This window comes from Shewanella sp. P1-14-1, from assembly GCF_001401775.1.
GTDB classification, from domain to species: Bacteria; Pseudomonadota; Gammaproteobacteria; order Enterobacterales; family Shewanellaceae; genus Shewanella; species Shewanella japonica.
The window spans coordinates 57672-105121 of record NZ_LKTL01000020.1; the positions used below are offsets into that span (position 1 = coordinate 57672).

The 47450-nt window shown below is 41.7% G+C and carries 44 protein-coding genes (1 of these 44 only partly in view); 22 read left to right on the forward strand and 22 right to left on the reverse strand.

Going from position 1 to position 47450, the window contains the following annotated elements:
- A protein-coding gene (locus AN944_RS15080) for a LysR family transcriptional regulator (RefSeq protein WP_055025470.1) crosses the window boundary here: on the reverse strand, positions 1-763 show its 5' portion. Its footprint begins 113 nt before the window's first position; 763 of the gene's 876 nt are visible here — the first part of the coding sequence; it begins with the start codon at positions 761-763; the stop codon falls past the left edge of the window.
- 134 nt (positions 764-897) lie between these two features.
- Here AN944_RS15080 and AN944_RS15085 point away from each other — a divergent pair, with 134 nt between their 5' ends.
- Positions 898-1545 (forward strand): TetR/AcrR family transcriptional regulator, encoded by a 648-nt coding sequence (locus AN944_RS15085; protein WP_055025471.1) that lies wholly within the window; start codon positions 898-900, stop codon positions 1543-1545.
- A gap of 5 nt (positions 1546-1550) precedes the next feature.
- Here AN944_RS15085 and AN944_RS15090 read toward each other — a convergent pair whose 3' ends face one another.
- The 6 genes from AN944_RS15090 to rpmH form a co-directional block, all read right to left on the reverse strand.
- Positions 1551-2156 carry a PolC-type DNA polymerase III gene (locus tag AN944_RS15090; RefSeq protein ID WP_055025472.1) on the reverse strand — a complete coding sequence of 202 codons (606 nt, stop codon included), beginning with the start codon at positions 2154-2156 and terminating at the stop codon, positions 1551-1553.
- 6 nt (positions 2157-2162) lie between these two features.
- Entirely contained in the window at positions 2163-3521 is a 1359-nt protein-coding gene (gene mnmE / locus AN944_RS15095) for a tRNA uridine-5-carboxymethylaminomethyl(34) synthesis GTPase MnmE (RefSeq protein WP_055025473.1), read from the reverse strand.
- A gap of 84 nt (positions 3522-3605) precedes the next feature.
- Positions 3606-5237, reverse strand: a complete 1632-nt coding sequence (gene yidC, locus AN944_RS15100) for a membrane protein insertase YidC (protein ID WP_055025474.1) — start codon at positions 5235-5237, stop codon at positions 3606-3608.
- Positions 5238-5240: 3 nt separating this feature from the next.
- Positions 5241-5495 (reverse strand): membrane protein insertion efficiency factor YidD, encoded by a 255-nt coding sequence (gene yidD, locus AN944_RS21415; RefSeq protein WP_082420028.1) that lies wholly within the window; start codon positions 5493-5495, stop codon positions 5241-5243.
- Entirely contained in the window at positions 5462-5818 is a 357-nt protein-coding gene (gene rnpA, locus AN944_RS15105) for a ribonuclease P protein component (RefSeq protein WP_055025475.1), read from the reverse strand. Before rnpA ends, yidD begins: the two co-directional genes overlap by 34 nt.
- Positions 5819-5834: 16 nt before the next feature.
- Entirely contained in the window at positions 5835-5972 is a 138-nt protein-coding gene (gene rpmH / locus AN944_RS15110) for a 50S ribosomal protein L34 (protein ID WP_011867659.1), read from the reverse strand.
- Positions 5973-6420: 448 nt separating this feature from the next.
- On the opposite strand from rpmH, the gene dnaA reads away from it, so the two are divergent.
- The 5 genes from dnaA to AN944_RS15135 all read left to right on the forward strand — a co-directional run bounded on the left by dnaA (position 6421) and on the right by AN944_RS15135 (position 13739).
- Positions 6421-7809, forward strand: coding sequence for a chromosomal replication initiator protein DnaA (gene dnaA, locus AN944_RS15115; RefSeq protein ID WP_055025476.1), 1389 nt, complete (start codon positions 6421-6423; stop codon positions 7807-7809).
- 19 nt (positions 7810-7828) lie between these two features.
- Positions 7829-8929, forward strand: a complete 1101-nt coding sequence (gene dnaN, locus AN944_RS15120) for a DNA polymerase III subunit beta (protein ID WP_055025477.1) — start codon at positions 7829-7831, stop codon at positions 8927-8929.
- 103 nt (positions 8930-9032) lie between these two features.
- Positions 9033-10115 (forward strand): DNA replication/repair protein RecF, encoded by a 1083-nt coding sequence (gene recF, locus AN944_RS15125; RefSeq protein WP_055025478.1) that lies wholly within the window; start codon positions 9033-9035, stop codon positions 10113-10115.
- Positions 10116-10130: 15 nt separating this feature from the next.
- Positions 10131-12548, forward strand: a complete 2418-nt coding sequence (gyrB, locus tag AN944_RS15130) for a DNA topoisomerase (ATP-hydrolyzing) subunit B (protein WP_055025479.1) — start codon at positions 10131-10133, stop codon at positions 12546-12548.
- A 108-nt stretch (positions 12549-12656) separates the two neighbouring features.
- Entirely contained in the window at positions 12657-13739 is a 1083-nt protein-coding gene (locus AN944_RS15135; RefSeq protein WP_055025480.1) for an HDOD domain-containing protein, read from the forward strand.
- A 94-nt stretch (positions 13740-13833) separates the two neighbouring features.
- On the opposite strand, the gene glyS is transcribed toward AN944_RS15135, so the two are convergent.
- Positions 13834-15903, reverse strand: a complete 2070-nt coding sequence (gene glyS / locus AN944_RS15140) for a glycine--tRNA ligase subunit beta (RefSeq protein ID WP_055025481.1) — start codon at positions 15901-15903, stop codon at positions 13834-13836.
- Between the two features lie 10 nt (positions 15904-15913).
- The gene (gene glyQ / locus AN944_RS15145; protein ID WP_055025482.1) at positions 15914-16819 is read right to left on the reverse strand and encodes a glycine--tRNA ligase subunit alpha; all 906 of its coding nucleotides are present in this window, start codon (positions 16817-16819) and stop codon (positions 15914-15916) included.
- Between the two features lie 120 nt (positions 16820-16939).
- Here glyQ and AN944_RS15150 point away from each other — a divergent pair, with 120 nt between their 5' ends.
- Positions 16940-17500, forward strand: coding sequence for a DNA-3-methyladenine glycosylase I (locus AN944_RS15150; protein WP_055025483.1), 561 nt, complete (start codon positions 16940-16942; stop codon positions 17498-17500).
- Between the two features lie 73 nt (positions 17501-17573).
- Here the strand turns inward: AN944_RS15150 and AN944_RS15155 are convergent, their stop codons facing one another.
- The 5 genes from AN944_RS15155 to fadB all read right to left on the reverse strand — a co-directional run bounded on the left by AN944_RS15155 (position 17574) and on the right by fadB (position 25422).
- Positions 17574-20762 carry an amidohydrolase family protein gene (locus AN944_RS15155; protein WP_055025484.1) on the reverse strand — a complete coding sequence of 1063 codons (3189 nt, stop codon included), beginning with the start codon at positions 20760-20762 and terminating at the stop codon, positions 17574-17576.
- A gap of 421 nt (positions 20763-21183) precedes the next feature.
- A complete protein-coding gene (locus AN944_RS15160) occupies positions 21184-21624 on the reverse strand; it encodes an MOSC domain-containing protein (RefSeq protein WP_055025485.1) in 441 nt (146 codons plus the stop codon).
- A 2-nt stretch (positions 21625-21626) separates the two neighbouring features.
- Positions 21627-21872 (reverse strand): sulfurtransferase TusA, encoded by a 246-nt coding sequence (tusA, locus tag AN944_RS15165; protein ID WP_055025486.1) that lies wholly within the window; start codon positions 21870-21872, stop codon positions 21627-21629.
- A 207-nt stretch (positions 21873-22079) separates the two neighbouring features.
- On the reverse strand, positions 22080-23249 hold the full coding sequence (gene fadA / locus AN944_RS15170) for an acetyl-CoA C-acyltransferase FadA (protein WP_055025487.1): 1170 nt from the start codon (positions 23247-23249) through the stop codon (positions 22080-22082).
- A gap of 22 nt (positions 23250-23271) precedes the next feature.
- Positions 23272-25422 (reverse strand): fatty acid oxidation complex subunit alpha FadB, encoded by a 2151-nt coding sequence (gene fadB / locus AN944_RS15175; RefSeq protein WP_055025488.1) that lies wholly within the window; start codon positions 25420-25422, stop codon positions 23272-23274.
- Positions 25423-25669: 247 nt separating this feature from the next.
- Here fadB and pepQ point away from each other — a divergent pair, with 247 nt between their 5' ends.
- The 4 genes from pepQ to hemG (AN944_RS15195) all read left to right on the forward strand — a co-directional run bounded on the left by pepQ (position 25670) and on the right by hemG (AN944_RS15195) (position 29722).
- Entirely contained in the window at positions 25670-26992 is a 1323-nt protein-coding gene (pepQ, locus tag AN944_RS15180; protein WP_055025489.1) for a Xaa-Pro dipeptidase, read from the forward strand.
- A complete protein-coding gene (locus tag AN944_RS15185) occupies positions 26985-27599 on the forward strand; it encodes a YigZ family protein (protein ID WP_055025490.1) in 615 nt (204 codons plus the stop codon). Before pepQ ends, AN944_RS15185 begins: the two co-directional genes overlap by 8 nt.
- Positions 27600-27693: 94 nt before the next feature.
- Positions 27694-29151 (forward strand): TrkH family potassium uptake protein, encoded by a 1458-nt coding sequence (locus AN944_RS15190; RefSeq protein ID WP_055025491.1) that lies wholly within the window; start codon positions 27694-27696, stop codon positions 29149-29151.
- A 28-nt stretch (positions 29152-29179) separates the two neighbouring features.
- The gene (gene hemG, locus AN944_RS15195) at positions 29180-29722 is read left to right on the forward strand and encodes a menaquinone-dependent protoporphyrinogen IX dehydrogenase (protein WP_055025492.1); all 543 of its coding nucleotides are present in this window, start codon (positions 29180-29182) and stop codon (positions 29720-29722) included.
- Between the two features lie 32 nt (positions 29723-29754).
- Here the strand turns inward: hemG (AN944_RS15195) and AN944_RS15200 are convergent, their stop codons facing one another.
- On the reverse strand, positions 29755-30063 hold the full coding sequence (locus tag AN944_RS15200; protein ID WP_055025493.1) for a metalloregulator ArsR/SmtB family transcription factor: 309 nt from the start codon (positions 30061-30063) through the stop codon (positions 29755-29757).
- 189 nt (positions 30064-30252) lie between these two features.
- Between AN944_RS15200 and hemG (AN944_RS15205) the strand changes: the two genes are divergently transcribed.
- Positions 30253-30807: a menaquinone-dependent protoporphyrinogen IX dehydrogenase gene (hemG, locus tag AN944_RS15205; protein ID WP_055025494.1), complete on the forward strand. Its 555-nt coding sequence runs from the start codon at positions 30253-30255 to the stop codon at positions 30805-30807.
- Positions 30808-31329: 522 nt separating this feature from the next.
- On the opposite strand, the gene AN944_RS15210 is transcribed toward hemG (AN944_RS15205), so the two are convergent.
- The 5 genes from AN944_RS15210 to def are packed head-to-tail and all read right to left on the reverse strand — an operon-like array spanning position 31330 to position 36997.
- Positions 31330-32772: a TrkH family potassium uptake protein gene (locus AN944_RS15210; protein WP_055025495.1), complete on the reverse strand. Its 1443-nt coding sequence runs from the start codon at positions 32770-32772 to the stop codon at positions 31330-31332.
- Between the two features lie 6 nt (positions 32773-32778).
- Positions 32779-34188 (reverse strand): Trk system potassium transporter TrkA, encoded by a 1410-nt coding sequence (gene trkA / locus AN944_RS15215; protein WP_055025496.1) that lies wholly within the window; start codon positions 34186-34188, stop codon positions 32779-32781.
- A 30-nt stretch (positions 34189-34218) separates the two neighbouring features.
- Entirely contained in the window at positions 34219-35502 is a 1284-nt protein-coding gene (gene rsmB, locus AN944_RS15220) for a 16S rRNA (cytosine(967)-C(5))-methyltransferase RsmB (RefSeq protein ID WP_055025497.1), read from the reverse strand.
- The gene (gene fmt, locus AN944_RS15225) at positions 35502-36476 is read right to left on the reverse strand and encodes a methionyl-tRNA formyltransferase (RefSeq protein WP_055025498.1); all 975 of its coding nucleotides are present in this window, start codon (positions 36474-36476) and stop codon (positions 35502-35504) included. The genes rsmB and fmt overlap by 1 nt, the downstream gene beginning before the upstream one ends.
- A gap of 8 nt (positions 36477-36484) precedes the next feature.
- Positions 36485-36997, reverse strand: a complete 513-nt coding sequence (gene def / locus AN944_RS15230) for a peptide deformylase (protein WP_055025499.1) — start codon at positions 36995-36997, stop codon at positions 36485-36487.
- A gap of 135 nt (positions 36998-37132) precedes the next feature.
- On the opposite strand from def, the gene AN944_RS15235 reads away from it, so the two are divergent.
- The 6 genes from AN944_RS15235 (at position 37133) to hemF (ending at position 42142) form a co-directional block, all read left to right on the forward strand.
- The gene (locus tag AN944_RS15235) at positions 37133-38227 is read left to right on the forward strand and encodes a LysM peptidoglycan-binding domain-containing protein (RefSeq protein WP_055025500.1); all 1095 of its coding nucleotides are present in this window, start codon (positions 37133-37135) and stop codon (positions 38225-38227) included.
- An 84-nt stretch (positions 38228-38311) separates the two neighbouring features.
- Positions 38312-39325, forward strand: coding sequence for a DNA-processing protein DprA (gene dprA, locus AN944_RS15240; protein WP_055025501.1), 1014 nt, complete (start codon positions 38312-38314; stop codon positions 39323-39325).
- Between the two features lie 2 nt (positions 39326-39327).
- The gene (locus tag AN944_RS15245; RefSeq protein ID WP_055025502.1) at positions 39328-39801 is read left to right on the forward strand and encodes a DUF494 family protein; all 474 of its coding nucleotides are present in this window, start codon (positions 39328-39330) and stop codon (positions 39799-39801) included.
- Positions 39802-39951: 150 nt separating this feature from the next.
- Positions 39952-40515: a type I DNA topoisomerase gene (locus AN944_RS15250; protein WP_055025503.1), complete on the forward strand. Its 564-nt coding sequence runs from the start codon at positions 39952-39954 to the stop codon at positions 40513-40515.
- Between the two features lie 129 nt (positions 40516-40644).
- Complete coding sequence (locus tag AN944_RS15255) at positions 40645-41211, forward strand: L-threonylcarbamoyladenylate synthase (RefSeq protein ID WP_055025504.1); 567 nt, start codon at positions 40645-40647, stop codon at positions 41209-41211.
- A 10-nt stretch (positions 41212-41221) separates the two neighbouring features.
- Complete coding sequence (gene hemF, locus AN944_RS15260; RefSeq protein WP_055025505.1) at positions 41222-42142, forward strand: oxygen-dependent coproporphyrinogen oxidase; 921 nt, start codon at positions 41222-41224, stop codon at positions 42140-42142.
- Here hemF and AN944_RS15265 read toward each other — a convergent pair.
- On the reverse strand, positions 42139-42576 hold the full coding sequence (locus tag AN944_RS15265) for a group II truncated hemoglobin (RefSeq protein ID WP_055025506.1): 438 nt from the start codon (positions 42574-42576) through the stop codon (positions 42139-42141). The genes hemF and AN944_RS15265 overlap by 4 nt on opposite strands.
- Positions 42577-42771: 195 nt before the next feature.
- Here AN944_RS15265 and AN944_RS15270 point away from each other — a divergent pair, with 195 nt between their 5' ends.
- From AN944_RS15270 to AN944_RS15285, 4 genes are read left to right on the forward strand one after another with little or no spacing between them, the layout of a single operon-like run.
- Positions 42772-44166, forward strand: coding sequence for an amidohydrolase (locus tag AN944_RS15270; protein ID WP_055025507.1), 1395 nt, complete (start codon positions 42772-42774; stop codon positions 44164-44166).
- 11 nt (positions 44167-44177) lie between these two features.
- Complete coding sequence (locus AN944_RS15275) at positions 44178-45413, forward strand: amidohydrolase family protein (protein ID WP_372037780.1); 1236 nt, start codon at positions 44178-44180, stop codon at positions 45411-45413.
- Between the two features lie 46 nt (positions 45414-45459).
- Positions 45460-46275, forward strand: a complete 816-nt coding sequence (aroE, locus tag AN944_RS15280; RefSeq protein WP_055025508.1) for a shikimate dehydrogenase — start codon at positions 45460-45462, stop codon at positions 46273-46275.
- An 11-nt stretch (positions 46276-46286) separates the two neighbouring features.
- Positions 46287-46547 (forward strand): DUF1488 domain-containing protein, encoded by a 261-nt coding sequence (locus AN944_RS15285; protein ID WP_055025509.1) that lies wholly within the window; start codon positions 46287-46289, stop codon positions 46545-46547.
- 21 nt (positions 46548-46568) lie between these two features.
- Here the strand turns inward: AN944_RS15285 and AN944_RS15290 are convergent, their stop codons facing one another.
- Positions 46569-47120 carry a gamma carbonic anhydrase family protein gene (locus tag AN944_RS15290; protein ID WP_055025510.1) on the reverse strand — a complete coding sequence of 184 codons (552 nt, stop codon included), beginning with the start codon at positions 47118-47120 and terminating at the stop codon, positions 46569-46571.
- Positions 47121-47450 lie beyond the last annotated feature (330 nt).

Here is a 47450-nt window from a genome sequence, read left to right on the forward strand (position 1 = left end):
TGAATACCGGTAATATTGGCAGTCCATGCTCAACGGGATCGAGTATTTGCATTTTGTCGCTGATCCGAAATTCAGCAATGGGGGCAATGGTAAGATCGTTTTCAACGGCCATACACAATGCTTGTGGTGACGGGGTAGATAGTAATACATTGATCGAGCGCATTGTTAATTGATGATTGGCAAAGACTTGTGCGCGAATAGGGCAATTTTCTGGGTACAGTGCCATAGGAATAGCGCTGCGTTTATGGGCATTACCATTCTTGGCTGCTACCCAATGAAAGCGTCGTTCAAAAAGTAACTCTCCATTAGCCGGTGTTTGCCAATGAGTTGCAACGATGACGTCAAATTCACCTTGTTGTAAGCGTTTGTATAAATTTCCGCTTACGTCAGTATCAATCACTAATTCAATTCGCGTAAATTCACGAATAAATTCTAATAAACAGCTGCTTAAATATCGTTTTATATAATCTGTTGGAACACCTAATCGAATGATTTCTCGATTTTGGCCATCTTTTAAATCATCTAAAGCTTGTGAACTTAACTGCATCATTTTATAAGCATAGTTAAGCAAAGTGACACCTGATTCAGTCAAGGTGACCCCTTTGTTATCACGGATAAGCAGTGGTTGACCAACGCTTTCTTCAAGCTTTTTAATCTGCAAACTTAATGCAGATTGAGTGCGGCAAATTTGTTCAGCAGCCTTTGATAAGTTGCCATTTTCTGCCACAGCAATAAAGCTTTCAAGCAATTCTATTTTTAGCATTATTTTTAGGAATATTGGCTATTGGAATTGTTCATAGTGGTATCAGTATTACTTAATATCGAATAAGTAAGAAGCTTGTTATTGTACGAATGTGAAGTGATAACAAATTATTGATGAAAAGTAAGGGATGCATTATGAGTAGCTGGCAACAACGAGGTGATTACTTAGTTGAAGTGTCACAGCGCTATTTAAAAGGACATAAAACCTTCGATCTTTGTCGTTCGCATTTAGTAAAGGCTAGCCAAATTTCAAAAGGAACTGTGTATAACCATTTTCCCAATGAAGCTGATTTAATTGTGGCAATGGCCATTGATGATTTAAACCATTGCTTAGCTCAAGCAAAACTTGATGAACAAGCTTATGCAGATCCACTCAATATGTTTCTGTTCCATCAATGCAGGCGTTTACATGATGCGTTAGTAAATCAACGTTTTGTGATTGAACGAGTGATGCCAAATGAAGATATTTTATCCCATGCAAGTGAGGTATATCAGCAAGCGTATCAGCAGCGCTATGATGAGTATTTTGCTTGGTTTCACCATGTGATTGATAAGATAGGTAAGATTGTTGGTTTTAATCGAGCTGAACTGGTGACTCATTATTTACGTGGCGCCATCATCAATACTGACGATGCGGGTAAAGATGGTCTTGATCCTAATTTATATTATCAATATTGCTACGCTATTACCCAATTGCTCGGCCATTCAGACAAGCGATTACCTAAGCTTACTGTATTTAAAGATTGGCTAAACAAAATGCCGCAACAACAATCTGCGGCATAACTATTCTATTGGCTAAGAAAAGCGATAACTTTAGCTTTTGGCATGCCTGTTATCATTTGGATATGCTCAAAAGAGATCGCTTGTTGAGGTTTATATTGCTTAATAGTTTCAAGTTGATGGAGCCATAAATGACCTGTCATGGTTGCATCTGCTAATGCTCGGTGAAAAACACCATCATTTGGCAATTGATGATAATCAACCAATGTCCCCAGTTTATGATTAGGTGCATCTTGATTGATCCTACGAGATAAGAGTAAAGAACAAGCAAATTGACCTGAGTATTGATGATTTATCCTATTGAACTCGGCGTCTAAAAATTTCTTATCAAAGCTGGCGTTATGGGCAACGAGATTAAAGTCGCCCATAAAGTCTGCAAAGCGTGCCATGACCGTTTCGCAATCATCAGCAGTTTGTAGCATTTGATTGCTAATTCCTGTGTAGTTTTCAATGAAACTATTTACCCGTCGGCCTGGGTTCATCAGTTCTTGAAATGAGTCAACCACGACACCATCTACTAATTTTACTGCACCAATTTCAATGGCTCTATCACCATTATCGGGTGATAAACCTGTGGTTTCGAAATCAAGAACGACGACATTATTTGCTGACATATTGTGTTACTTACCAATACAGAATGAACTGAAGATTTTACCGAGTAGATCATCGGAGGTAAATTTACCTGTGATTTCTGATAAGGCCATTTGCGCCATACGGAGTTCTTCTGCAAGTAACTCGCCTGCCAAGTAAACTTCAAGTTGTTCTTTACCTAATTGCAAATGGCTTGAAGCGAGATCTAATGCCTCTAAATGACGACGACGGGCAATAAAACCACCTTCAAGGTTACTTTGATAACCCATTAAGGATTTTAGGTGTTGTTTAAGTTCGTCAACGCCTAAACCTGTCTTAGCTGAAATACGGTAAACATTGTAGCCGTGCTCATCAGTTGTCATGACAGGCTCACCAGTTAAGTCGGCTTTATTTCGCACCACAGTAACGCCAAGTTTAGCGGGGAGGCGGTCGATAAAATCTGGCCATATTTCATGTGGATTTACGTCTGTGGTTGTAGTGCCATCAACCATAAATAGCACTCGGTCTGCTGTGGCTATTTCATCCCAAGCACGTTCGATACCTATTTTTTCAACTGTATCGGCTGTATCACGTAAGCCTGCAGTATCGATAATATGCAATGGCATGCCATCTAAGTGGATATGCTCACGCAGTACATCACGTGTGGTACCCGCAATTTCGGTTACAATGGCTGATTCTTTACCAGCAAGGGCATTTAACAGACTAGATTTACCCGCATTAGGACGTCCTGCAATGACAACTTTCATTCCTTCACGGATAATCGAGCCTTGTTTAGCACTGGCTTGAACTGAATCCAGTTTGTCGATGATGTTATAAAGTGAATTAGCAATTTTACCATCAGATAAGAAGTCGACTTCTTCATCAGGGAAGTCAATCGCTGCTTCGACGTATAAACGCAAGTTAGTGACTTGTTCGACAAGTTGGTGCACTTCATCTGAGAACTCACCTTGGAGCGAGTTTAAGGCGCTTTTAGCAGCTTGTTCGCTAGTGGCATCAATTAAGTCAGCGATAGCTTCAGCTTGGGTTAAATCAAGCTTGTCATTCATAAAGGCCTGCTCACTAAACTCACCTGGTTTAGCAATGCGAAGACCATCCACTTCCATTACACGCTTTATGAGCATGTCTAAAACGATTTGACCACCATGGCCTTGAAGCTCTAATACATCTTCACCAGTAAAGGAGTTAGGCCCTTTAAAGAACAAAGCAATTCCTTGGTCAATAACATCACCAGCAGCATTTTTAAAATCGCAATAATCGGCATAACGGGTTTTAGGTAAATGGCCTAACACCTGTTGTGCTACATCAGCGGCTTTATCACCCGAAATACGAATGATACCTACACCGCCACGACCTGGTGCGGTTGCTTGTGCCACGATAGTGTCTGTCATTGAGGAAAACCTTTGTTTAAATTTAATAAATGAAAAGGCGGCTCAATAGCCGCCTTTAAAGATTATATCAGTTTGAGCTATGACTTATTTTAAGCCTTTTTTCTCAAGACCTGCATAAATAATCTTTTGTTGTGTGATTGCGACTAAGTTACCGACTAACCAGTAAAGTACTAGACCTGATGGGAACCATAGGAAGAATACTGTAAAGATAACTGGCATCCATTGCATCATTTTAACTTGCATAGGATCCATAGTTGGTGCCATTGGTTGCATTTTTTGCATTAACCACATAGACACACCCATTAGTAGTGGCAATACGTAGTAAGGATCTTGAACCGATAAATCGTCAATCCAAAGCATGAATGGCGCATGGCGTAACTCATAACTTTCTAGTAATACCCAGTATAGTGCAATGAAAATTGGCATTTGTAGCAAGATTGGAAGACAGCCGCCCATAGGGTTAACTTTTTCTTTCTTGTACAACTCCATCATTGCTTGACCCATCTTCTGACGGTCATCACCAAAGCGTTCTTTTAACTCTGCAAGCTTAGGCTGCAAGTTACGCATCTTAGCCATTGAAGTGTATTGCGCTTTTGTAAGTGGGTATAAAATACCACGTACAGAAAGCGTAATTAGGATAATTGCAACACCCCAGTTAGTGACAATCGACTGGAAGAACATCAATAGTTTGTAGATAGGAATTGCTAACCACCAAAGGAAGCCGTAATCAACAACTAAGTTTAATGTTTCAGAAATGTCTGAAAGTGCTTTTTGGTCTTTAGGACCAACGAAGAACTGAGCACTAATCGTTTGTTGTGCACCAGGAGCAATATCATGTACTGCGCCGCGGAAACCAATATTAGCTTGGCCACCCGCACTCATGCTAGAGAAGATAGTATTTGAATCGTTTGCTGGTGGTACCCAAGCTGACACGAAGTAATGTTGAAGCATCGCTGCCCAACCACCTAATGTTTGTTGGTTTAGGTTACTCTTAGCAATATCTTCAAAGTCATATTTTTCATAGCGTACACTTTGAGTCGAGAATGCTGCACCACGGTATGTTGGCATCATCATGCTACTTTCAGATGCTTGTACCGTTTGTTTAATTTGACCGTACATTTGCATTTGAAGCGGCGCTGAAGTGGTGTTGTTTACGTTGTAATCAACAGTCACATCAAATTGGCCACGGGTGAAAGTAAATACTTTGGTATAGCTTGCGCCATTTGCATCCACATAACTTAATGGTACAGATAACGTATCTTGACCATCAGCTAGTTGATAAAGTTCTGACTCTGCAGAGAAGTGTGCACGTCCGTGAGTACTGCTATCAATACCATCACGACCGATTAAACCACTTTGAGAAATATAGTTGAATGCGCCATTTTGCTCTAAAAGAACAAATGGGTCATTACTATCAATTTCAACTTTATGGTCAACCAAAGCAGCATAAACAATATCACCGCCGACTGGGTCAATTTTAATGTCTAACTGATCGGTTTTAACTTCAATCAGATTTTGAGTTGCCGGTAATTGAACAGGCATACTTGAATCTGCATCGGGTACATCGCTATTGCTGTGCGATGGTACATCATTCGTTTGAGCAACCGTAGTTTGTGTCGCGACTGGTTGCGGTGCTTTATCGTCTTGCCATGCTTGCCAAAGTAAAAAACTGACAAACAGTAGTGCGATAAGCATTAAATTGCGTTGAGATTCCATAGCCTATTTGTTACACCTGTCATTTTTAGGGGGGACGGGATCACTTCCGCCGGGATGTAAAGGGTGACATTTTAGTATGCGTTTCGCTGCAAGCCAACAACCTTTCACTGTTCCATGCGTTTTTATTGCGTCAATCGCATAATAAGAGCACGTTGGGTTGAATCTACAGCGAGGACCCAGCATGGGGCTGATAAGAAGTTGGTAACCACGAATAGCCTTAATGGCTAGCCATTGTAACGGCGACTGAGCTTGCGCCATAACTTCTCTGTTAACTTGTGTAATTCTGCATTTTCCATATCGACCACACCATTTCTAACCAAGACAACAATATCAAGATTTGGAATGTCGTGCTGATTTAAACGGAAATTTGTTCTGATTATTCGCTTAATTCGGTTGCGATCACTGGCATTTTTAACAAAACGTTTTGCAACTGTTAATCCAATACGAGGATGTTGTTCAGAATTAGGTACAGCGAGCAGAGTTATTTCAGCAGAAGATGCTTTGATAGGATTTGAGAATACAGATTTAAATTGCGCGGGAGTTAACAGACGTAACTCCCGCGTAAAAGCATAGCTAGTCACTATGGTTATCTACTGATTAAGCAGATAAACGAGCGCGACCTTTTGCACGACGACGTGCAATCACTTTACGGCCGCCTACAGTGGCCATACGTGCGCGGAAGCCGTGAGAACGCTTACGCTTCAGGTTGCTTGGTTGAAAAGTACGTTTACTCATTTTGGCAATCCGTATATTTAGTAGTTAATAAACCTTACATTCTTAAAATAAGAGGTAAGGGCAAAAAAGAGGCCGAATTGTAATCACTTTAATCACTACCGTCAACAAGGAAAGTGGCTATATGAACAATTTTTACCTAATTAACTTTGAGGCAAACATCAAAAATGCACTATACAGTGTGGATAACTCTGTGTACCAACACTATATGTAGTGGATCAAAGGCTGTTTAACCAGATCAAAGCGCGGCTATTATAGATCAAGAGTGATCGGTTAATAAAGCAGGATCTGTGAACAAATCACATTAATTGGATCGTTTTTGATCTTTAAAGATCACAGATATCCACATACAATGATCTGCTTGGGGATAAAATTTTTTTTATCGATAGCGATCATTGAGATCTAACGATAGAATAGCCCTCCTTCAACAAACGATATTAAGGAATATTAAGTGGCGGTTTCACTTTGGCAACAATGTATCGGCAGGCTGCAAGACGAACTTTCTGCGCAGCAATTCAGTATGTGGATCCGTCCGTTACAGGCTGAAATGGATGGCGATACCTTGGTACTTTATGCACCTAATCGTTTTGTACTTGATTGGGTTCGAGATAAGTACATCAATATCATTAATCAATTTTTTACCGAACAGTTAGGTGGTAACGCCCCTAAACTGCGCTTTGATATTGGTAGCCGCCCGTCTGCAGTGAGAGCGCCTGAGCCTGTAAAAGCAGAAGTTAGGCCAACACAAAGCACACAAACTAAGCAACGTGTTAGCACTGCGTTTAACACTCAAGCGGAACCCGTTGAGCATGCTAACCACCGCAGTAATATCAATCCTACTTATCAGTTTGATAATTTCGTTGAAGGTAAATCAAACCAATTAGGTAAAGCTGCTGCACTGCAAGTGGCAGAAAATCCTGGCGGTGCTTATAACCCGTTATTTTTATATGGCGGCACCGGTTTAGGTAAAACCCATTTATTACATGCTGTAGGCAACGGGATTATCAAAAACAATCCCAATGCAAAAGTGGTCTACATGCATTCAGAACGCTTTGTGCAAGACATGGTTAAAGCGCTACAAAATAATGCTATTGAAGACTTTAAACGTTATTACCGTAGTGTTGATGCGCTTTTTATTGATGATATTCAATTCTTTGCCAATAAAGATCGTTCACAAGAAGAATTCTTTCATACCTTCAATGCACTATTAGAGGGTAACCATCAGATCATTTTGACTTCGGATAAATACCCGAAAGAAATTGATGGGGTTGAAGATCGCTTAAAATCACGCTTTGGTTGGGGTTTAACAGTTGCTATCGAACCACCTGAGCTTGAAACTCGTGTCGCGATTTTAATGCGTAAAGCGCAGGAAAGCGGCATTAATTTGCCTGATGAAGTGGCATTCTTCATTGCCAAACGTTTACGTTCAAATGTGCGTGAATTAGAAGGGGCGTTAAATCGTGTTATTGCGAATGCTAACTTCACCGGCCGACCAATTACGATTGATTTTGTCCGTGAAGCATTACGTGATTTACTCGCGCTACAAGAAAAGTTAGTGACCATAGATAATATTCAAAAAACGGTTGCTGAATATTACAAAATTAAAATGGCTGATATGCTATCTAAACGTCGCTCTCGCAGTGTAGCGAGACCTCGTCAAGTCGCTATGGCATTATCAAAAGAGTTAACAAACCAAAGTTTACCTGAAATTGGTGACGCCTTTGGGGGTCGTGATCATACTACCGTATTACACGCATGCAGAAAAATTGCCCAATTGCGTGAAGAAAGTCATGACATTAAAGAAGATTATGCTAACTTGATACGTACATTATCTTCTTAATATCAGGAAATTGAGACGAATGAAATTTTCAATTGATAGGGATGCCCTATTAAAACCACTTCAATTAGTGTGTGGTGCAGTAGAAAGACGCCACAACTTACCTATTTTATCAAATTTACTTGTCGAAGTTAGTGAGTCCTCACTTAAGCTTACAGGTACTGATTTAGAAGTAGAACTTGTTGGCCAAGCGGCTATTCAAGGTGAAGTTGAAACTGGCCGAACAACCGTGCCAGCTAAAAAGCTACTCGATATCGTCAAGTCACTTCCTGAACAAGTCGAAATCAAAATTGAGCAGCAAGATAACAAGTGGCTATTACGTTCTGGTCGTAGTCGTTTTTCACTGGCGACTTTACCTGCAAGTGATTACCCCAATGTTGAAGCCTTTGAAGCCGATATCGAGTTTAGTCTTAAACAAGGTACATTGAAGTCGATTATTGATTCGACCCAGTTCTCAATGGCGAACCAAGATGTTCGATACTATTTAAATGGCTTACTTTTTGAAACTGCGGGTAACTCGTTAAAAGCGATTGCGACAGATGGACACCGTCTAGCATTAAGTCATCGTAATATCGACATTAGCCTTCCTGAAAAGCAAGTCATCGTGCCACGTAAAGGTGTGGTTGAAATGTCTCGCTTACTTGAAAGTGAAGACAGTGAAATTACCATTGCTATTGGTGACAGCGCCATTCGTGCAACAACGCAAAATGCTGTATTTACCAGTAAGCTTGTTGATGGACGTTTCCCTGATTACCGCCGAGTATTACCAAAAGGCGGCGATAAAATTGTGGTGGCGAGCCGTAATCATTTAAAACAAGCGCTCACACGTGCATCGATTTTATCCAATGAAAAGTTTCGTGGCGTGCGTATTCAGCTTGAACCAGGATTATTACGTATAACTGCGAATAACCCAGAGCAAGAAGAAGCGGAAGAGATCATTGATGTTGAATACAATGCTGACAACCTAGAAATAGGATTTAACGTGAGTTATTTACTCGATGTATTGAACAATTTAGCCAGTGATGATGTCAGAATCACGCTGATTGATGGAAACTCAAGCGCATTAATAGAAAACCACGTCGAAGAAGATTCAATGTATGTGGTTATGCCTATGCGTTTATAATGTAAGATAACGTTTCACGACGTTTTAGAACCCAAAAAGGTGCTAGATTAAGGCACCTTTTTTAGTTTTACTGCATCACCATAGGTTTGAGAAATTAGCACCCATGAGTTTAGCCCGTCTTAATATTGCCAACTTTCGCAATATCCTTTCTGCGTCATTGCAACCTGAATCAGGATTAAACTTGATTTATGGAGAAAACGGCAGTGGAAAAACCAGTATATTGGAGGCGATTTATTTTTTAGGCATGGGGCGTTCGTTTCGTAGTCACTTATCTCAAAGAGTGATCAATATTGAACAGGATAACCTTACTTTATTTGCACAACTTGAGATGCAAACCGGTGAAGCGAAATTAGGCTTAAGACGATTTCGCAATGGCGAAATTGATGTCAAATTAGATGGCGATAAAGTGAAGCGTTTATCTGTTTTGGCAGAAACTTTACCGATTCAAGTTATCACGCCAGAAAGTTTTTCATTACTTTTTGAAGGGCCAAAAGCTCGTCGACAATTTATCGATTGGGGCGCGTTTCACTCTGATGCGAGTTTCTATCAAGCATGGGTGAATACAAGACGGATTTTAAAGCAAAGAAATCAACTTCTTAGAGATGGTTCTTCTTATGCAACAATTCAATTTTGGGATAAGGAATTGGTGCGGTATGCTGAACAAGTTACTTCGATACGAAATCAATATGTAGACTCGTTAAATGAGCTACTTAAGGGTATAATCGGAGAGTTTTTACCACGAGTTGATATTAAGGTTTCTTTTACTCGTGGCTGGGATAGCAAAACGGATTTTGCTGAGTTACTCGAAACTCAATATCACAGAGATTTATCTTCGGGAAATACGGGTAGTGGACCGCATAAAGCGGACTTGAGATTGCGTGTAGGCAACTTACCTGTGCAGGATGCATTATCCCGAGGACAGTTAAAATTATTAGTCTGTGCACTGCGCATTGCACAAGGCAAGTTGCTTCAAGAACAACAGAACAAGCATAGTATTTACCTTGTGGATGATCTTCCATCTGAGTTGGATGCACAACATAGGCAACTATTGCTAAAACAGTTAACCGAAACCGGTGCACAAATTTTTGTCACAGCGATTGATCCTGTAGCAATAGTCGATTCGCTGGCAAGCCCGCCAAGTAAGATGTTTCATGTGGAACATGGGCAAGTCACGGTAGTTGAATAAAAACGAGAGAGAAATATGTCAGAGAATAGTTATGATTCTTCGAGTATTAAGGTATTAAAAGGCCTTGATGCAGTTCGTAAGAGACCAGGGATGTACATCGGTGATACAGACGATGGTACAGGTCTTCATCACATGGTATTCGAAGTGGTCGATAACTCTATCGATGAAGCCTTAGCTGGCCACTGTAATGACATTACTATTACCATTCATGCTGATGGCTCTGTGTCAGTACAGGATGATGGCCGTGGTATTCCTGTTGAGGTTCATGAAGAAGAGGGTGTTTCTGCTGCTGAAGTTATTATGACAGTACTTCATGCTGGTGGTAAGTTTGATGATAACTCTTATAAAGTATCAGGCGGCTTGCACGGTGTAGGTGTGTCGGTAGTAAACGCACTGTCTGAAAAACTGCAAATGACCATTCGTCGTAATGGTAAGGTTTACGAACAGTTTTATACAATGGGCGTACCTGAAACTCCTATCACACCTGTCGGTGATTCAGATAAAACGGGTACCTCTATCCGTTTTTGGCCTAGCCCAGAAACCTTCTCTGATACCCTGTTCCATTTTGATATTCTTGCCAAACGTGTGCGTGAATTATCATTCTTAAACTCAGGTGTTGGTATTCGTCTTGTTGATGAACGCGATGAGCGAAATGAGTTCTTCAAATACGATGGTGGTATCAGTGCATTCGTTGATTACCTAAACCGTAACAAAACCCCAATCAACAAAGATGTTTTCCACTTTACCCAAGAACGTGAAGATGGCATCACTGTTGAAGTGGCAATGCAATGGAACGATGGTTACCAAGAAAGCATTTTCTGTTTCACAAACAACATTCCACAACGTGATGGTGGTACTCACTTAGCGGGTTTCCGTGGTGCACTAACACGTAATTTAAATAACTACATGGAGCGAGAAGGCTTCAATAAAAAAGGCAAAACCAATGCTACGGGTGACGATGCTCGTGAAGGTTTGACTGCGGTTATTTCAGTTAAAGTGCCAGATCCTAAATTTAGCTCGCAAACCAAAGACAAGTTGGTTTCTAGTGAAGTGAAAGGCGCGGTAGAACAAACAATGGGTGAGCAGCTAAATGACTACCTATTAGAAAACCCAGTCGATGCTAAGTTAATTGTAGGCAAAATCGTTGATGCCGCGCGAGCTCGTGAAGCCGCTCGTAAAGCCCGTGAAATGACTCGTCGTAAAGGCGCATTAGATTTAGGTGGCCTGCCAGGTAAACTTGCAGATTGCCAAGAGAAAGACCCTGGTCTTTCTGAAATATACATAGTGGAAGGGGACTCTGCTGGCGGTTCAGCCAAGCAGGGACGTAACCGTAAAAACCAAGCGATTCTTCCGCTTAAAGGTAAAATTTTAAACGTTGAAAAAGCGCGCTTTGATAAAATGTTATCTTCACAGGAAGTTGCCACACTGATTACTGCATTAGGTTGTGGTATTGGCCGTGACGATTACGACCCTGAGAAAACACGCTACCATAACATCATCATCATGACCGATGCTGACGTCGACGGCTCGCACATTCGTACGCTGTTGTTGACCTTCTTCTTCCGTCAAATGCCTGAGCTTATTGAGCGTGGTTACATTTACATTGCTCAACCGCCTTTATTCAAAGTGAAAAAAGGTAAGCAAGAGCAATACCTGAAAGATGAACCTGCGTTGACAGAATATTTAACGACTCAAGCGTTAGATGGTACCCATATTTATCCAGCGCCAGGTGCGCCAGGTATGTCTGGTGAACCATTAGAGCGTTTAGTAAGTCAGTACCGTGAAGTTGAAGCGATTATTGAGCGTCTTGCTAAGCGCTACCCAGAGTCAATTACCAATCGTATGATCCATCATCCTGGCATTAGTAATGAAATGCTTGCTGATGAAGGGCAAATGAAGCAGTGGTGTGATGCATTCGTCGCTGACTTAATTGAAATTGAATCTGACGGTGTGATTTACAGTATTGAACCTGTATTAGATCCAGAACGTCAAGTTTACTTACCAAGCTTAACGATCCGTAAGCATGGTATTGATACTAACTACCTATTTAGTTACGACTTCTTCCAATCTAACGATTACGCACTTATTGCCAAATTAGGCAAAGCGTTAGACGGTATGATTGAAGAAGGTGGTTACATCAAGCGTGGCGAACGCATGAAAGAAGTTGAGAGCTTCATTGAAGCGCTTGATTGGACGATGTCTGAAGCGAAACGTGGTTTATACATTCAACGTTATAAAGGATTGGGTGAGATGAACCCTGAGCAGTTGTGGGAAACCACAATGGATCCTGAAACTCGTCGTATGCTACGAGTGACTATTGAAGATGCTGTCGGTGCGGATCAATTATTTACGACCTTGATGGGCGATCAAGTTGAGCCTCGTCGTGACTTTATTGAAACCAACGCATTAAACGTTGCTAACCTAGACGTATAATGCGTCTGTGTTAAATTAAATGGGTGCCAAGTGGCACCCATTTTTAGTTTTAAACCATTTTAAATCTGCTTTTTCCAATGTTGTTACCTGTCTAAGTGGTATTTTGTTATGTTTAAAAAGCTATTTTATAAGTTGTTTAATGTTCGTCCGGCCCAAGAGGTTAATGCGGCTAAATCATTAGACAGTCAACAATCTGTATTATTAAAACGTTCAGCTAATGCCCAAGTTGCGTCTAGGCCAAAACAAGCTCGTCATCAGCAAACTTCTGAGCAAGTCTCCGTTGCCGTGCCGACAAGTGTTCTTGATGCTAGTGCACTGTTTTATAGTTTGTTATTTCCATCAAGTAGCCAAGATACTGGTGCAATGGCAAATGACTTAGAGCGCAGTGTGCTGGCTAAAATTGAACAGGCTTTTACAGCGCCGCAAGCGATTGCTGAAAAGGTGCTTAAACTGCCTAGTCGATTATCAGAAGTAGACAGACAAATAGCCCAATCAGATGTCGATACCAAGGCTTTGCTTCTGCTGATAGAGCAAGATCCGGTATTGAGTATTGAAGTATTGAAGCTGTGTAATTCGAGTGCTTTCAAACGCTCTGATAAGCAAATCACCAGCTTGCAACAAGCTGTTGTGCAGATTGGTTTAAGCCAATTACAACTATTTGTACGAACAAGCTTAATGAAGGAAATGATTAACATTAAGCCTATTTATTTCAGACGCTTTGGCGCTGAAATTTGGCGCCACTCTATGCAGGTTGCATTTTTGGCTAATGAACTTGCAGAACATGATGGTGATACGGCATTCTTTTTAGGCTTACTACATGATGTTGGCAAAATAGCTATTTTTAAAATGATGATTGAAGCGTTTCGACAAGCTGAACCTGGTGAGCAGCCTAGTTCGGTATTGTTCAAACAAGTCATGACGACCAAATCATTAGGACTCAGCGCATTGCTTGTTAAATATTGGCAATTACCCGCTGAATTTGAAGTGCCGTTAACCCAATTGGCTAACTGTCATCACAAGCCAACAGATAGCATGGCTTTGATTATATGGCGTGCCAATATCATTAGTGAATGTTCGATGCTTAAACAGGTGGATAAGCTGACAGAGCAGACGCAGTCACAGTTACTTTCTCAAGTCGCTATTAGCCATGATGAGTTTGAGTTACTGCATCAAAAGTTAATCACTCTATAATGTAACTTTAGTTGGATTTTCGTTTAATCTACACTGACGTTAGCCACAAAAAACGCGCCTTAAGGCGCGTTTTTTTGTGATGACTCAGATATCATTATTGTAATAATGAAATATCAGCGGCATGTAAGAATTGCTCACGTAGACTATTAAGAAGTGCTAAACGGTTATTCTTAAGTGCTGCATCATCTGCCATAACCATTACATCTTCGAAGAAGGTATCAACGCTTTCACGTAGACTCGCCAATAATGCGAGCGCTTCTTGGTAGTTTGCTGCTGCAAATAATGGTGCCAGCTGTGGCTGAAGCTCAGTCAGTTTATCTGCTAATGCTTTTTCAGCACTTTCGACTAATAGGCTTGAATCGATATTGGTTGGGATTTCTCCTTCAACCTTAGCCAAGATGTTCGATACACGCTTGTTCGCTGCCGCAAGCGCTGAGGCTTGCTCTAGGGTTCTAAAGTGAGCCACAGCTTTGATGCGACTTTCAAAATCTGCCGGTGCGGTTGGTTTACGTGCGAGAACAGCAAGGATCACGTCAACACCCACGCCTTGATCTTGATACCATGCACGGAAACGGCCCATAAAGAACTCAAGAACCTGCTCTGATACCTTGTCATTTGTGAGGTTTTCACCGTGTAACTCTTTAGCTTTAGCAATCAAGTCAACTAAATCTAACGGTAAGTTGTTCTCTAAGCAAAGACGTAAAATACCAATAGCAGCACGACGAAGTGCAAATGGATCCGCTGCGCCTTTCGGTGCTTGGCCAATACCAAAAATACCGACTAGCGTATCTAGCTTTTCTGCCAGCGCAACACAGATTGAAATCGGTGCCGTTGGTACAGTATCGCCAGAGAACTTAGGCTTGTATTGCTCAGCTAAGGCAACTGCGACAGCTTCTGTTTCGCCATCTAAGCGGGCGTAATGCATGCCCATAGTGCCTTGAAGGTCGGTAAACTCCATTACCATGTTCGTCATCAAGTCAGACTTTGATAGTAGACCTGCGCGAGCGGCCTCTTCACTGTTTGCACCTATGCTGGTGGCAATATAGCCAGCCATTGCAGAAATACGCTCAACACGGGCTTTAATCGTGCCTAATTGTTTTTGGAAAACAACAGACTCTAAGCTGGCTAAACGCGTTTCTAATGACTCTTTTTTATCTGTTTCAAAGAAGAACTCTGCATCAGCAAGGCGAGGACGAACTACTTTTTCGTTACCAGAAATAATCTGCTGAGGATCTTTAGATTCGATGTTAGTTACGAAGATAAAGTTAGGCAACAACTGACCTGCATCATCAAATACTGGGAAGTATTTCTGGTCGCCTTTCATGGTGTAAACCAAGGCTTCAGCTGGGACATCTAAGAATTTTTCTTCAAAGCTTGCTGTTAACACAACAGGCCATTCAACCAATGCGGTGACTTCTTCAAGTAAATCATCTTCAAGTTCAGCAATACCGCCAATCTCTTTTGCGGCAGCTTCAGCATTTAGCTTGATGATATCCTTACGACGTTGGTAATCAGCTAAGACTTTACCTTCAGTTTCTAATTGCGTGAGGTAGTTATCAGCGTGTTCTAGCTCAAAAGTATCAACACCCATGAAACGATGACCACGAATAGTGCGAGCTGATTCGATACCTAACAATTCACCTGGAACGAGTTCATCACCTAACAGCATGGTGACAGTATGAACTGGGCGGATAAATTGTGTTGTATTACTACCCCAACGCATTGGCTTAGGGATAGGTAATTTATCTAATGACTTTTGTGCCATTGCAGCAATTAAAGACTTGGTTTCAACACCAACCACTTTAGCTTGGTGTAATAACCATTCGCCTTTGTCTGTTTTAAGACGGTCAGCTTGTTCAACAGTAATGCCGTTACCACGAGCCCACCCCATAGCGGCTTTCGTTGGGTTTCCTTCAGCATCAAATGCTTGAGCGACGGCAGGGCCGCGTTTCTCAACCACTTTGTCAGCTTGCGCAACAGCAAGTTGTTCAACACTAATTGCCAAACGGCGAGGGGCTGCATACCAAGTTGCATTGGTAAACGCTAACTCTGCCTTGGTTAGTTCCTCGGTGAAATTAGCGAGAAATGACTCAGCTAATTTACGTAATGCCTTTGGTGGTAATTCTTCTGTACCCACTTCAATGAGTAAGTTTTCAACGTTCATTATTCTACCTCTACTTACACATTGGGAAACCAAGCGCTTCACGTGCTTGATAATAAGATTCTGCAACACCTTTAGCCATAGTACGAACACGCAAAATATAACGTTGGCGTTCAGTTACTGAGATAGCGTGGCGAGCATCAAGTAGGTTAAATGCGTGTGAGGCCTTCATCACTTGTTCATAAGCAGGTAGCGGTAGTGGCTTTTCTAGTGCTAATAATTTCTGGCAAGCCGCTTCACAATCTTCAAACTGTTTAAATAAGACTTCAACATCAGCATGTTCGAAGTTATATGTAGATTGTTCAACTTCATTTTGGTGGAAGATATCGCCGTACATGACTTTGCCCATAGGGCCGTCAGTCCAAACAAGATCGTAAACACTGTCTACTTCTTGAATGTACATTGCTAGACGTTCTAAACCGTAAGTAATTTCGCCCGTGACAGGTTTACACTCTAGGCCACCTACTTGCTGGAAATAAGTAAATTGTGATACTTCCATGCCGTTTAGCCATACTTCCCAACCAAGGCCCCAAGCACCAAGAGTTGGTGATTCCCAGTTATCTTCAACAAAACGAACGTCATGAACGCCCATATCAACGCCTAGAGCTTCTAAAGAGCCAAGGTATAATTCTTGGATATTACTCGGAGAAGGCTTTAGCACGACTTGGTATTGGTAATAATGCTGCAGACGGTTAGGGTTTTCACCGTAACGGCCATCGGTAGGTCGGCGACATGGTTGCACATAAGCACTGCTCATTGGCTCTGGGCCTAATGAACGTAAAAATGTCATTGGGTGGAATGTTCCGGCACCCACTTCCATGTCCAATGGTTGAACGATTGCGCAACCTTGCTGCGCCCAGTATTCCTGCAGGGTCATAATGAAGCCCTGGAATGTCTTTACGTCGTGTTTCGTCGTCATGTCCGCTTATCTACTGGTTGAGGCTAAAAATAGAAAATGGTTTTGATTATACCTTGTAGATTAAGGCATATGTAGGTTATTTTTTAACGTAGAGATTAAAAATTTTAAAGGGCCTTATAAATGGATTTAAAACGTTGTGCTTGGTTGAGTGATGATCCGCTTTATGTTGACTATCACGACAATGTTTGGGGAAGGCCTGTTTATGATCCTATTGAGCTTTTTGAAAAGCTATGTCTTGATGGTCAACAGGCAGGGTTATCTTGGATCACTATTTTAAAAAAACAGCATAACTATCAAGCTTTGTTTGCCAACTTTGACCCTAAGGTTATTGCCACATTCGATGACGCTAAAGTTGAAGAACTATTATTAAACCCTGGGATTGTTAGAAACCGTTTAAAGGTGAATTCAATTATTCGAAATGCTAAAGCCTATTTAGCTTTCGTCGAATCTGGCAATGATTTTTCAACATTCCTGTGGGACTTTGTCGGTGGACAACCTAAAGTGAATCATTTTAGCTCTATGTCAGACGTGCCTGCGCAAACGCCAGAATCAGAAGCAATGTCAAAAGCATTAAAAAAATTAGGCTTTAACTTTGTTGGCCCAACAATTTGTTATGCTTTCATGCAAGCGGTAGGAATGGTCAACGATCATACAACAGATTGTTTTCGTTATGGAAAATAACTAATTATTGTTGTTGCCGAAATTAAAAAGGGATGTTCCACGTGGAACATCCCTTTTTTATGACATAACGTACTTACTTTGTGTCTTCAAAGAAAAACGGTTTACGTTCTTGTTCATCACCATTTAACAGATTCATGGTTTCTGAGTTGTAAAGCTTGCCATTCACCATGGTATAAGTGACTTTGTCTGTGACTCTAATGTCGGTTAAAGGGTCGCCATCAATAACAATGATATCTGCCAATTTACCCGCTTTAATCGAACCAAGTTGATGATCCATTCCAAAGGTTTTGGCAGGGTTGATGGTTGCTGTTTTTAGTACATCCATATTGCTCATACCGCCTTGAGCGAACATCCACATTTCCCAATGTGCAGCTAAACCTTCGCGTTGACCGTGTGCTCCAATATTTGGCTGGATACCAATATCATTTAGTTCATTTGCTACGCGAGCAACATTGAAATGATTGTAATGCGCATCTGGTGCCTTGGTGCGTCGCATAGAACGAGCATTCAAAATATCACTAGGAACATACATACTTAGACGGGGATGAGCCCATACGTCAGTTTTGTCATACCAGTAATGTTCACCTGATATTCCGCCGTAAGCAACAACAAGTGTCGGGGTATAAGCCACTTCTGTTTGCCCCCAGAATTGTTTGATGTCACTGTAAATTGAACCTGTTGGTAATGAATGTTCAATCGTTGTGTGACCATCAGCAATCATCGATAAGTTATGCTGTAATAAACTACCACCTTCAGGCACCACCATCATTTCTAATTCACGTGCAGCTTGAATGACTTGTTGACGTTGATTACGACGAGGTTGGTTATAGCTTTTAACACTGAAAGCGCCGACTTTTTTCAGACGCTCTAAATGAAATTTCGCATCATCTAACGAGTCTACGTGCGAGGTATAACCTGGTGCATTTGCACCATATAAAATAGTTCCCGTAGAGAAAATTCGTGGCCCTACAATATTGCCTGCTTTTTGTTGTTCAGATGCAGCAAATATTTCTGTTGTGTCATTCGATGGGTCATGTATTGCGGTGACACCTAGCGAAAGACCTGAGTATAGTTGCCAGTTTTGTTGTGGAATGATTTCATCATCAGCTTGAGAACCGTGAGCGTGAGCATCAAATAAGCCAGGCATAAGTGTTTTGCCCTTAATATCGATCACTTGAGCGCCACTTGGAATATTTGTCTTTGCATCACCAACAGTCACAATTTTGTTGTCTTTAACGATAACAACGCCATTGTCTATGACTTCGTCATTTTCCATAGTGATAACTTTGCCACCAACAAAAGCGACTGTTCCACGTGGAACATCTGCTTTTTGAGTGAAACCAATTGAGGTTACAGTTGGTTTGCTTTCATCATCAGTTTTGGCGTATTGGGTATCGACTTTTGCTTGATAAAGTTCAGGGCCAAGAGTCCAATAAAGTTCACTATTATCTGCGTTCCAACTGATACTTTCACCAGCCCGAGTACTAAGTTGTGTGACAGGTAAGTTAGTCGCTTTAGGGCTAATACGTACAGTTTCACCGTGTTTTGCAAAAGGGGTGACATATACACGAAAACGTTCTGCAAATGCTAAGTGTTCGCCGTTAGGCGATACTCTAAATTCTGTTGCATGCTCACTGGTGTAATGGGTACGTTTTTCGAAACCATCTAAGCTGATTGACGCGAATTCAGGTGTTTCACCGTGATCCATAAAGAATACACGATTATTATCGCTGCCAAATTGTGGTTGGTACCCATTAGCTGTAATTTTAACATTATTCTTTTTCTTTAAGTCGACTTTATACAAGCCTGGCTCTTGAGACCACGTACGAGGCGTGACATAACCACCTTTAGCTTTGCGGTACACAACGACTTTACCATCTGGAGAAAAGGTCGGTTCAACATACTTACCAGGCTCTTTTGTCAGCGTTTTACTTCTTCCGCCTTTAGCGCTGACAATGCTCACCGCTCCTTGGTCTTGATCATTCCAAGTGGTAAACACGATATTTTTGCCGTCTCTTGACCACTGCGGGAATAACTCATTAATATCGTCGTCTAGGCGAGTTAAGCGTTTTTGTTTACCGTCTTCAATATCACGGATCCACAATTTCCCTAAAGCTTCGAACACCACTTTTTCACCATTAGGAGAAACTTGAGCCATTCGTAACATTTTTACGTCGAAATTGTCTTGGTCTAAGTTTTGTGTAAAACGAACTGAAGGCTGAACATCTAATTCAGTTTTGACCGTAAAAGGAATATTCTTTACTTCCTTATCATCAATGCTCAGTTTATTGATTTTACCTTTAGCCCAGAATACGATTTCTTCATTATCTTGAGTCCATGACATTGTTGGGTAAACACCATGAATAGCCCAAGTTTCTTGCATATCACGATCTAGATTGTCGTATAACTTAGTGTGCTCACCTGACTTTAAATCTAATAAATACAATGTAGATTGAAAACCGTCACGCTTAATGTAAGCCAGTTTGGTACCATCTGGGCTTGGAGTCGGTCTAATTGCGCCACCAGTGCCTTCAATTAATACTTCAATATCACCGGTTTGAGTATCGTAGCGCTTAATTTTATAAATGCCCTTTACCGAATCTTTTGAGTAGTGGAATGTTTTGCCTGGGGTAGCATCTTGACTGAAATAGATATAGCGACCATCAGGAGAGTATGCTGGCTCGCCTAAGTCTTTTTGATCATTAGGGCGTTCAGTTAACTTAACACCTTCACCACCGGCAACGTGGTACATCCATACTTCACCGGCTCCCAAACTACGACTAGCGGTAAAGTGCTTTCGAGCAACTAAATATTGCGAGTCAGGGCTCCATGCTGGGCTGTTTAATAAACGAAAGGTTTCTGACGTAACAGGGCGTGGATTACTACCGTCTGCATCCATTACCCAAATGTTGTCACCACCATCTTCATCAGATGTAAAGGCAATTGATTTACCATCAGGGCTATACACTGGCTGCATTTGCCAAGCGATACCTGAAACTATTTTCTTAGCTTCTCCACCAGAAATTGGCATTTGATAAATATCGCCAAGTAAATCGAACACGATGGTTTTTCCGTCAGGAGACACACTGACGTTCATCCAAGTACCTTCAGTAACATCAATTTTTACTTTTTCAAGTGGGGCATTTTCTGGCGCATTAACTTGCCATTTAGCTGTATCTTCTGATGCATTAACTGCAAGTGATGCACTGGCCAGACTAAGTGCAATAGCGGTATACAATGGTTTTATTTTTGAGGTAAACATGCACAATCCATTATTATGATTATCGTTATTGATCGGAGTTACACTTTTATCAATCAAGTGTTGTTTGCGAGTTATAAAACTGATGATATTTATCGCATAAATTAAGCAAGAACTAAACATTTATTCTGTTTCAATTGATGACAGAAAAAGCTGATTATTTGATTGAAATAAGTTTGCAAAGTCGGGGGTATTAATGGTGATAACGGTATAAAATGTTTAAAGAGTAACAAAACGAATTTGCGTAAACATGTTTGAATACGGTTAGTGAACTCATTATGTATAAAGAATAAGTGGAGGAGAATAAGTATAAGTAGGCTTACTTAACTGGTTAATATGATTTTGTTTTTTATAAAATCGAAAACCGCAGATTAAGTGCGGTGATCATGTACCAATTATCAAAAATACATTACAGCTGAATCCGTTATGCAATGACCACAGGATCTTCTGTTTGAATTAATCCTTCCGTAACGACCTTGCAAGTTACTCCGCCGCGCCAGTGTGGTGACAAGGCTTGTTCTAAACCGGGCTGAGCTATTTCCATTTTAGCGCATGGATCGGTTTCACCAGTTATAACTAGAGAAACGTGCTCACCAATCGAAATGGTTTTACCTACATCGGCAGCACTAAATTCATGACCATCAATTAATAGATTAGCTCGACGGGTAAGCCAGTCTAAATTAACGTTGATTTCTTGGCATGCCGTTTTCCATTGCTCTATCGACATTACAGTTACTTGGCGCTTGCTTGGCCGACCAAAGACATCATTTTCTACACCACGAAGCAAACTCACATTTGCGCAAAAAACGGGCTTCATTGGGCCTTTTTTTACTGTTTTGTATGCGATAGCTTGTAGTGTAGACATGATTAAAGTCCTTTTCTGATCATATATTTATAAGGTGTCTGATTTGTGTCACTTGCAATAAGAGTGTGATCCATAAACTCACAAAAACTTGGAATATCTCTGGTTGTTGCTGGGTCGTCAGCGGTAATAAGTAATGTTTCACCTTCAGCCATTTTACGGACTGTCTTACGGATCATCATGACAGGCTCAGGACAACGTAAACCTAACGCATCTAAATGATGCTGCGCTGTTGAAAATATTTCGCTCATACCCACTCTTATATACGACAGACTAACAATAATTGCGCTAATTTTACTCTGCTGAGTTACTGTTGCAAGGGCTTAACCTTAGCTTTATTAGTAAATCGTGAACTAGTACCCATTGTTCCACGTGGAACACGTGTCGTGCTGGCAATAAAAAAAGCCGTACTTCTGTTCAAAGTACGGCTTTTTACACATTTATTATATCAGCAGAGGTTAGCTTTCTACGCGCTCAAAAATAGTCGCAATACCTTGGCCTAAACCAATACACATGGTTGCTAAACCATATTTAGCATCTTTAGCTTCCATTAAGTTAATCAAGGTCGTTGAGATACGAGTACCAGAGCAGCCTAATGGGTGACCTAATGCAATTGCGCCGCCATTTAAGTTCACTTTCTCATCAACCACATCGGTTAGACCTAAGTCTTTAACACATGGAAGAGACTGAGCTGCGAACGCTTCGTTTAATTCAATCACGTCCATATCATCGATATTTAGACCTGCACGAGCCAGAGCTTTCTTAGTCGCTGGTACTGGGCCGTAACCCATGATTGCAGCATCACAACCGGCAACAGCCATTGAACGGATGCGAGCACGAATAGGTAGGCCTAGTGCTTTGGCTTTTTCTTCTTCCATTACTAACATTGCAGAAGCGCCATCAGATAAAGCTGAAGAAGTACCCGCTGTTACTGTACCGTTAGCTGGGTCAAACGCAGGGCGCAATCCAGATAAAGATTCAAGTGACGTTTCTGGGCGGATGACTTCATCGTGGCTTACTTTAATCAAAGCGCCATTAGCATCATGACCTTCAATTGGCACAATTTCATTGTCAAATCGACCTTCAACCGTTGCTGCGTGTGCACGTTGATGTGAGCGCACAGCAAATGCATCTTGTTGCTCACGAGTAATTCCATGCATTTTGCCAAGCATTTCAGCGGTTAAACCCATCATACCTGAGGCTTTAGCAACGTTACTTGCAAGACCAGGATGGAAGTCTACGCCATGGTTCATTGGTACGTGACCCATATGCTCAACACCACCGACGATGAAGGTGTCGCCTTGACCTGTCATGATGGCGCGAGTGGCTTGGTGAAGCGCATCCATTGATGAACCACATAAACGGTTTACGGTTACAGCACCGGCTGATTTTGGAATTCCAGCCAATAACGCAGCATTACGTGCGATATTAAAACCTTGTTCCAAAGTTTGTTGCACACAACCCCAGATAACATCTTCGATGTCATTTGGATCAAGTTTACTGTTGCGGCTTAATAATGATTTCATTAGTTCAGCAGAAAGAGTTTCTGCTCGTACATTTCTAAATACTCCAGCCTTAGAGCGGCCCATCGGAGTACGAATGCAGTCGACGATTACAGCGTTTTTCATGATGTTATTCCTTTACTGCTGATTAGGCTGGGTAGTATGTGCCGTTAGTAGCTGCAAGCTCGCGCATTGCGTCAGTCACTTGATATAGGCCACCTAAGTGTGCAAATTTGTCAGCCATTGCGACAAAGTTAGCGATACCCATAGTATCTAAGTAACGGAATACACCGCCTCTGAATGGTGGGAAACCAATACCGTAAACTAAGCCCATATCGCCTTCAGCTGGAGAAGCAATAATGCCTTCTTCTAAACAGCGAACCGTTTCGATAACCATTGGGATCATACAACGTGCGATAATCTCATCGGATTCGAAATCTTTAAGCTCACCAAATTCTTTACCAAGCAGTTCATAGCTAGTCGGGTCCAAATCTTTCTTAGGTTTACCACGACGGTCAACAGAGTAAGAGTAGAAACCTTTAGTATTCTTCTGACCAAAGCGTTCACTCTCAAACATAATGTCGATAGCGTCTTTGCCATTTTTACCCATGCGATCAGGGAAACCTTCAGCCATAACAGCTTGTGCATGATGTCCAGTATCAAGACCGACAACGTCAAGTAAGTAAGCAGGGCCCATTGGCCAGCCAAACTGTTTCTCCATGACTTTATCTACTTTGGCAAAGTCAGCACCGTCAGCGAGTAAGCCACTGAACCCTGCAAAGTAAGGGAATAACACACGGTTAACGAAGAAACCTGGGCAGTCATTAACGACAATCGGGGTTTTACCCATTTTGCTGGCGTAAGCGACGACAGAAGCAATGGTTTCTTCAGAGCTGTTTTCACCACGAATAACTTCAACCAATGGCATTTTGTGCACAGGGTTGAAGAAGTGCATGCCACAGAAACGTTCAGGTTTCTTCATGCTTTTAGCCAGTAAGTTTATTGAAATTGTAGAAGTGTTTGAGGCGATGATGGCATCGTCTGCTACGTGTCCTTCTACTTCTGCTAATACTGACGCTTTTACTTTTGGATGTTCAACTACAGCTTCAACGACGACGTCAGCATCCTTAATTGGTGCGTAATCTAAAGCTGGAGTGATGTTGTTTAATACTGCAGCCATTTTAGCTGGAGTAGAGCGGCCACGTTTAACCTGAGCAGTTAACAATTTAGCGGCTTCGCCGAGCCCTAAATCAAGTGCAGGTTGGGCAATATCTTTCATGACGATAGGCGTACCTTTACTGGCACTTTGGTAAGCAATACCACCGCCCATAATACCAGCGCCAAGTACAGCCGCACTGTCGACGTTTTTAGCCAGTTTGCCTGCTTTCTTTGCTTTGCCTTTAACTAATTGGTCATTTAAGAATATACCAATTAACGCAGTGGCTACTTCAGTTTTCGCTAGCTTGATAAAGGCTTGGTTTTCAACCTTCAATGCTTCTGCGCGATCAAGTGTTGCAGCTTGCTCTATGACACTAACAGCCATCATAGGTGCAGGATAGTGTTTACCTGCCACTTTGAATACCATGCCCTTTGCTGTTGCGAATGACATCATCGCTTCAACTTTTGGTAAGGTCAGTGGTTTTAGTTTGCGGTTACGACGAGACTGCCAATCTAACTTTTCGGCAATAGCGTCTTTTAGCATTTGAAGCGCAGCTGCCTCTAAATTCTCGGGTGCAACAACAGCGTCAACAGCGCCAACTTTCAAAGCTGCGTCTGGGCGTTGATCTTTACCTGTGGTGATCCACTCAAGAGCGTTATCTGCACCGATTACACGTGGTAAGCGCACAGTGCCACCAAAGCCAGGAATTAACCCAAGTTTGGTTTCTGGTAAACCAATACGAGCATTGGTGTCAGCAATACGCAAATCAGTAGCAAGTATGGCTTCACAACCACCACCAAGTGCAAACCCGTTAACTGCAGATGCTGTTGGGAACGGTAGATCTTCTAGTTTATCAAACACGGCACTCGCTTGTTCAACCCAGCTAAGTAATGTGGCGTCATCCAGTTTGAATAACCCTAAAAACTCAGTGATATCTGCACCGACAATAAAGGTACTTTTACCTGATGTGAGTAATAAACCTTGGATGCTAGCATCTTGTTTAATGCTCTCAAGAGCTGCATCTAATGAAGAAAGAGTTTCTTTATCGAATTTGTTTACCGAGCCTGGTGCGTTAAAGCACAACTTGGCAATGTTATCCTCTAATAACTCTACTTGAATTGTAGGACTTTGGTAGATCATTGCTTGCTTCCTTTTTGCTAAAAGCGACTTCCACATCACAATTACTGTGTTGTTATCTAGCTTTGTTTCACAGCAGCGACGGCCATCATTTGACCAGTTGCCAAACAGTGTGCGACGAAATGAAATAAATTACAACACCCAATTTAAACGTCCGTTTAAATATTTATCTGCTAGAGGCCATTTTGTCCTTTGTGATACACTTCACAAGTTGTCAAACAAGAAAAATAACATCACAGGGATAGCCAAAATGGATCAGCTAGCTAATTTTTATCATGCTCACATTGCAGAATTAAATCGTCGGGTTGCCGAGATTGTTAGTCGCGAAAACCTCGCGGGGTTAGTGATACATTCTGGCCAAGCTCATCGTCAGTTTTTAGATGACTTAAGCTACCCGTTTAAAGTGAACCCACAATTTAAGGCTTGGGTGCCCATTTTAGATAATCCTAACTGTTGGGTTGTGGCCAATGGCATAGATAAACCAACGCTGATTTTTTATCGCCCCGTGGATTTTTGGCACAAAGTAAGTGACGAGCCGACTGATTTTTGGGCAGAGCATTTTGATATTAAATTATTAACCAAAGCCGATAGGGTTGCTGAGTTATTGCCAAACAATATTGCTGACTGGGCCTATTTAGGCGAGCATCTTGATGTAGCTGAAGTGTTGGGGATGAGCCGTCGTAATCCTGATTCTGTACTTAATTATCTGCATTACCACCGTGCCGATAAAACCCAGTATGAATTGGAGTGTTTACGCCGTGCTAACCAGATTGCAGTAAAAGGGCATTTAGCGGCAAAAAATGCTTTTTATAATGGCGGTAGTGAGTTTGAAATCCAGCAGCAATATTTGTCTGCGATTGGCCAAACTGAAAATGAAGTGCCTTATAGCAATATTGTCGCGCTAAACCAAAATGCTGCGATTTTGCATTACACTGCGCTTGAGCATCAAATTCCATCGCCTAGGTTGTCTTTTTTAATTGATGCGGGTGCTAACTATAATGGTTATGCGTCAGATATTACGCGTACTTATTCATTTGAGAAAAACCGCTTTTACGAATTGATAGTAGAAATGAATAAGATGCAGTTAGCCATTGTCGATATGATGAAGCCGGGGGTTAAGTACACCGACCTTCATTTAACCACGCATGCCAAATTAGCTGAATTAATGCTGCAATTTGATATTGCATCGGGTGACGCTCAAGGTCTTGTGGAACAAGGCATAACCAATGTGTTTTTCCCTCATGGATTGGGGCATATGTTAGGGCTTCAAGTTCATGATATGGGCGGCTTTTCCCATGATGAGCGTGGCACTCATATTCCTACTCCCGAAGGCCATCCATTTTTGCGTTGTACTCGTGAGATTGCAGCGAACCAAGTATTCACCATTGAACCGGGGATCTACATTATTGATTCATTATTGGCGGAGCTAAAAAACGATCAACGCCATACTCAAGTAAATTGGAATACGATTGATGAATTGCGACCATTCGGCGGTATTCGAATTGAAGATAATGTTATTGTTCACCAAGACCGTAATGAAAATATGACTCGAGAGCTTGGACTGGTTGACTGAACAATACTTAATTCCCAATCAAACATTAAAGATTGAAGAAGATATAAAGCATAGCCGTTTCATTACTGTACTATTTCATTGCAGTAGTGAAATAGCGCTTAAGTGTGCACTCACTAACCTCAGGGCGCAATACCCTGGTGCTAACCATTATTGTTATGCGTATGTGGCAGCTGATCCTTCTAACAGCATTGCTATTGGCAGTAGTGATGACGGTGAACCTGCAGGCAGTGCTGGTAGACCTATGTTAGCAACGCTTCAAGGTTCAGATATTGGTGAAATAGGCGCGGTTGTTATTCGGTATTTTGGTGGAACAAAGCTAGGTGTTGGTGGATTGGTTAGAGCTTATTCTTCCGGCATTAAATCGGGGTTAACCCAGCTAACTACTGAAACCAAATACATTCGTTACCGGTCATCATTAATCTGCAGTTACTCGCAACTCAATAATATTGAATACCTGATAAATCAATTTGATGGGGTTATCATCAATAAATCATTTTTGGCAGAGATTGAAATTGAGTTTGAAATTGCCAAAGTTTTTCATCAAGAGTTTAATCGCGAATTAGCGACACAAACCCAAGGTCAGCTTAAAGCAAAGTTTAACGTTTGATGGGGCTAAAAAGTATGCCAGAATATAACGTTACCAGCAGAATAATAAGTGCAATTAAGAACCAATACTATGCAAACTAGTGCAAAAGTAATCCATGCAATATAAAACAATTATTAGAATAACCGGCCTATTGATGGGATTATTTTCTATCACTATGTTGCCGCCAGCATTGGTTGCCATTCTTTATAAAGATGGTGGCGGTACTGCTTTTATTCAGGCATTTTGCGTGAGTTTATTTCTCGGGTTTTTATTGTGGTACCCCAACCGCAGACAAAAAGGGGATTTACGTACTCGTGAAGGCTTTTTGATTGTTGTGATGTTTTGGACGGTACTGGGGTCAATTGGGGCGCTGCCCTTTATATTTTCAACCGAACCAAATCTTAGTTGGACTGACAGTTTCTTTGAGTCTTTTTCTGCACTAACAACAACAGGTGCCACCGTGATTGTGGGGCTTGATGACTTGCCTAAAGCCATTTTATTCTACCGGCACCTACTACAATGGATGGGCGGCATGGGTATCATTGTACTGGCTGTCGCGATTTTGCCCTTACTCGGAATTGGTGGGATGCAGCTGTATAAAGCTGAAATTCCAGGCCCTGTAAAAGACAGTAAAATGAAACCCAGAATTGCAGAAACAGCTAAAGCATTATGGTACATCTACCTGCTGCTTACTGTTGCTTGTGCAACAGCATTTTATTTTGCTGGTATGGGGGCGTTTGATGCCATTTGTCATTCATTTTCAACCATTGCGATTGGTGGATTCTCAACTCACGATGCTAGTATTGGCTACTTTGATAGTCCATTAATTAACGTAATTTGTGCTGTTTTCTTATTGATTGCTGCAGTGAACTTTAGTTTGCACTTTGCCGCTTTTAGCTGGCGAGGGATCAATTTTAAAGTTTATTTTCGAGATGCTGAGTTTAAAGCGTTAATTGGTATTCAGCTGACACTAACAGCAATTTGTTTTGCTACTTTATATAGCTCTGGCATTTATGACACGCCAGAACAAACCTTAGATTATGCCTTCTTTCAAGTGGTGTCTATCTCGACCACAGCAGGGTTTGGCACTGAGAGCTTTCATTCCTGGCCTTTATTTCTGCCTATCTTATTAATCTTCTCAAGCTTTATTGGCGGATGTGCTGGTTCTACTGGTGGCGGGATGAAAGTCATTCGTTTTGTTTTATTGTTGCTTCAGGGCTCTCGTGAAATGAAGCGTTTAATCCATCCAAAGGCAATGTATTCAATTCGAATAGGAAAGTCAGCATTACCTGATAGGGTTGTCGATGCGGTGTGGGGATTCTTCTCTGCTTATGCGTTGGTGTTTGTCATTTGTATGGTGTTGTTGATGGCAATGGATATGGATGCCATTACTGCATTTAGTGCAACGGCAGCGAGTATCAATAATTTGGGACCTGGTTTGGGGGATGTGGCGAGTAACTATGCGAGTGTTACCGATGGCGCTAAATGGGTATTGGTTTTAGCAATGCTATTTGGGCGGCTGGAAGTGTTTACTTTACTGGTCTTATTTACGCCTACATTCTGGAAGAACTAGGTTTACCACACCAATGACAGGGAAAAACATGTCGAACAATCTGATAATCTATTCCACTGTGGACGGTCAAACTCGTGCTATTTGTGAAGCGATCAAGGCTGTTGTCGTTAATGCTGGGGAACAGGTTGAACTTGTATCATTAGCTCAAGCCAATGCGCTTTCTCAGTCTGGCAGACTCGCTGATTTTGATAAGATATTAATTGGGGCTAGTATTCGCTATGGTAAGCATCGCCCGCAGTTATTTGAATTTATTACCCAGTATCAAACCGAACTTGAGCGAGCTAAAAGTGGCTTTTTCACGGTCAATGTTGTGGCGCGTAAACCTGAAAAAAATACCCCTGACACCAATCCTTATATGCAAAAATTCCTAACGCTTACCAAATGGCAGCCTAAGTTGTTAGGGGTATTTGCTGGGAAAATCGATTACCCTAAATACCGCACTATCGATAGAGTTATGATTCGGTTCATCATGTGGATGACCAAAGGCCCCACAGATACCTCTGGCACCTATGAGTTTACGGATTGGCATAAGGTCGATGAGTTCGCAAAAGGCTTTTTAGCACTCAAGTAAGCGTGCTGAAATAGCCTGCATTGTGAGTTGTGTTATTTGGCGCAATACAAGCGGTGTAAAATGGAAATCACCTCAGTAACTTCAGCGTTTTTTAGAGTGTAATAGACATTTTGAGAGCTTTTGCGTGTGTTGACTAAGTCTTGAGCCCGAATGACGGCTAAATGCTGTGATAAGGCTGATTGGCTTAGTGGCACGGTTTCATTAAGCTCTGTCACGCTTAGCTCTTTATCCAGCAACAAACACAAAATCATTAAACGATATGGATTGGCAATTGCTTTAAGCCATTTAGCTGCCATCTCGGCATTGCCTAGCATTGAATCTACATCAATATTTTCAGACATTTATCTACCTGCTACTCACATATGTTTTTGTAAAATGGATACACCATTAGCATCATACTGCTGGCTAACCGAGATCTCAATTTTATCATTCAATTATATGAGACGTTTCTAATTTGTGATCAAAGAGCACGATTGAATCGCCTTTTTTTGCCACAATAATATTCCAATAGAGCAACAATCGGTGTGCAAATGGCAAAAACATTAGTGATTTATTACTCAAGAGGCGGGCATACAGCCCAAATCAGTCGCGCGATAGCTGAGCAAATTGTTCTGAGTGGTCATCAGTGCGATGTCGTTAATATTCTTGATAATAATCATGCTGATATTGATTGGAATAGCTATGATGCAATCGCACTTGGTGCTTGTGTGCTTTATGGTTCATATCATAAGTCGGTATTTGAATTTGTTAGTCGTTATCAAACTGAGCTAAGTAGCAAGCCGAACAGTTTTTTCTGTGTAAACGTAGTGGCGCGCAAGCCTGAAAAACGCATTCCTGAAAACAACAAATACCTACAAAAGTTCATGGAACTTTCACCTTGGAAACCACAAGATGTGAAAATCATCCCTGGTAAAGTCAATTACCCTTCATGGACTTGGTACGACAGTTTGGCGATTCGTCTAATCATGAAGATAACCGATGGACCAACCGATCCGACAAGTGTGATTGATTATACAGATTGGGATGATGTCAAAGTCTATGGTGACCATATTGTCAGTTTGATTGCTAGCGAGGCGGTCAGTTAACATTGAGTCATGAAACTCTAAAGCCTTAATGAAAATTAAGGCTTTTTTATTGGCTTTATACTAATCAGTAGCGCCAAACTCAGGAGCGAATAACACGGCAACCGTGACTTTAAAGCCTCAATAAAGATTAAGTTTTTTTATTGGGCTTTATACTAATCAGTCGCGCCAAACTCAGGAGCGAATAACACGGCAACCGTGACTTTAAAGCCTCAATAAAGATTAAGTTTTTTATTGGCTTTACACTAATCAGTAGCGCCAAAAATCAGGAGCGAATAACTCGGCAACTGTGACTTTAAAACCTCAATAAAGATTCAGTTCTTTTTATTGGCTTTATACTAATCAGTCGCGCCAAAACTCAGGAGCGAATAACACGGCAACCGTGACTTTAAAGCCTCAATAAAGATTAAGTTTTTTTATTGGCTTTATACTAATCAGTAGCGCCAAAAATCAGGAGCGAATAACACGGCAACCGTGACTCAAAGTCTTAATGAAGGCTAGGTTGTTTTATTGACTTTATACTCATCAGTAGCGCCAAAACTTAGGGGCGAATAACACAGCTACCGTGATAATTTCTAGACGGCCTAAAAGCATGCCAAATGCTAATGCCCACTTAGCGATATCTGGTAGGCTTGAAAAGTTACCTGCAGGCCCAATAACAGGGCCAAGTCCTGGGCCGACATTGGTGACTGCTGTGATCGCGCCTGTAATACTGGTTACGGCATCTAACCCTGAAAGCACTAATGTAATCGCTAATAAGAGTATCACCAGAAAAAACAACATTATAAACGCCATAATTGAGCGAATAATATCGTTATCTATGGTGCGTTTGTTATAGCGTTTTTTGATGACTGCTTGAGGATGAAACTGCTGTGTAAGCTGTTGATACATTACTTTAAGAGAGATTTGAAAGCGAAATATTTTTATTCCGCCCGAGGTGGAGCCTGAGCAACTACCGACAAACATTAAAAACAAAAAAGTTAAACTGGCAACGGCGCCCCAAGCTTGGTAATCAGTTAACCCATAACCCGTTGTGGTGACCACTGAAACCACATTAAAGCTGGCTAATCTTAATGCATCTAAATAAGGCATATCGGCGCTAAACCAAAGCCAAGTACCTAAGCTAACAGAAACAAAGCTAATAAATTTAAGGAACCCTTTTACTTGTTCATCATCCCAAATTTTCATCGACCGTTGCTGTAGGGATTGAACAAACATTAGTAAAGGCAACCCCCCAGCCGCCATAAAGACCACCGCAATCCAGTGCGCGGAAGCTGAAAATGAAGACATCGAACTATCTGATGTGGAATAGCCGCCAGTAGAAAGCGTTGTCATGGCATGGTTAATGGCTTCAAACCAGTGCATTCCTGATGTGTGATATGCCATTGCACATATAACGGTGAGCACAAGGTAAACCTTGAATAGGTGTTTTGCCATGTGTTGAGTACGGGGAGTTGCTTTATCGCCCCAGTCTGATGATTCAGTGCGAAATAATCGCATACCACCGACATTTAAAAACGGCAAAATGGCCACAGCCATAACAATAAAGCCTATCCCCCCAAGCCACTGCAAGAGCGAACGCCAAATTAAAATGCTGTGGTCCATGTTATCAAGACCGGATAATACGGTTGAGCCAGTAGTGGTGATACCTGACATGGTTTCAAAAAAGGCATCGGTATAGTTTATGCCGTGATAAAGGGTAAAAGGTAAGGCGGCAAACAAACTGACAATTAACCATGTGACTGTGGTTAAAAAGAACATATCACGAATGTTGAGGTTGATTTTTCTACTGTGGCCACTTTGAATACATAAAATGGCAATTAGGCCAGTAAATAACCCGGACATCATAAAGTCGCCGATGGTTTCTTCATGATAAAACAATGCAAAAGCCATTGGCACCAGCATAAAGCCGGTGAGAATCGACAGGAATATGCCAACAACAAAGAGTAGCGGCTTAATATTCAGCATGGGCTGTTAAAAGAAAAACGCACTCGGTTGGAATAGCTTTTCTACATCGCCAATGAATTTTTTATTCACTAAGAATAAAATCACATGATCTCCTTCTTCAATGATGGTTTTATCGTGGCCCATGATCACTTCATCATTACGCACAATTGCGCCAATGGTCGTTCCGGGTGGCAGTTTGATATCGCTGATTTGCTTGCCGACAACTTTAGAGGTTGATGAGTTACCATGAGCAATTGCTTCAATTGCTTCTGCTGCACCACGGCGTAATGAATACACATTACAAATGTCGCCTTGACGAATATGGGTTAGTAAGGCTGAAATGGTGGTTTGTTGTGGCGAGATGGCAATATCGATATTCGCTTCTTGAACGATATCAACATAGGCTTCACGCTGAATAAGCACCATGACTTTTTTGGCGCCCATTCGTTTTGCTAATAGTGCCGACATGATATTGGCTTCATCATCATTGGTGACGGCAATAAACACATCGGTTTGATCAATATGTTCTTCAAGGAGTAGCTCTTGATCAGAGGCATCACCATTGAATACTGTGCAGTTTTCAAGTTTCTCGGATAAGCTTTCTGCTCGCTCTAGACTGTGTTCAATCAGTTTTACTGAATGATTTTTTTGTAAACGTTTAGCTAGGCCTAAACCAATATTACCGCCACCAGCAATCATGATGTTGCGGTAAGAGTTATCCAGCTTTTGCATTTCGCTCATCACGGCACGGACATGTCGAGTGTCGGCGACAAAAAACACTTCGTCATCGGCTTCGATAATCGTGGTGCCTCGTGGCATGATCGCTTTGCCTTTGCGGAAAATAGCCGCAACTCGGGTATCAATATTCGGCATGTGTTCGCGTAAAGCTGCAAGGGCATTCCCCACTAACGGGCCGCCGTAATAGGCCTTTACGGCAACTAAGCTAAGCTTACCTTTCGCAAACTCAAGGACTTGTAGCGCTCCAGGGTACTGCACCAAACGTTCAATATAAGCTGTGACGAGTTGCTCTGGTGCAATCAGTTCATCAATGACAAATCCACCACGTGTTTTGGTATCACTGCCTTTAACTTCGGTATTAATGAAGAGTTTTTCTTGAAGGTCTAAATAGGCTTCTGAGCGGATACGAGCGATTTTAGTAGGGGTACCAAATAAGCTGTAGGCAATATGACAAGCTGCCATATTGCATTCATCACTATTGGTCACAGCAATGAGCATATCAGCATCTTCTGCGCCGGCCTTTTTCAAGGTGCTCGGGTGAGCACCGTGGCCAATAACCGTTTGTAAGTCGAACTTATCTTGTAAATATTTAACTCGAGTACGGTCATTATCAACAAGGGTAATATCGTTATTCTCACCGACAAGGTTCTCGGCTAGGGTACCGCCGACTTGTCCTGCGCCTAAAATAATAATCTTCATTACTGTGCTGGTATCCCTGCTATAACACGCTTAAATCGCTTTAATCAAACGGGCGTAATAAAAACCGTCCATATTGTTTTGTCCTGGTAAAATCTGCCAGCCGATATCATCTGCAGATGGCTGTTGTGCAATCGGATCAAGCGTTGCATCTGGTGTACGTTGTAAAAACTGCTCTATTTGCTGACGATTTTCTTGAGGCAAGATAGAGCAAGTGGCATATAGCATGGTGCCGCCAGGTTTTAACCACTTCCAACAATGATCAATAATCTGTTGCTGTAATAGTGCTAATTCTTCAATATCTGCATTTTTACGTAGCCACTTAATATCAGGATGACGACGGATAACCCCTGTTGCTGAGCAAGGGGCATCTAATAAAATACGATCAAATTTCTCACCTGACCACCAACTGTCAATATCTGCAGCATCACCATGAATAACTTGCGCTTTTAATTGCAGTCTGTCTAGATTTTGTTGCACTCGCTCGAGACGTTTTGCGTCAAAGTCGACGGCAACCATAGAAATACTTGGTTCGCACTCTAGGGTATGACAGGTTTTACCGCCAGGGGCTGCACAAGCATCAAGAATGAGTTCATTGGCTTTTGGTGCGAGTAAGGTTGCTGCCCACTGTGCTGCGCCGTCTTGCACCGATGCAGCGCCATCAGCAAAGTTCGGTAGTTGCATGACATCTTTTGGACTTGCTAGAAAAATGGCGTCATCACTATCACCAGCTGTTGCTTCAATATCTTGCTCTGCTAATCGTGCTAAATATTCTTCACGAGTTTGAGATAATTGGTTATTGCGAAGCCACATAGGTGGGCGCTGGTGGCTTTGCTCAATAATATCCGCCCAATTATCTGGGTAGGCACTTTTAAGGCGCTTAATAAACCATGCTGGCGTGTTGTACTTTAATGTGTCGTTATCTGTATTTAAGGGTGCCTCTTTACGCTGAATATTACGTAACACGCCATTAATGACTTTAACCAGACCATCAAACTTCATTTGACGACAGGCTTCAGCGGTTTCTGAAATGGCTGCATGAGCAGGAATACGAGTAAAGTAAAGCTGGTAACAACCAACCAATAACAGCTGGTGCAATACACGCTGTTTTCCCTTAAAGGGTTTACTTAAGCAGTCACTAACACATTTATCTAGCTGAGGAAGTTGGCGCATTACGCCATAACAAAGTTCTGCCAATAAGGCTTTATCTTTGCCATTTTGTAAATGCTGCTGTTGCTCTGGTAGGGCAACCGATAATGAAATGCCTTTTTCTAGTACGTTAAAAATGGCTTTTGCCGCTAGCGCTCTCACATTCATTATTGTGCTGCCTCTGTTTTATCTTCAGGACAAATAAAGCAAGTGCCTTGGCTAAACCAATCAGCACGAGAATTTAAAATGTCCGCGACAGGCATTTGTTTTTTCCCAGGTAGTTGCATGACTTGTAGTTGCAGACTTCCTTCACCTGTAGCAACGGTAATACCTTGTTTAGTGCTGTCGATAATGGTGCCAGGTTCTGCAGCAACGTTATCAAGTGTATATTGAGCCTGCCAAACTTTTATCGTATTGCCTTGATGAGTGAAGTGGCTTGCTGGCCAAGGGTTAAAAGCACGAATTTCTTGCCATAATTGTTTGGCGGGTTTACGCCAATCAATCTGCGCTTCTTCTTTTGATAGCTTTTCTGCGTAATTAGCTAATGCTTCATCTTGTTTCTCAGCGGTAATCGAACCATCACTGATACCGACTAAAGCTTGAACTAAGGCTTGAGGACCTTGCTCTGCAAGTTTGCTGTATAAAGTGGCTGAAGTGTCAGTATCTTCGATTGGTAGCGAAGTTTTTAATAACATGTCACCCGTATCTAAGCCGATGTCCATCTGCATAATCGTGACACCTGTTTCAGTGTCACCTGCCCACAAAGCTCGTTGAATAGGTGCTGCACCACGCCAACGAGGTAAGATGGAGCCATGAACGTTAATACAACCTAGTTTAGGTGTATCTAATACTATCTTGGGTAAGATCAAACCATAAGCAACCACAACCATGATATCGGCGTTAAGCGACGCTAATTCTGCTTGAGCGTCTTCTTTACGTAATGATGCTGGTTGAAAAACAGGAATGTTGTTAGCTACGGCAAGCTGTTTTACAGGACTTGCTTGTAACTTTTTCCCTCGCCCAGCAGGTCTGTCCGGTTGAGAATAGACTGCAATGACATTATGCTCAGAATTAATGAGTGCTTGCAGATGCAATGCGGCAAAGTCTGGCGTACCAGCAAAGATAATATTTAACGGTTTCAAATGGAGTCCTATGCTTCTTTAGCTGCTAAACGCGCTTCTTTTTCAAGCTTTTTCTTAATGCGATCACGTTTCATTTTAGACAAGTAATCTACAAATAGTTTGCCTTGTAAGTGATCCATTTCATGTTGCAGACAAATAGCGAACAGGTCATCAGCTTCAACAGTGAACTCTTCACCGTGACGATCTAATGCTTTTAATGTTACAAATTCAGCACGGTCAACTTTGGCGTAAACACCAGGTACCGATAAACAGCCTTCTTCATTCGTAAAGTCGCCGCTTTTCGCTACGATTTCAGGATTAATGAAAATGGTTGGGCGTTCAACATCGTCTTGTAAATCCATCACAATTAATTGCTGGTGGAAATCAACTTGGGTTGCTGCTAAACCAATGCCTTTTTCTTCGTACATTGTTTCAAGCATGTTATCTATTTGAGTCTGTAGAGCGTCACCAAAATCGGTGACAGGCTTGGCTACAGTGCGTAATCTTTCATCTGGAAAACGTAAAACTTTTAATAATGGCATATATAAACTCTTAACAAGTCTGTCAAATTTCAGCCAGTTAGCTATACTGGCTAAGTTAATGGGTTAATTTTAATCCTTACTGACCATCAATAACAGCAAAAGCTCTAATAAAGAGCTAAACACATGGAATGAACCATGAAACGGATATTTTTACTCGCGTTTTTGTTACTTAGTACACTGTTTGTTAATGCAGATACATTAACATTAAAATCTGGGCACCCCGATTCTTACATCGTTAAGAAAGGTGACACTCTTTGGGATATCTCGGCATTTTTCCTAGAGGACCCTTGGCGCTGGCCTAAATTATGGGGCGCTAACCCGCAGATTGCTAACCCACATCTTATTTATCCAGGTGATCGACTGACCCTTGTCTTTATCGATGGTCAACCTCGCTTGGTACATAAACAGCATATCAAAAAAGGTCCAGAAGGGCGTATTAGTTCAAAAGGTGGCCCGATCCCTGCGATTGACCTTTCACTCATTCAACCTTATTTGGTACAAAACCGCGTTGTCGATCCTGAGTGGTTTGAAGGCTTACCGATGATTTTAGGTGGTGAGAGTCCATCTCGTCATCATGTGATGAATGATATTGTATATATCAATGCGAATTTACCATTAGGGCAAAAGTTAGCAGTGTATCAAGAGGGGCGTGAGTTTCTTGATAAGGAAACCAGTGATACTTTGGGCCAAGAAATTATTTTAACGGCAAGTGGCCGTGTGACTGAGTCCGGCGACATTTCTAAGGTTCAACTGTTAAGTAATTGGCGTGAATCAAAAGCTGGCTTTAAAGTTGCGCCTGTAGAAGATGAAGCCTTGATGTCTGCTTATTTTATTCCTAAGGCTGCGCCAGAAGGTGTACCTGCAAATGTCATTGCTATAGAAAAGGACATTCGTGAAGTTGGTAAGTTGGATATTGTTTACTTAGACAAAGGTGAGCAAGACAATATTGAAACAGGTCATGTGTTTGCGATATATCGAAATGGTGAGCAAATCGTCATTAATGGTGATGGTGTTCCTGTTCCAACGTTAGATCGCACTGCTTATGATAGCTTAAAAGCGAAGATTTCAGATGATGAAGTCTTCACTATGCCTGACGTATACCACGGTAAATTAATGGTATTTAAAGTGTTTGAAAAAACCAGTATGGGAATTGTTATTGCTAACGAGCATCCTGTAAGAGTGGACGACAAGTTAATTACACCAAAAACAACGGATTTACGAGGCGAATAAATCTCTGAAAAGCTGGTCGATTGGCTAGTTGTTTGTGCAGTATCCGGGCTAGGACCCGCCCGGATTCAACAATTATTAACTCAAATGGATGTTGAGGAATTAAGACAACGTTTAGAGTTCGAAAAGCAGTCTTTGCCGCTATCGGCAAAGCTGCTTTCACAATGTCAGATAGACTTTGATAAAGTTGATGCCGCGCTGGATTGGCAGCAACAATCCTCCAACCACCATATCCTGTGCCTTTCCGATCCGGAATATCCTGCATTACTGAAGCAAATCTCAGATCCTCCCTCAGTGCTTTTTGTGAAAGGTCAGTTAGAAAGTTTGCTGTTGCCATCTATTGGCATGGTTGGCAGTCGAAATGCAACAGTAGGTGGATTAAACATTGCCAATGCACTTGCTGGTGAGCTTGTAAGTCTAGGCTTTTCTATTACAAGCGGTATGGCAACAGGGATTGATGGCGCCGCTCATAAAGCGGCGCTAGGGCATCAAGCCGTAACGGTGGCTGTATTGGGCACTGGGGTAGAATGCATTTACCCCAAAAGGCACAGTAATTTGTATCACCAAATACAAGACTCTGGTTGTGTAATAAGTGAATATTGGCCAAATATAGGTCCGTTTGCAGGAAACTTTCCTAAACGTAATCGAATTATTAGTGGTTTATCATTAGGGTCGATTGTGGTTGAGGCAACGCGTAAAAGTGGCTCACTTATTACCGCTAGGCTGGCGATGGAGCAGAACCGAGAAGTGTTTGCTGTACCAGGCTCAGTGGCTGGTGGATACAGTCAAGGTTGTCATGATTTGTTAAAGAATGGGGCTAAATTGGTTGAATGTGCGGCGGATGTTGTTGAAGAATTGTCCACAATGATCAGCTTTCACCTTGAAGATGTCGCTAATCGTCACCATATAGAAGATAATACAACAAATTTGCCATTTTCTACGCTGTTAGCTAGTGTAGGTTATGAGACTACCAGTTTAGATTCGGTAGTTGAGCATAGCGGGAAGTCGATAGATCTGGTGTTAGTTGAAATGCTTGAACTTGAATTGCAGGGCTGGGTTGCGCAAGTGCCTGGTGGTTACGTCAGACTAGAGAGGAGATAACCATGTTTGATATCCTCATGTATCTTTTTGAGAACTATGTTCACAGTGAAGTTGAGCTATTAGTTGACGAAGATGAACTTACCAAAGAGCTAACTCGAGCAGGGTTCCATCAGGCTGATATTTTAAAAGCCTTATCGTGGTTAGAACGTTTAGCTGATTTGCAAGAAAGCGATAAGCCTTACTTGTGTAATCATGCTCAACAGTCATTTCGTATATACACAAAAGATGAAATGGCAAAACTGGATGTTGAAAGCCGAGGCTTTTTATTGTTCTTAGAACAAATCCAAGTATTGAGTGTTGAGACTCGTGAGATGGTGATTGACCGAGTGATGGCACTTGATGAAACGAGCTTGATTTTAGAAGATTTAAAATGGGTTGTTCTGATGGTGCTATTTAATGTGCCAGGGAATGAATCCGCTTATGAGCAAATGGAAGATCTTATTTTTGAGCAGCCAGATGGCCGATTACACTCATAAATAGTCGATTGTTTTGACCAAGTGATGAAAAGGGAGGCATAGCCTCCTTTTTTGATCTTGATATTTGCTACACTAGTCTTGAGAGTTATTTATATCATAGCCTTATGACTGCAGTTTTCTATTGCAGTCATGGTTTGAGTTGAGAGCGACATGTCTAAAATTGATCAACAATTATTTACTGTGCATGAACATGCTTTAGAAAAAGAGTTTGAACTCTGCCCTAAGTGTGGCTGCGAATTATCAGTTAAAAACAGTAAACATGGTGGCTTTGTTGGTTGTAATAATTACCCGACATGTGATTTTACTCGACCATTAGTGCAACATGAATCTATTGAAACTCAGGTGATCGAAGGTTCAGAATGCCCAGAGTGTGGCTGTGAACTTGCTGTCAAATCAGGTCGATTCGGGATTTTTATCGGTTGTACTAATTACCCTGAGTGTAAACATATCGAAAAACATGATCATGATGCAGAAGCAGAAGTGATTAGCTGTCCTCATTGTAAAAAAGGTCACTTAGAGTCTCGAACAAGTCGTTATGGTAAAACCTTCTTTGCTTGTAATACGTACCCTAAATGCAAATACCTAGTGAACTATCCGCCTCATAATGAAACCTGTCCAGAGTGTGACTTTGGAATACTTGTTGAGCGCAAAGGCGCCGCAGGTAGCCGATTAGAATGCCCACAAAAAAGTTGTAAATATAAACGGCCTATATAACGGCGGGATGTCTATTTTGGGTTTGCCATAAGTAAACTCGTTGCTTCACCATAATCGTATATCAGCAATTGTTCATATCTACAGAGTCTGTATAATTTGTCTTTAATTTATATAGGTTAAAGGTTTTTTATGCAGCTGTTGAACGCATCTGAAGTCGCTGAAGTGTATGCCCAAGGTGGGGTTATTGCCTATCCAACAGAAGCTGTTTACGGCTTAGGTTGCGATCCTGATAATCTTAAAGCCATTCAAAAGCTCCTCGATATTAAACAGCGTCCTTGGCAAAAAGGTTTGATTCTGGTTGCCAGTGACTTTCAACAGTTAGTACCTTATATCGATGAGTCAAAGTTAACCACTGCCCAACTTGAGTTTGCTTTCAGCAAATGGCCTGGGCCATTTACCTTTGTGATGCCAATAAAGCCAGGCGTTAGTAAATTACTTTGCGGTCAATTTGATTCCATTGCTGTTCGTGTTTCTTCGCACCCAGTAGTCAGAGCTTTATGCGATACCGTTAACAAGCCTTTTGTATCAAGCAGTGCCAATATTGCGGGTCATGATCCCGCGATGTCAGCTGCTGAAATTGAGCATACTTTCTCTAACGATATTACAGCGCTGGTCGTGGGTGAGTTAGGTTCACAACGCCAGCCTTCGACAATTATTGATGCCCGTAGTGGTAAAGTATTACGTAATGGACAATAAGGATTTTGATATGGCACTACCTGATGCCTCAGTAGTAAAACAATATTTGTTATCACTTCAAGCAAGCATTTGTGAAGGCCTTGAAGCCTTGGATGGTAAAGCAACTTTTCAAGCCGAGTCATGGGAGCGTGCTGAAGGCGGTGGCGGCACCAGCAGAGTATTAACTAAAGGTAAAGTGTTTGAGCAAGCTGGAGTAAACTTCTCTCATGTTATGGGAGCGGCCATGCCTGCTTCTGCGACAGCACATCGCCCAGAATTAGCTGGACGCAGTTTTGAGGCCATGGGGGTATCGTTAGTCATTCACCCTAATAACCCGTTTATTCCGACGACGCATGCTAATGTACGTTTCTTTATTGCCCATAAAGATGGTGCCGATCCTGTTTGGTGGTTTGGTGGCGGATTTGATTTAACACCATATTACCCATTTGAAGAAGATGTGGTTTCTTGGCATCAAGCAGCGGCAGATATTTGCGCACCATTTGGTGAAGATGTCTATCCAAAATATAAGAAATGGTGTGATGAGTACTTTTTCTTACCACACCGAAATGAAACTCGCGGTGTTGGTGGATTATTTTTTGATGATCTAAACGAGCCTGGCTTTGAAAAGAGCTTTGAGTTTATGCAAGCGGTAGGCAGTGGTTTCTTAACGGCTTATGCGCCTATTGTCGAGCGAAATAAAGAACTTGAATATAACGATGATGAACGCCAGTTTCAGCTATACCGCCGTGGGCGCTATGTTGAGTTCAATTTAGTATATGACCGAGGTACCTTGTTTGGTTTGCAAACTGGTGGTCGCACCGAATCGATATTGATGTCGATGCCACCACTGGTGCGTTGGGAGTATGGCTTTACGCCAGAAGAAGATTCGCAAGAGGCTGAGTTGTACGAACGCTACCTTAAACCACAAGATTGGTTACAACTCGAAAGTTAGTCTTTATTACGCATGTTGTTAGCTAGAGTTGAAATAGCCTGAAATATCACTTGTTGATGTTCAGGCTTTTTTATTGCCTTGATAATGGCTTGTTCCATACAGGTAAGCCATTGTTCAACCATCGCTTGATCAATGGCAAACGGCATGTGCCTTGCTCTTAATGCTGGGTGACCGTACTTTTGTTGATATAACTGAGGTCCACCTAACCAGCCGCTGAGAAACTCAAATAGTTTTTGTTCTGAATCAGCAATAGGTGCGCGATGGATGCTCAGCAATGACTGAGTATCTGGTCGTTGCTGCATTTGTTGATAAAAATAACGGGCAATCAAGCGGATTGTTTTTTCGCCGCCAATAAGATCGTAGGCATTCGACTGCGATGGACCTCTATCATCAGTTTGTGGTTTGCTGGCAAAAAGTTTTTTAAACCAATTCATTATTAAGCTTTGCTAAGTAAAGTAGTTTTGGATTATAGCGGGATTTCTTACCTGACAGTATGTATGAATGATTCGAAAAGTAACACTTTGTTAATGTTTTGCTACAAATCTTATCAAGCATTGGCTGTATTTCCCTGCTTAACCTCGTTAAATTATACCGTGTCGGTTAATAACAATAATAACAGGGAGTAAAACATGTCCAAATTTGCGCCGTCCTTGACGGTCATTGCAGTGTCAGTTGCTTTACTTGGGTGTAATCAAACCCAAAAGCAAGACCCTCAAGTCACGATTAACAAAAATCCATACCCAAGCACATATCAAGCCTTGCCTCGCAGTGCCACGTTACTCACTAATGCGACAGTATTAACAGGTAAAGGCGAAAAGCTTGAACAAGCAAATGTATTAATGGTGGATGGTAAGATTAAAGCTGTTGGTACTAACATTGCCGATGAGTTAGTTACTGGCGCAACTGTTATTGATGCAACCGATATGTGGATTACCCCAGGTATTATTGATGTGCATTCACATTTAGGGGTATACCCAAGCCCAAGTGCTGACGCTCATAGTGATGGCAATGAGGTGACTAATCCTAATACTGCAGAAGTTTGGGCTGAGCACAGCGTTTGGCCGCAAGACCCTGCCTTTAACCGTGCTCGAGAAGGCGGTGTGACCACGCTTCAGATTTTACCCGGCTCAGCGAACTTAATTGGTGGTCGTGGGGTTACACTTAAAAACACGCCATCTACCACGATGCAAGGAATGAAGTTTCCTGATGCTCCTTATGGTTTAAAAATGGCTTGTGGCGAAAACCCCAAAGGCGCGTACGGCAGAAAGCAAACTGTTGCACCAATGACGCGTATGGGCAATATGGCTGGTTACCGTCAAGCCTTTATTGAGGCGACTGAATATAAGCTAGCATGGGATAAATACGAAGCCGATTATGCTGCAGGTTTAAACCCTAAAGCCCCTGAACGTGATTTGACTTATGACACGTTAAAAGGCGTGTTAGAAGGAGAAATCCTAATCCATAACCATTGTTATAAAGCAGAAGAAATGGCAATGATGGTGGATTTAGGTAAAGAATTTAACTACCACTCAGGTACATTCCATCATGCAATTGAAGGTTACAAGATTGCCGACTTACTGGCAGAGAATGGTAACTGTGCTGCGATGTGGCCTGATTGGTGGGGCTTTAAAATGGAAGCTAACGACATGATCGTTGAAAACGTTGCCATGGTCGATGCTGTCAAAAATTCGTGTGCGGTAGTGCACTCTGACTCAAGCACCACTATTCAACGTCTTAATCAAGAGACAGCGAAAATCATGTATAGCGCCAATCAGCATGGTTTCAACTTAACAGAAGAGCATGTTATTAGCTGGATCACCTCAAATGCGGCTAAATCATTAGGAATTGCAGATAAAACCGGTTCACTGGAAGCGGGCAAAAATGCCGATGTTGTCATTTGGAATGGCAATCCATTCAGTGTTTACGCTCAAGCCGATAAAGTATTTATCGATGGCGCTAAGGTATTTGACCGTCAAGATGATGCGTACCGTGCAAAAAGTGACTTTATGCTAGGCCAACAATAAGGAGCAAGACATTGAAACATTTTAATTATTCACTCGTTGCTATCTCAATGCTTGCTGGATTACTGCCTGCGTTAGTACAAGCCGATACCCTTGCCGTGACTAACGCCAAGATTTATACCTCAACTGAGCAGGGTGTGCTTAGCAATGCCTCTGTCATTATAGAAGATGGTAAAATCATCCAGTTAAACCCAGATGTGGTAAATGCAGATATTATTATCGATGCCAAAGGCGGTATCTTAACCCCTGGCTTTATTGGAGCGATGAACCCGCTTGGTTTAGTCGAAGTGGGTCAGGAAAAAATGACCCGAGACACTAATGACAAAGCGGCTGACATGACGTTTGATCCAAGTTTAGCGTTTAACCCTAAAAGTGTTGCAATTCCATTCGCCCGAAAAGGTGGCATAACACGTAATATCGTCGCTCCTGGTGGCGGTGAAACCATATTTTCTGGGCAAACAATTGAAGTTACTCTCACCGGTGAGTGGGACAGTGTTGTCGCTACTGAACAAGCTTTGTTTGTGTCATTAGGCGCAAAACACGAAGGTTCTCGTATCATTGGTATGCAGAATCTGATTAATAAATTAGAAGAAGGTCAGAAAGCGCTCGCTAAATCTGATAAAGACGCCGATAAAACCCCAAGCAAAGAAGCGTTAATCATCAATGCAGTGTTAAGTGGTGACAAACCTGTTATTGCTTATGCCGATCGCGGTAGTGATATTTTGCAGCTGATTAAACTAAAGCAGCGTTTTAATATCGATTTAGTGTTGCTGCAAGCAGCTGACGCTGTTTTACTTGCAGATGAAATTGCTAAAGCCAAAATCCCTGTGGTTATGGATGCAATGCGAAACTTACCTGAAAGTTTTGATTCTTTGCATAATTCACTGGATAACGCTGGCAAATTGAGTAAAGCTGGCGTCAAAGTCGTGTTAGCCACTCCGGGTGATGCTCACAATAACTATGCATTACGTTACAGCGCAGGTAATGCGGTTGCTAATGGCATGAATTACGATGATGCTATGGCAGCGATAACCAGTAATGTTGCAGATACATTCCACTTAGAAGCGGGGCGTATTGCTGTCGGTATGCCTGCTGATATGGTGCTTTGGAGCGGCGATCCGTTTGAATACAGTAGCCATATTGAAAAAATGTGGATTGGCGGTGAAGAGCAAAGTACTGAAAGCCGTCAAGATGTATTGCGTGATCGCTATATGACAAAATCCTCAATGCCACAAGCTTATACTAAGTAGTGGTACATGAGATAAACCAAACGAGTTAATGAAAGAGAGAATATTAATGATCGATAAGTATGCTGTATTTGGCAATCCAATCGCACAAAGTAAGTCGCCATTTATACATACTGAGTTTGCAAAACAAACTCAGCAAGCAATTAGCTATCAAGCCATTCTTGCACCTGTCGATCAATTCTCTCAATCATTAATGGCTTTTTTTGCTAATGGCGGTAAAGGTGCGAATGTTACCGCACCTTTTAAAGAGCAAGCTTATGCTGCTTGTGATGAATTAAGTGAGTTAGCCAAACTTGCAGGTGCAGTCAATACACTCATCTATTTACCCAGCGGAAAAATACGAGGCGATAATACAGATGGGGTTGGGTTAGTGACTGATGTTATTCAGCACTTTGGTGATATTGCCAATAAGCAGGTTTTGCTTGTCGGTGCAGGTGGCGCAGCGAGAGGTTGCATAAAGCCTTTATTACAAGCAGGTGTCAGTTTAACAATATGTAACCGTACATGTAGTAAAGCTCAAAAACTAGCAGACTTATTTAATCAATTTGGAGATGTTAAAGCTAAATCGATTGAAGAGTTAGCCACATCCTTTGATCTAATTATTAATTCAACTTCAGCGGGACTCGCCGGAGAGCTAATCAAGTTACCGTCATGCATTATAGACTCTAACACTCAATGCTATGACATGTCTTATGGTGCTGAGGTGACGCTCTTTAATCAATGGGCGCTATCTCAAGGTGCAAATAAAGTAGCAGATGGTCTCGGTATGTTAGTTGGACAAGCTGCACACAGTTTTAATATTTGGCGCGGCGTGATGCCATCGACTCAAGCTGTGCATCAAGTTTTGCGGACTCAATTATCATAAGGCTGATAACGATGAATCAAAGTATCCTCTTTACTGATATTGTTGACTGGCACGATGCACAACAGAAATTATCACTTGTGGCACAGGTACAAGGTATGAATATTACTTGTATGATTAAGGCTGAAACCATTGAGAAACTGGCAGCAATAAAGATTGAAAATAGCCAGCAAGCGCTTGCTGCTTTCGAGCAAATCAGATTCGACATTGAAGATTTAGCAGAAGAGCTCATCGAATCTGAAGCATTCGATGAGCAAGGTATGATTCAACTATAATGACATGAACATAGAATCTGTTTAACTCGATTGTTGTAAATCGACCAAGTATTCATTTTTCAATCTGACATAGTTATCTGCTGACTGTGGTAAGAATGCCAATTCTTTTTCAGTTAATGGGCGTACCTGCTTACAAGGACTGCCAACATATAAAAAGCCACTTTGTAATACTTTACCTGGTGGAACTAATGACCCAGCACCTAATATCACATCATCCTCAATGATGGCTCCATCAAGAATAATAGCTCCCATTCCTACCAGCACACGATTTCCAACGGTACAACCATGAAGCATTGCTTTATGACCAATAGTGACATCATCACCGATTAACAGTGGATTACCTTCCGGGTTTGTTGGTGATTTTCGCGTTACATGTAAAACACTGCCATCTTGAACATTACTGCGCTTACCTATTTTAATTATATTCACATCACCACGCGCGGCGACCATTGGCCAAATACTCGCATCATGATCGAGTGTAATATCACCAACGATAACTGCTGCACTATCTATATAGACATTATCTGCCAATTTAGGGTGGATTCCTTGGTAAGAACGAATTGAGCTAAACATATAAAAATCCCTAATAAATGTAATTAGCTTAAGTATAAGGGCTAAAAGGCCATGTTTGCTGCTAAAAAAGCATAAAAAATAGCTGATTAGTTTAAATTCTCAGCAAGCGAACAGTAAAAGTGAATAATCTTTAAAAAAGCCCTTGCGCTGATTCAGAATCTCCCTATAATGCGCATCCACTGACACGGCGACAGGCCAACAGGCTCAACGTATCAGGGTTAATTGGAACGGTTTTTAAACCTACTAATTAACGGGCAGAAAAGAGTTTTTAAATTAGTTTAAAAAACGCTTGACGCCAACAACGGGAAGTGTAGAATACGCCTCCTCAAG

What these genes read in the sequence shown, in the direction of transcription:
- AN944_RS15085 (WP_055025471.1), top strand. Translation starts at nt 898, where the DNA reads ATGAGTAGCTGGCAACAACGAGGTGATTACTTAGTTGAAGTGTCACAG.
- AN944_RS15090 (WP_055025472.1), bottom strand. Translation starts at nt 2,156, where the DNA reads ATGTCAGCAAATAATGTCGTCGTTCTTGATTTCGAAACCACAGGTTTA.
- mnmE (WP_055025473.1), bottom strand. Translation starts at nt 3,521, where the DNA reads ATGACAGACACTATCGTGGCACAAGCAACCGCACCAGGTCGTGGCGGT.
- yidC (WP_055025474.1), bottom strand. Translation starts at nt 5,237, where the DNA reads ATGGAATCTCAACGCAATTTAATGCTTATCGCACTACTGTTTGTCAGT.
- yidD (WP_082420028.1), bottom strand. Translation starts at nt 5,495, where the DNA reads ATGGCGCAAGCTCAGTCGCCGTTACAATGGCTAGCCATTAAGGCTATT.
- rpmH (WP_011867659.1), bottom strand. Translation starts at nt 5,972, where the DNA reads ATGAGTAAACGTACTTTTCAACCAAGCAACCTGAAGCGTAAGCGTTCT.
- dnaN (WP_055025477.1), top strand. Translation starts at nt 7,829, where the DNA reads ATGAAATTTTCAATTGATAGGGATGCCCTATTAAAACCACTTCAATTA.
- recF (WP_055025478.1), top strand. Translation starts at nt 9,033, where the DNA reads ATGAGTTTAGCCCGTCTTAATATTGCCAACTTTCGCAATATCCTTTCT.
- gyrB (WP_055025479.1), top strand. Translation starts at nt 10,131, where the DNA reads ATGTCAGAGAATAGTTATGATTCTTCGAGTATTAAGGTATTAAAAGGC.
- AN944_RS15135 (WP_055025480.1), top strand. Translation starts at nt 12,657, where the DNA reads ATGTTTAAAAAGCTATTTTATAAGTTGTTTAATGTTCGTCCGGCCCAA.
- glyS (WP_055025481.1), bottom strand. Translation starts at nt 15,903, where the DNA reads ATGAACGTTGAAAACTTACTCATTGAAGTGGGTACAGAAGAATTACCA.
- glyQ (WP_055025482.1), bottom strand. Translation starts at nt 16,819, where the DNA reads ATGACGACGAAACACGACGTAAAGACATTCCAGGGCTTCATTATGACC.
- AN944_RS15150 (WP_055025483.1), top strand. Translation starts at nt 16,940, where the DNA reads ATGGATTTAAAACGTTGTGCTTGGTTGAGTGATGATCCGCTTTATGTT.
- AN944_RS15155 (WP_055025484.1), bottom strand. Translation starts at nt 20,762, where the DNA reads ATGTTTACCTCAAAAATAAAACCATTGTATACCGCTATTGCACTTAGT.
- AN944_RS15160 (WP_055025485.1), bottom strand. Translation starts at nt 21,624, where the DNA reads ATGTCTACACTACAAGCTATCGCATACAAAACAGTAAAAAAAGGCCCA.
- tusA (WP_055025486.1), bottom strand. Translation starts at nt 21,872, where the DNA reads ATGAGCGAAATATTTTCAACAGCGCAGCATCATTTAGATGCGTTAGGT.
- fadA (WP_055025487.1), bottom strand. Translation starts at nt 23,249, where the DNA reads ATGAAAAACGCTGTAATCGTCGACTGCATTCGTACTCCGATGGGCCGC.
- fadB (WP_055025488.1), bottom strand. Translation starts at nt 25,422, where the DNA reads ATGATCTACCAAAGTCCTACAATTCAAGTAGAGTTATTAGAGGATAAC.
- pepQ (WP_055025489.1), top strand. Translation starts at nt 25,670, where the DNA reads ATGGATCAGCTAGCTAATTTTTATCATGCTCACATTGCAGAATTAAAT.
- AN944_RS15190 (WP_055025491.1), top strand. Translation starts at nt 27,694, where the DNA reads ATGCAATATAAAACAATTATTAGAATAACCGGCCTATTGATGGGATTA.
- hemG (WP_055025492.1), top strand. Translation starts at nt 29,180, where the DNA reads ATGTCGAACAATCTGATAATCTATTCCACTGTGGACGGTCAAACTCGT.
- AN944_RS15200 (WP_055025493.1), bottom strand. Translation starts at nt 30,063, where the DNA reads ATGTCTGAAAATATTGATGTAGATTCAATGCTAGGCAATGCCGAGATG.
- hemG (WP_055025494.1), top strand. Translation starts at nt 30,253, where the DNA reads ATGGCAAAAACATTAGTGATTTATTACTCAAGAGGCGGGCATACAGCC.
- AN944_RS15210 (WP_055025495.1), bottom strand. Translation starts at nt 32,772, where the DNA reads ATGCTGAATATTAAGCCGCTACTCTTTGTTGTTGGCATATTCCTGTCG.
- trkA (WP_055025496.1), bottom strand. Translation starts at nt 34,188, where the DNA reads ATGAAGATTATTATTTTAGGCGCAGGACAAGTCGGCGGTACCCTAGCC.
- rsmB (WP_055025497.1), bottom strand. Translation starts at nt 35,502, where the DNA reads ATGAATGTGAGAGCGCTAGCGGCAAAAGCCATTTTTAACGTACTAGAA.
- def (WP_055025499.1), bottom strand. Translation starts at nt 36,997, where the DNA reads ATGCCATTATTAAAAGTTTTACGTTTTCCAGATGAAAGATTACGCACT.
- AN944_RS15235 (WP_055025500.1), top strand. Translation starts at nt 37,133, where the DNA reads ATGAAACGGATATTTTTACTCGCGTTTTTGTTACTTAGTACACTGTTT.
- dprA (WP_055025501.1), top strand. Translation starts at nt 38,312, where the DNA reads ATGGATGTTGAGGAATTAAGACAACGTTTAGAGTTCGAAAAGCAGTCT.
- AN944_RS15245 (WP_055025502.1), top strand. Translation starts at nt 39,328, where the DNA reads ATGTTTGATATCCTCATGTATCTTTTTGAGAACTATGTTCACAGTGAA.
- AN944_RS15250 (WP_055025503.1), top strand. Translation starts at nt 39,952, where the DNA reads ATGTCTAAAATTGATCAACAATTATTTACTGTGCATGAACATGCTTTA.
- AN944_RS15255 (WP_055025504.1), top strand. Translation starts at nt 40,645, where the DNA reads ATGCAGCTGTTGAACGCATCTGAAGTCGCTGAAGTGTATGCCCAAGGT.
- hemF (WP_055025505.1), top strand. Translation starts at nt 41,222, where the DNA reads ATGGCACTACCTGATGCCTCAGTAGTAAAACAATATTTGTTATCACTT.
- AN944_RS15265 (WP_055025506.1), bottom strand. Translation starts at nt 42,576, where the DNA reads ATGAATTGGTTTAAAAAACTTTTTGCCAGCAAACCACAAACTGATGAT.
- AN944_RS15270 (WP_055025507.1), top strand. Translation starts at nt 42,772, where the DNA reads ATGTCCAAATTTGCGCCGTCCTTGACGGTCATTGCAGTGTCAGTTGCT.
- aroE (WP_055025508.1), top strand. Translation starts at nt 45,460, where the DNA reads ATGATCGATAAGTATGCTGTATTTGGCAATCCAATCGCACAAAGTAAG.
- AN944_RS15285 (WP_055025509.1), top strand. Translation starts at nt 46,287, where the DNA reads ATGAATCAAAGTATCCTCTTTACTGATATTGTTGACTGGCACGATGCA.
- AN944_RS15290 (WP_055025510.1), bottom strand. Translation starts at nt 47,120, where the DNA reads ATGTTTAGCTCAATTCGTTCTTACCAAGGAATCCACCCTAAATTGGCA.